Genomic DNA, 52088 nt, shown 5'->3' on the forward strand with positions numbered 1-52088 from the left:
GTCGTCTCCGGCGGCGCCGCTGTTGCGCTTCAGCTCCCGAGACACGCTCGATGGCGCGCGATCCAGAGCTGCAGCGATTTGCCGGAGCGAGGCTCCGGCGGCGTAAAGGCGGGCAAGCTCACACCGGTCCTCGAGGCTGAACTGTCGGTAGCTTCGTCCCATCGCAACACCCCCTTCAAAGGGTGTTGCACTTCGTTTGTGAAGTCAGGGGATCTCTTCACGTCGATCGCGGCGAGAGAGTCCCGCTTTCGCGGGAATGAAGACGAAGCATTTCCAGACCCCAGACGAAGAAAGGGGCGCCCCGAAGGACGCCCCGATCTCCCGATGGGATCTTTGGTAGCCGTAGATTACTGCAGGACGATCTCGACGCGCCGGTTCTGCGGCTCGCGGACACCATCCGCCGTCGGGACCAGCGGATCGGCTTCGCCGACGCCGCGGGTGACGATCAGGCTGTCGGCGACGCCGTCCGAGACCAGCTCGCGGCGGACCGACTCGGCGCGACGCACCGACAGGGCCTGGTTGTAGCGGTCCGAACCGGACCGGTCGGTGTGGCCGGTGACGCCGATCTGCGTCGTCTTGCCCTGGAGCGCGTCAGCCGCGGCCGAGGCCACGATCTGCTTGGCTTCCGGGGTCAGACGCGAGCTGTCGAAGTCGAAGAACACCAGGTAGCTGCGAGCCTGGGTGGTCACGACCTCCTCGACGACCGGAGCCGGCGCGAAGGTGTAGCGCAGGCCGACCAGCACCGTGTGGTTGTTGCTGCTGTCGTACTTCAGGCTGTCGCCGGCGTCCTTGAACTTCGGCGAGGTGTTGCCGAGGTAGCGGTATTCAAGGTTGGCGGCCAGGTTCGGCGAGAAGTTGTACGACACACCGGCGATGCCCTGATAGGCAAACTGGGTGTTGAAGTCGTTGAAGTGGGTGCCGCCGTTGCCGCGCTTCAGCTCGGCATTGATCAGGGCGACACCGACGCCACCACCGATGTACGGCACGAACGGCGAGCCGAAATCGAAGTCGTAGTAGGCGTTCGCCATGATGCCGATGGTGCGAACGTTGCCGTTCTTGAAGGTGACGCCGTTGTTGAACGTCCCCTTGTCGATGTCGTTGTTGCGCAGGCTGACTTCAGCGTCCGCGCGGATCGAACCCCAGTCGTAACCGAGGTAGATGTCGCCGGCCGGGCCGACATTGTACTTGGACTTGCCTTCGGTCGCGCCGGTAAAGCCGCTGCTGGAACCGTTGCGGACGTCGACACTGTCTTCCTGGCGGAAATTCACACCAGCGCCGGCACCGACATACAGACCGGTCGCCTGGTACTGCTGCGCCATCGCAGGGGCTGCAACGAGCAGGGCGGCCGCGCCGACTGCGGCGTACATCAAGTTCTTCTTCATATCCAATACCTCGCTGATCACGGTTCAACCGAGGTCTCGTCCCCCGCTTCCTTCAAGGGCTGCGACCAGACCGCTCCCTTTGGATGTACGATGGTCGGGCGTAGACCGCAATTGAAATGGACCATGCTGTTGCGAATTTCGCGCAGTGTTGCAGCGATGCACCACCACCCCGGCACGGCCATTCGCGATCGGGTTAACCGATTGTTTGGATTTTGGAAACGGAAAAGCGCCGAAAGCAAATGGCTTGGTAAATGCGACGTTGTTGTGACACCGGATCGGATTTGGCCGAAAATCAAAGAATCGTGGGATTCATCAATGAAAACAGCGTAGTGGATTGACAATCTGTAACTATACCTTCGCTCGAGGCCACCCCGGTCCGGAGACGGTCCGCCACACCACTTCAGCGGCCTCTGAGGCCGACGGAGATTCGGATGTGGCCGAGTCTCAGCGCAGGCGATCGCGGACCAGCCGGGCGATGCCGCCCGCGCGCTGCTCCGCCGTCGCCAGCAACCGGTCGCGGCTGCCGGCGTAGTCGGCACGATTGCGTGCATCGTCGAGGCCGCGCAGATTGACGTCGACGGCATAGAGCACGGCCTCGATCGCGCCGCGCAGCGTCGCGGTGCCCGCGCCGACGTCGCTGACGATCTGGGTCGTCGCCAGGGTGGCGGCCTGGCCGGCGAGGTCGATCGCCTCCAGCACGGTTTGCGCCGCGTTCAGCGGGATCTCGGTGGCGGCGACAGTCGCCTCCTGCAGCACCGCCCGTCGCGCCACCTTCTCATCTTCGGTCGCCTTGGGCAGCTTCAGCGCCGCCATATAGGCGTCGAACACCGCGATGTCGGCCTCGGCATGGGCCGACAGCTCGGCCATCAGCCGTTCGCCCGAGAGGATCAGGGTATCCAGGAACACGCGGTCCGCGGCCTTGTTGGCGGTGATGCGCAGCGCCATCACCACGAGGCCGAGGCCGAGCGTCGCCGTCACCATCGCCGCCGAGCCGCCACCCGGGGTCGGCGAATCGCTGGCCAGGGCGTCACGGAAGGTGCCGAGCGGCCAGCGCCACAGGCTGTCTTCGGTGTCGTCGGTCATCACAGTCTCCCGGCCCGGCGCTGCAGCCGCATGGCCCGCCATCACAGGTCCTGTCCAGGCGTCAGGGTCCGGGATACACCATCACGACGCTCCCCGGCTCGACTTTTCCCGGTCACGAGGCCATAACCCGCCGGCGCCCTGCCGGTGAGCCCGCGACACCCATCGGCCGATTCGCGGCGACAGGCAGGATTCGATCGATCATGGCCCTGGAACATGCGCCGGTTCCCGTCCTGTTCTCACTCGGCACCAATCTCGGCGACCGCGAGGCCAATCTGCGCCGGGCGATCGGCCGGCTGCGCGACATCGCCACCATCGATGCCGTCTCGGCGGTGTACGAGACGGCGCCGATGTACGTCACCGACCAGGCGCCCTTCCTCAACATGTGCGTCGTGGCCCGCACTCTCCTGGCTCCCGAGGACCTGCTGCCGCTGTTGAAGCAGGCGGAGGCGGAGATCGGCCGCATCCCCGGCCGCCGCAACGGGCCACGGCTGATCGACATCGACCTGCTGCTCTACGGCGACGGCACCGTCGACCGGCCGGAGCTGGTGGTGCCGCACCCCCGGATGGCGGAGCGTGCCTTCGTGCTGGCGCCGGCCGCCGACATCGCGGCGGACTGGCGCCATCCGGTCGATGGCCGCAGCATCGCGGCACTGCTGCAGGCGCTCGGGCCGCTGTCCGGCATCACCCGGCGCGGCGACCTGGGCTAGCCTGGCTCGGCCGGCGCCGGCCCTGCCGAGCCACGCTCGACCATTTCCGGCACCCCCAGCTGCGACGCCGGTGTCTCGCCACGCAGGAGCGCCAACACCTGCTGGGCCAGGGTTTCGCCGAACGGGCGCAGCGAGGTGCGGAAGGTGGTCAGGGGCGGGTTGGCCAGCGCCGCGATCGGGATGTCGTCGCAGCCGATGATCGAGATGTCGCTGCCGACCGACAGCCCGGCGGTGCGCACCGCCCCGACGGCGCCGAATGCCATCTCGTCATTGCCGCACAGGATCGCCGTCGGCCGCGGCGACAGCGCCAGCAGGGCCCTGGTTTCCCGGCAGCCGCTCTCAGCGGTGTAATCGCCGCAGCGGTGCCAGGCTGGGTCGGTGGCCAGGCCGGACTCGGCCAGCATCTCCTGCCAGCCGAGCAGGCGCTGGCGGCTGCCGTTGACCTGCGCCGGGGTGTTGATTACGGCGATGCGGCGATGGCCCCGGCTGATCAGCCAGGCCGTGGCGATCCGGCCGCTGGTGCGGTGATCGGCGTCGATGAAGGGCGTCCCCGGCCGGTCGCCGTCACGGCCGAGCATGGTGAAGGGGAAACCCTGCCGGCGCAGATAGGCGGCGCGCGGATCGTCGACGCGGACCCGGGTGAGGATCACGGCGTCGACCCGACGACCCTCGACCAGTCGGTGCAGCGTCTCGATCTCCTGCTCGTCGGGCGCGGCTCCGGCGACCAGCAGGGCGTAGCCCGCCGGCGACAGCACGGCGTCGAGGCCTGTCAGCAACGGCAGGAAATAGCTGTCGACCAAGCCGGCCGGCGACGGCGTCAGCAGGAAGCCGACGGCGTCGGTGCGGCCGCGGCGCAGGGTCCGGCCGAGCGCGTTCGGCGTGTAGCCGATCGTCCGCGCCGCCGCCACCACCCGTTCGCGGGTCGCCGCGGCGACGTCGCCATGGCCGTTGAGGGCGCGGGAGACGGTGTAGGTCGATAGTCCAAGCGACCGGGCGAGGTCGACGATGCCCACCCGCTTGCGTTCCGCCATGCGCCCGTCCCGTCGTGGTGGTCAGTCCTTGAGGCCGGCCAGCAGCAGCACCATCGCCGCGGTCCAGGAGAAGTCGGTGCCACCCAGCCCTTCGCCGGTCGTCGGGTCGAAATACTCGCGGAAGCCGCTTCTGGCCACAACCGCCAGGCTGTCGCGGCGGATGCGGCGCGCCAGGTCCGGGCGGCCGTTGCGCTTCAGCCCGTCGATCAGCATCCAATTGACCACCAGCCAGATCGGCCCGCGCCAGTAGCGCCGGGGTTCGAACTCCGGCCGCCCGGGCTCGAAGCTCGGCACGGCGATCTCGACCTGGTCCAGCCAGCGCTCCAGCCGCGTGATCAGCGCCGGGTGGCGCGACGCCGTCATCGGGTCGGCGTACAGCGGCAGCAGCCCGCCGATCCCGGGCTGGCGGATGGCCTGGCCAGTGCGGGTATCGACCGAGAGGTAGAAGCCCTCGGCCTGGTCCCAGCGCGCCTCCAGCGCCGCGCGGGTGTTCGAGATCATCCGGTCGACCTCGGCCACGCCGGCAGTGTCGTCGATCATGTCGAGCAGGAAGCGCAGGTCGCGGTTGGCGCGCTGCAGCATGGCGTTGAAGCCGACATCGGCGACCCGGAACGGTGCCATGCCGTACAGCCGGTCGGCGCGATAGCCTTCGGCCCGGAAGGCCAGCACGAGGTTGATGTAGCGGTCGTATTCGGCGGCGGTCGGCCGCACCGCGGCGTCGGCGAAGGCGGTGTCCCGGCGCAGATGGGCGACCGACGGGCCGGGCTCGACCGCCGCCAGCGCCGCGTCCCAGACCGGGCTGTTGTCCATCCCGCTCTCCCAGGGGTGCAGGATCGCCACCAGGCCGGTGCCGTCCGGGTCCCGCGCCGTGTAGAACCAGCGATGCCAGGCCAGCAGCTTCGGCGCCAGCAGCCGGATATGCGGGCGCGACCGCTGCACTCCGAAGCGCTCGAACAGATGGCGGATGATGGTCGCGGCGACCGGCGGCTGGGTGATGCCCGAGGACCGCTGTCCCGGCCCCGCCTGCCAGATCGCGGCGTTCGGGAAGTAGCTGGAATCGTCACCGTGGAACAGGATGTGCGGGACCATGCCGTCGGGCCATTGCCCGTCGAACAGGGTCTCGATCTCGGTCCAGGCCCGGTCCGGGTCGAATTCGGCGAAGCCCAGCGCGACCAGGCAGGAATCCCAGTTCCACTGCGCCGGATACAGGCCGGAGGAGGTCGGGACGGTGTGGTCGCCCCGGTCGTTGGCCCGCAGGATGGCGATCGCGGCTTCGGTCAGGTCGGTCGTCATGGAGGCCGGGTCCGATGGTCGGGCAGGACGGCCTGCGCCAGAATCCGCGCCGCCTCTGTTTCATTCAATATGCCTAAACGTTTATAGAAACCCAAGCGGCGCATAATTGCGACGGGCAGTCACCCGTCGATCCCGGCTTTACCGCGACGCAGGCGCACGCCACACTGACCTCCATGAGGCGCTTGGCGTCATGCGCCCCCGTCATCGTCCTGCTGGCATGGGGGGTGGCCGCCCACGGGGCAGAGGTGACGGTTGCTGGGATCACCTTCAGCGACGCCGAAGGTGGCTTCGTGCTCGAATCCGCGACCGGGACCGGCCAGCTTGACGACCCGTTCGTGGTGGTCGAGCGGATCACCGGCAAGGGCGAGGCGGCGCTCAGCGTCAGCGGCCTCACGCCGGCCTTCGGCAACCGCGTCGGCACCGCGCATCTCGCCGGCTTCGCCCTGGTCAAGGTGGTGCGCAACGCCACCACCGAGGCTTGGCGCGATTTCCCGGTGGAGCTGCAGGAGCGCCGCGGCGACCAGAGCCCCTATGGCGACGGCCTGTCCTTCGCCCAGGCGCCGGCGGCGATCCGCAGCATCCGGTCCGACCGTTTCGCCGCCGCCCAGATGTTCGACGAGCCGCGCGACGTCGTGCTGTTCCATGACGGCATGGTGGCGCCGGGCGAGACGGTGACCTTGCGCATCATCGTCACCGACAACACGCCGGCGGCGCGCTTCTACGTCGTGCAGCGCCGGATCCAGCCGACCGCGTCACTGTCGCCGCCGCGCCGTGTCGCCCGCACCCGGCGCGCGGACGGATGAGTCAGGCCTTTCCCAGGTTCCGGAGATGTGCCGGGTTGGCTTTCGGCGCCGTCCTATGCCTCTGGCTCCCGGCCACGACCGCCCGGGCGGGCGAGGTCTCGGCCGCGGGGTTGGTGTTCAGCGACGCCGAGGGCGGCTTCGTGCTCGAATCCGCGACCGGCACCGGGCGGCTCGACGATCCGTTCGTGGTGGTCGAGCGGATCACCGGCAACGGTGAAGCGGCGCTGACCATCGAAGGGCTGACGGCGGCGTTCGGCAACCGCATCGACACGGCGCATCTGACCGGCTTCGCCTTGACCAAGATCGTGCGCAACGGCACCAACCAGACCTGGCGCGACTTTCCGGTCGAGCTGGAGCGGCACCGCGGCGAGGGCAGCACCTATGATGACGGCCTGTCCTTCGCCCAGGGGCCCCAGGTGACGCGGTCGATCTGGGCCGAAGGCTTCGCCTCGGGCCGGGTCGTCGACGAACCGCATGACGGCATCGTGTTCCAGGATGGCACCATCCCACCCGGCGGGTCGGTGACGCTGCATCTGGTGGTCACCGACAACATGCCGGCCGGGCCGATCTACCTGGTGCAGCGCCGGCTGGCGCCGACGGCGTCGCTGGCGCCGCCCGGCCGTCACCCGAGGGCACGATCCTAGGGTGCGAAGCGGCGGTCCGGCCATGTTGCATTGCAGAAGTGCTGCGCCCGCCGGTTGCGAAAACCGGCGGCATCCCCAGATTGTTGCGGTGCGAGAACGACCGCGCGCGGCGCGATTCCGCGGCTGACGAGGCCGGAGGCCGGTCATGGACAACGTGAAGACCTATCGCGACGACACCCAGGGCTACTGCATCGAGGACCTCGCCGTCGGCATGTCGGCAAGCTTCGCCAAGACCGTGACTGAGGCCGACATCCTGCTGTTCTCCGGCGTGTCGGGCGACACCAACCCGGTGCATCTCAACCAGGTCTATGCCGAGACCACCCGCTTCAAGGGTCGGATCTCGCATGGTCTGCTCAGCGCCGGCTTCATCTCCGCGGTGATCGGCACCCGGCTGCCCGGGCCCGGCTCGATCTACATCTCGCAGAACCTCCAGTTCAAGGCGCCGGTGCGGCCGGGCGACACGGTCACCGCCCGGGTCACCGTGACCGAGCTGGTGCCGGAGCGGAACCGCGCCGTGCTGCAGACCCGCTGCACCGTCGGCGACACGCTGGTGATCGACGGCGAGGCGGTGATCCTGGTGCCTTCGCGCACCGAGGCTTGATCCCTGGGCCTGCCCCCTGGTTCGGCGCGCCCGTCCCCGCTATATCCTGCGATGCCCGGCACGACCGGCCGGGCCGGGACGAGGCCCATGCAGATCTTCCGTCACTACGAGAACCTGCCGGCTGCGGCGCGCGGCGCCGTGGTCGCCATCGGCAATTTCGACGGCGTGCATCGCGGGCACCAGACCGTGGTCGAGGCGGCGCAGGCCGAGGCCCGCCGGCTGGGCGTGCCGGTCTGCGTGCTCAGCTTCGAACCGCATCCGCGCAGCCTGTTCCGGCCGGACGATCCGCCCTTCCGCCTGACCCCGTTCCGGATCAAGGCGCGGCTCTTGGAGGCGCTGGGCGTCGACCTGCATGTCGTGCTGCATTTCGACCAGGCCTTCGCCGCGCGCTCGGCCGAGGACTTCATCGAGACCGTGCTGGTCGGGGCGCTCGGCGCCCGCCATGTCGTGGTCGGCTATGATTTCTGCTTCGGCCACCGCCGCGCCGGCACGCCGGAGACGCTGACCGCCTTCGGCCGCCGCCGTGGCTTCGGCGTCACCATCGTCACCCAGGCCTCGGACGAGACCGGCGGGCTGCTCTCCGCCAGCCGGGCGCGCGAGATGCTGGCCGCCGGCGACACCCGCGGCGCCGCCGAGATCCTGGGCCGGCCCTGGGAGATCGAAGGCCGGGTCGAGCATGGCGACAAGCGCGGCCGCGAGCTCGGCTATCCCACCGCCAATGTCGAGCTCGGCGAATTCCTGCGCCCGTCCTACGGCATCTATGCGGTGCGCTGCGCGGTGGACGGGGAGGGGCCGCCGGTCTGGCACGACGGCGTCGCCAGCCTGGGCATTCGGCCGATGTGGCGGACGCAGGCGCCGCTGCTGGAAGCCTATCTGTTCGATTTCAGCGGCGACCTCTACCACCGCCATCTCAGGGTGCAGCTGGTGGAATGGCTGCGTGGCGAGGAGAAGTTCGATTCGCTCGAGACGCTGATCGCCCAGATCGACCGCGACTGCGCCGCCGCCCGGCGAGTGCTGGCGCTGTAAGGGCTCGCGAGCGCCGGCTGGCCGGTTCGTGACGGCGCGAGACAGGTGACGGGCGGCGGGCATTGCGGATAGCCTTGGTGTCCTCCAGCAGCGGGCGTTCGCGGGGAACGCCGCGCCCGATCGAAAGACGAGCCGATGAGCAGCGCATTTCCCGAAATTACCCTCATCCGGCATGGCGAGACCGAATGGAGCGCGACTGGGAGGCACACGGGCCGGACCGACATCGCGCTGACCGCCGCCGGCGAGGAGGCCGCGCGCCGGGTCGCCGACCGCCTGCAGGGCCTGTCTTTCGCCGCGGTCTGGACCAGCCCTTCGCAGCGGGCGAAGAGCACCTGCGCACTGGCCGGCTACGGCGCGGCCGGCGTGGTCAAGCCCGAGCTGGCGGAATGGGACTACGGCGCCTATGAGGGCCTGACCACCAAGCAGATCCTCGCCCAGCGCCCGGGATGGCAGATGTTCCGCGACGGCTACCCCCAGGGCGAGACCTCCGCCGCTGCCGGCGCCAGGGCCGATCTCATCGTCGCAGCCGCCCGCCAGGTCGCCGGCAATGTGCTGATCTTCTCGAGCGCCCATTTCCTGCGGGTCCTGGCCGCGCGCTGGCTCGGCCTGCCGCCCGAGGACGGCGCGCGCTTCGTGCTGGACACCGCCAGCCTGAGCGTCCTCGGCTATGAGCACGACCTCACCGAGCCCGTCATCCGGAAGTGGAATCAGAGATAGGTCACCCGGAAGACCGTTTGGAAACGTGTCGGCGCGTCTAAGGGCGGTCCTACACCGCTTGGCCGGCGCACCAGCCCGATGACCAGGCCCATTGGAAGTTGTAGCCGCCGAGCCAGCCGGTGACGTCGACCACCTCGCCGATGAAATAGAGGCCGGGCACCGCCTTCGCCTCCATGGTCCGCGAATCGAGGCCGGCGGTGTCGACGCCGCCCAGGGTCACCTCGGCGGTGCGGTAGCCTTCGGAGCCGGCGGGCAGCACCCGCCAGCCATTCACCGCGGCATCGACCCGGCGCAGTGCCTTGTCGGACAGGTCGGCCAGGTTGCCCTCGGCGCCCTCGGCCGCGGCGATCGCCTGGGCCAGCCGCTTCGGCAGCACCGTGCCGAGCACGGTGTGCAGCGCCCGGCGTCCATTCTCGGCCTTGGCCGTGCGCAGCAGGGCGAAGACGTCGGTGCCGGGCAGCATCGCCACCTCGATCTCCCGCCCCTCGCGCCAATAGGAGGAGATCTGCAGGATCGACGGGCCGCTGAGGCCGCGATGGGTGAACAGCATCGCCTCGGCGAATCGTGTCTTGCCGCAGCCGACCACGGCGTCGACGGCGATGCCGGCCAGGGGCTTCAGCCGCTCCAGCGTCGCCGGGTCGAAGGTCAGCGGCACCAGGGCCGGCCGAGTCTCGGTCACCGCGAGGCCGAAGCGGGCAGCGAGGTCGTAGCCGAAGCCGGTGGCGCCCATCTTCGGGATCGACCGGCCGCCGGTGGCGACCACCAGGGACCGGCACTGCACCGGGCCGGAATCCGGTGCCGCGCCCGCCAATCTCAGGGCGAAGCCGTCGGCGTTGCGTTCGACCGCCTCGACCTTGGTGGACAGGCACAGTTCGACTCCCACCTGGGCCATTTCGGCCAGCAGCAGGTCGATGATCTGCCGCGACGGGCCGTCGCAGAACAGCTGGCCCAGCGTCTTCTCGTGGAAGGCGATACCGTGGCGCTCGACCAGGGCGATGAAGTCGCGCTGGGTGTAACGGCGCAGCGCCGAGATGCAGAAATGCGGGTTGGCCGAGACGAAGTTCGCCGGCGCCGCGTGCAGGTTGGTGAAGTTGCAGCGGCCACCGCCGGAGATGCGGATCTTCTCGCCCGGCGCCGCGGCATGATCGAGGATCAGCACCCGGCGGCCGCGCTTGCCGGCCTCGGCCGCGCACATCATCCCGGCCGCCCCGGCCCCGATCACCACCACGTCGAAAGACTGCACCCTGTTCCCCTGCGCGGCCTGTCGAGCCGATCAAACCACCCCGCGTGGCCGGGACGCTTCACAATTCCCATGTCGTCATCCCCGCGAAAGCGGGGATCTCGTCGCGCCCGACCGGAGGGAGATTCCCGCTTTCGCGGGAATGACATTCAGGGAAAAGGGAGAGTTCTCGATCCCACAGTCACGCGATCAGCGCCGCGACCCTGGCCTTGAGCGCCGATTGCAGGTCCTGCGGGCTGAGGCGGATCTGCAGCCCGCGCTGGCCGCCATTGACGAAGATCTCGGCCTCGGCCATCGCCGATTCCTCGATCGCGGTCGGCACCGCCCGCTTCTGGCCCAGCGGGCTGATGCCGCCGACATGGTAGCCGGTCAAGCGCTCGGCGTCGGCCGGCCGCATCATCTGCGCCGATTTGGCGCCGAAGGCGGCGGCCAGCTTCTTCATGCCGACCTCATGGTCCGACGGCACCACGACGCAGACCGGCTTGCCGTCGGCCTCGGCCATCAGCGTCTTCAGCACGATCCTGGGCGGCACGCCCATCGCCTCGGCCGCCTGCAGCCCGATGCGGTCGGCGCCCGGATCGTAGTCATAAGTCGCGACAGCAAAACGGATGCCCGCCTGCTGCAGCGCCTGGGTGGCGCGGGTGGTCTTCGACATCCGCCGGCTCCCGCAATCATCGGGGTGGTGGATCGAAATGACCAGGCGCCCGAGACCCAGGCGCCTGGTTCGATCCACCGCGCCCCAGAATCAGCGCTTGCGGGCCTTGCGGGCGGCGTAGCGGGCGTCGCGGGCGGCCTTCTGCTCGGCCTCCAGCGCCACCAGCCGGTCCGCCTCTTCGCGCTCGGCCAGGGCCTTCAGCTCGGCGGCTTCGGCGGCCATCCGGGCCTCCTCGGCGGCGCGGAGTTCGGCCTCGGCCTTCAGGCGGGCGGCCTCGGCCTCCTTCGCTGCCTTGCGCTCGGCCTCGCGGGCCTCGCGGGCGGCGACGAGGGCCGCACGTTCCGCCCGCTGCCGGGCCAACTCCGGATTGTCCGGCGCGACCTTGGCGCGGAACTGTTCCAGCGCGGCCTTCTTCGCATTCTGAGCGCTGCTCAGCCGGTCACCGAATCCCTTTTCCCTGTAACCGCTCATCGTTCCGTCGTCTCGTTGCATATATCCCCGATTCACCGGCGGGAAGGCGAACGCCGCCCGCGCGGATGCACTAGATATGCTCAACCATCGATAGTTCCAACTGCCGATCGAACATGCCGGGTGCGCAGCCGCATGGGATGGGGTGGTTCAAGCCGGATGGATGGTCTCCCCCCGCGCCAGCATGGCGACGAAATCGGCGATCCGCCGGGCCCGGGTTTCGGCCTTCTTCGCGGTCTGCACGCGATACAGCACAGCGTAGCGGTTGCGCGAATCGAGCGCGGCGAAAAAGGCGGCCGCCGCGGGTTCGCCGTCCAGCGCCGCCTGCAGGTCCTTCGGCACGCCGCGGTGACGACCCAGCCCATAGGCGCGCCCCCACCGTCCGTCCCGTTTCGCCGCCTCGACCGCATCCAGCCCGGCAGGCACCATCCGCCCGGCGGCGACCAGCGTCTCCGCCTTCTCCCGGTTGCGCAGCGACCACACGCTGCGGGGGCCGCGCGGGCTGAATTTCTGCAGCCAGACCCCGTCGCCACGCCCCTGTTTCTGCCCGTCGATCCAGCCATGGCACAAGGCAAGGTCGAGCGCATCGTCGTAAGACACAGAGGATTCGCCGGTTGCCACTTTGGCGATGGCGAGCCAGGCACCACGGCCGGTGCTGTGATTTGCCGCGAGCCAGACGCCCCAGGCAGCGGCATCGGCGAAGTACAGGACCGGCAGGCCCTGATGCTCGCCGAGGGATTCGGGATCGGCCATGCCGCCAGGATAGGGCGAAGGATCACCAGGGCCAACCGGCGCAGTCACATTCCGACCGGGTCGCGAAAAAATCGCCCGGACTGTCGGATCCCACATGACGCGTTCGTCCTTGGGATATCTTCAGCGGCCCAGCGCCGCCATCGACAGGAGAGCCAGATGAGAAATGTCGTTGCCGCCACCTTCGTGTCCCTGGACGGCGTGATGCAGGCCCCGGGCGGGCCGGAGGAGGACCCGACCGGCGGCTTCCGCTTCGGCGGCTGGACGTTCCACTACTGGGACGACGTGATGGGCCAGGCGATGGCCAAGACCTTCGGCGCACCCTTCGACCTGCTGCTCGGCCGCAAGACCTACGAGATCTTCGCCGCCCATTGGCCCCAGCTGGTCGACGACCCGATCGGCAAGGTCTTCAACGCGGCGACCAAATACGTCGCCACCTCGTCGACCGCGCCGCTGGCCTGGCAGAACTCCATCGCCGTGCACGACGCGGCGGCGGATGTCGCCCGGCTGAAGCAGCAGGACGGGCCGACCCTGCTGATCCAGGGCAGCAGCGGGCTGATCCAGACCCTGCTGACGCACGACCTGATCGACGAGTTCAATCTGCTGGTCTTCCCGGTGGTGCTGGGCTCCGGCAAGCGCCTGTTCGGCCAAGGCGCCATTCCGGCCGGGCTGAAGCTGGTCGAGAGCAAGGTATCGACCACCGGCGTGGTCATGAGCACCTACCGGCGCGGCGGACCGGTCACCACCGGATCCTTCGCCCTGGCCGAGCCGACCGCGGCCGAACTGGCCCGGCGTGAACGGATGATGCGGGAAGGCTGAGGCGAAACCGGGCCGGGGCGACAGCGCCCCGGCCCGGCTAGCGCCGCTGGAACAGCTTCTCGATATCGGCCAGCTTCAGCTCGACATAGGTCGGGCGGCCATGGTTGCACTGGCCGGCATTGGGCGTGACCTCCATGCTGCGCAGCAGCGCGTCCATCTCCGCCGCGTTCAGCCGGCGGCCGGCGCGGACGCTGCCATGGCAGGCCAAGGTGGCGCAGACATGGGCCAGGCGCTCGGTCAGCGGCCGGGCGTCGTCCCATTCCGCCAGGGCGTCGGCCAGGTCCTGCACCAGCCCTGGCACGTCGGACTGGCCGAGCAGCGCCGGCACGCCGCGCACCACCACGGCGCCGGGGCCGAAGGGTTCGAGTTCGAGCCCCAGCTCCGCCAGCTCGGCCTGCCGCGCGGCCAGCCGCTCGACCGAGGCCTCGTTCAGCTCGACCACCACCGGCAGCAGCAGGCCCTGGCTCTTGACCGTGCCGGACAGCAGCTCGGCCTTCATCCGCTCATAGACGATGCGCTCATGCGCGGCGTGCTGGTCGACGATCACCAGCCCGTCGCCGGTCTGGGCGACGATGTAGGTGGCGTGGACCTGAGCCCGCGCCGCGCCGAGCGGATGCTCGGCCGTGGGCTCGGCCACCTCGTCCTCGGCCCGCGCCGAGGGCCGGGTAAGGTCGGACGCGATCGGCGCCTGCCAGCCGGCCGCGGCCTCGGCCAGGCCGGTGGAGGGCCGCACCACGCCGCGCTGCTGGCCCCAGGGGGACGGGGTCAGGAACCCGCCGGTTGGCCGGGAGAGCGGCGGTAGCTCGCCCGGGGAGACGCCTCCCTGGCTCACGCCTCCCTGGCTGACGAACGCCGCCAGGGTGTCGGCGCCGACGCTGGTGGAAGCGCGGAAGCCGGCTCCGGCGATGGCGTGGCGCAGGGCGCTGACGATCAGCCCGCGCACCAGCGCCGGGTCGCGGAACCGGACCTCGGCCTTGGTCGGGTGGACGTTGACGTCGACCTCCTCCGGCGGCAGCTCGAAATACAGCGCCAGCATCGGGTGGCGGTCGCGCGGCAACACGTCGGCATAGGCGCCGCGGATGGCGCCGAGCAACAGCCGGTCGCGCACCGGCCGGCCGTTGACGAACAGGTACTGTGCCTGGGCGGTGCCGCGGTTAAGCGTCGGCAGGGCGGCGTGGCCGGTGAGGTGGATGCCCTCGCGCAGCGCGTCGATCGGCAGCGCGTTGTCGGCGAAGTCGCCACCCATGATGGCGCCCACCCGCGCCAGCCGGGCGTCGAACAGCTCGCCCTGCGCCGCCTCCAGCCGCAGCAGGGTACGGCTGGCGTCGGAGACGGTGAAGCTGAGGGTCGGATGGGCCATGGCCAGGCGTTCGACCATGTCGACTGCGGCCTGGGTCTCGGCCCGCTCGCCCTTCAGGAACTTCAGCCGCGCCGGGGTGGCGTAGAACAGGTCGCGGACCTCGACCCGGGTGCCCTGGTTCAGCGCCGCCGGCACCGGCGCGCCGACCGCCCCGCCCTCGACCGTCAGGCTCCAGGCCTCCGCCGCGCTGCGGGGCCGGCTGGCGATGGTCAGGCGCGAGACGGCGCCGATCGACGGCAGCGCCTCGCCGCGGAAGCCCAGGGTCGAGATCCGCACCAGGTCGTCGTCCGGCAGCTTGGAGGTGGCGTGGCGCTCGATCGCCAGCTGCAGCGCGTCCGGGTCCATGCCGGCGCCGTCATCGGCCACCGCGATCAGGCTGCGGCCGCCGTCGCGTAGGGAGACATCGATGCGGCGGGCGCCCGCGTCGATGGCATTCTCCACCAGCTCCTTCACCGCCGCGGCCGGGCGTTCGATCACCTCGCCGGCCGCGATCTGGTTGACCAGATTGGGCGGCAGGCGGCGGATGGAGTGGAGGGCGCGGATGGTCATGGCGCCATCCTAGGATGGGTCGGCGATCCGTTCCACTGCCAGGCCCTGTGCCCTACCACGCGAACTCGCCGGCTTCGGGCTCGCCATAGAACACCAGCCGGTCCGGCCGGGTGCGGTCGATCCAGCCGGCCAGCCGCGCCGCCGCCTCCGGCGCCTCGAGATCGGCGTCGGCGCTGGCCATCCTGGTGCGGATGCGGCCGGGATGGATGGCGTAGACCGCCAGGCCGCGCGGGCCGAATTCGCGGTGCAGGCAGGCGGTCAGCATGTTCTGCGCCGCCTTCGAGATCCGGGTGGCGTAGGCGATGCCGAGATGGTCGAAATCCCCCGAGGCGACCCGGCTGACCGACCCCAGCCGGCTGCTGACATTGACGATGGTCGGCCGCTCCGCCGCCAGCAGCGCGCCGATCGCAGCCTGGGCGATGCGCAGCGCAGCGAGGCAGTGGACGTCGAGCGACTGCTGCACATCGGCCAAGTTGATCTCGGCCAGCTGGGCGCCGCGGCCGGACATGCCGGCGTTGTTGATCAGGATGTCGACTGCCGGCGCCCGTTCCGCCAGCACCGCGCGCAGCCGTTCGGCGCAGGCCGGATCGGTGACGTCGCCGCGGACCAGGATGCCGTCCGGCCCGGCCGCGTTCGTGAACTCCGCCGCCGCCTCGTCGCTGCGGACCACGCCGATCACGGTGTCGCCCTGCGCCGCGTACCAGCGCGTCAGTTCCAGCCCCAGCCCCGCCCCGGCGCCGGTGATCACGATCCTGCGGGTCATGCCTGCCCTCTCGAGTGCGAAATGATTGTCGTCGGCCGATGGGCCGGCACCTCAGCCCTCGATTGCGCGGATGTAGCGCTCGGCCGAGCGCAGCACCGCGCCGCGCGCGTCGCGGGGTACCCAGCGGCCGGCGAAGGCGCCGTGCAGCCGGTCGAACTCGAACGGCGCCACCGCGTCGGCGATGGCCCGGACGGCCTGGGCCGGCAGCGGGATCAGGTTGGGATAGCTGTACATGAAGGACACCCAGCGCCGGTCCGGCACACCCTGGATGGTGTCGCCGCTGAGCAGGACCCCACGGCCTTCCGCCCCCGCTGCCCAATGCAGCACCGATGCGCCGGCGAAATGGCCGCCACAGCGGATCATGGTGATGCCGTCGGCCAGCGCAAGGGTCTCGCCCGACCAGAAGGACAGGGCCGAATCGGGCCGCTGCACCCAGCCGCAGTCGCCTTCGTGCAGATGGACGGGACAGCCGAAGGCCTGCGCCCACTCCACCATCGTCGTGTAGTAGTGGGGATGCGAGATGGCGATGGCGCGCAGCCCGCCCAGCGCCCGGATCGTCGCCACCACGGCATCGTCGATCAGCGCCACGCAATCCCACATCAGCACGCCACCGCCGGGCAGCCGGATCAGGAAGGCGCGCTCGCCGATCGCGAAATGCGGTTCGACCTCGATCTGATCGAGGCCCGGCTCGACCGGTGTGATCACGGCGCGGTGGCCGCGCCGCAACTCGTCCAGTGTCAGCCAGCTCTGGCCGGATTCGGGCACGTATTGCCGCTCATCCTCGCAGATCGGGCAGGCGGCCGGCGGGGCGGGACTGTCGGGATACTGGGTGCCGCAGGTGCGGCAGAGGTGAAGAGCCATGCCGCGATCCTTCCACAGGATCGCGGCGATGGCGAGATGGGTTCAGGCCGCGCGCTTGGCAACGAAGAACAGGCGGGGGAAGGCCAGCAGACGCTTGCCGTCGGCATGAGGCGGGTAGGCCTGGCCGATGCGGCCGACATAATCCGCCAGGAAGGCGGCGCGCTGGTTGTCCGACAGCGGGTCGATGAAGGGGCGCAGCCCGGTAGCACGCACCCAGTCGACGATCGCCTGCGGCGTGTCCATCGGGTGCTGGTAGGCGGTGCGCCAGACATCGGTCACATCAGCCCGCGGCGCCAGCAGGTCGTAATAGGCACCGAGCGGCAGGATCTTGGTGCGCACCAGCGCGGCCTCGCCGATGGTCGCCGCCCAGGGGCCTTCGGTCGCCACCGCGCGCATCAGCCGGTGCGTCGGCTCCTCGCGGTTGTCGGGGATCTGTACGGCCAGGACGCCGCCCGGGGCCAGCAGCTCGAACAGCCGCGGCACCAGCACCGGGTGGTCCGGCACCCATTGCAGCGTGGCGTTGGCATAGATCAGGTCGGGCGCTTGCTCCGGCTGCCATTCGGCGATGTCGTGCCGTTCGAACCGGCACTGCGGCAGCCGGGCCCGGGCGTCGGCCAGCATGGTGTCGGAGCTGTCAATGCCGGTGATGTCGGCGCCGGGGAAGCGGTCGACCAGCAGTTCGGTCGAATTCCCGGGGCCGCAGCCGAGGTCGAAGATCCGGAAGGGCCGGGCGGCCGGGGCGAGGTCGACCCGGGCCAGCAGTTCCCGGGCCGGGCGGGTGCGCTGATCCTCGAAGCGGCGGTAGAGGGCGGGATTCCAGTCCGTCATGGCGTTTCCATCGGCTTGCGGGACGAACGACGTCCCCGGCGCCCTAGAAATGGGCCGTGATGGATATCATGTCCAATATATTGATCCGGACGATATCATACGTTTTCGATATGATATCGTCCGGATCGGACCGGGTCAGCTCCAGTCGCGGATCGCGGCGAGCAGGCCGAGGGTCGAGCTGTCATGCGCGCCCGGCGCCTTTTCGCCCAGCAGCGCGGGCTGGATCGCCTTGGCCAACTGCTTGCCCAGCTCCACCCCCCATTGGTCGAAGGAGTAGACGTTCCAGATGGTGCCCTGGACGAAGATCTTGTGCTCGTACAGCGCGACCAGCAGGCCCAGCGTGTAGGGGTCGATTTCCCGCACCAGGATGGTGTTGGACGGGCGGTTGCCCTCGAACACCTTGAACGGCAGCAACGCCTCCAGCGCCGCGCCTGACAGCCCCGACTTGGTCAGCTCCGCCCGCACCTGGTCCGGTGTCTTGCCGACCATCAGCGCCTCGGTCTGGGCCAGGACGTTGGACAGCAGGATCGGGTGGTGGTCGTCGACCGGGTTGTGGCTTTCCACCGGGGCGATGAAGTCGCAGGGGATCACCTTCGTCCCCTGGTGGATCAGCTGGTAGAAGGAATGCTGGCCGTTGGTGCCGGGCTCGCCGAAGATCACCGGCCCGGTCTGGTAGTCGACCCGGTGGCCCTGGCGGTCGACCGACTTGCCGTTCGATTCCATGTCGGCCTGCTGCAGATAGGCCGGCAGCCGGTGCAGGTACTGGTCGTAGGGCAGCACGGCGTGGGTCTGCGCGTCCCAGAAGTTGCCGTACCAGACGCCGAGCACGCCCAGCACCGCCGGCAGGTTCTGCTCCAGCGGCGCCGAGCGGAAATGCGCGTCCATGGCGCGGCCGCCGGCCAGGAAGCGTTCGAAGGCGTCGGCGCCGATCGCGATCATCACCGGCAGGCCGATCGCCGACCACACGGAATAGCGGCCGCCGACCCAGTCCCAGAAGCCGAACATGTTGGCGGTGTCGATGCCGAACTTGGACACCTCCGTCGCATTGGTAGACAGCGCGGCGAAATGCTTGGCGATCGCCGCCTCCGGCGCGCCGGAATGCAGGAACCAGCGCCGCGCGGTGTTGGCGTTGGTCAGGGTCTCCTGCGTGGTGAAGGTCTTCGACGCGATCAGGAACAGGCTGGTCTCGGGGTCGATCCGCTTCAGCGTCTCGGCGATGTGGGTGCCGTCGACATTGGAAACGAAATGCATCCGGATGCGCGGGTGGTGGTAGGGGACCAGCGCCTCGGACACCATCACCGGGCCGAGGTCGGAGCCGCCGATGCCGATGTTGATGATGTCGGTGATCGGCTTGCCGGTGTGCCCGGTCCAACTGCCGTCGCGCACGGCGTCGGAGAATTCGCGCATGTGCTTCAGGCTGGCCGCCACCTCCGGCAGCACATTCTGGCCGTCGACCTCGATCGAGCCGGCCAGGTCGGCGCGCAGGGCGGTGTGCAGCACGGCCCGGTGCTCGGTGGCGTTGATCGGCTCTCCGGCGAACATGCGGTCGCGCCAGGTCTCGACGCCCTGCTGCCGGGCGAGGTCGAACAGCAGGCCCAGCGTCTCCGCCGTCACCCGGTTCTTGGAATAGTCGAGCAGCAGGTCGCCGAGGCGCAGCGAGAAGCTGTCGAAGCGCTTGGGGTCGGCGGCGAAGAGGTCGCGCATGTGCACGCCGTCCATCGCCTTGCGATGGGCGTCGAGCGCGGTCCAGGCGGGCGAACGGGTCAGATCGGACATGAGGGGTCGCCTCCGTTGCGGGAACGGTGTCGGATCACAGGACACAAACGAAAAGGCCGGGGCACGCGCCCGGCCTTGGATGTCAATTGACGAGGTCGGTGACGCCCTCGAAGATCCCCTTGCGGCGCCGGATGATGATCGGCGTGTCGCCGCTGGTCAGCGGCTTGCCCGTGTCGGCGGCGGCATTGAGGCGCGCCGCCTCCTTGTAGGGGTCGACCACCGTGCCGGGCAGCGGCTTGGACTGCCAGAACAGGATGTTGTCGATGAAGCGGTCGTCGTCCTGGGCGATCTGCGTCGTCTCCTGGTCGACGGTCGAGCGGATCCCCGGTTCCGCCGGCCCGGCCTTGGCCAGGATCGCCGCGCCGCTGGCGCTGGCCGCAGCGCCGGCACCGGCAGTGTCGCCGCGCGGAATCTTGCGCCCCTGGCCGAACAGGATCGCCTCGGCCTGCTCACGCGGCTGGGTCTCCTGCGGCCGTGGGATGCCCGGCGTCGGCGGCGGCAGATCGGTCAGCGAACTCGGCATCGCCAAAGGCGCGCGCGGCATCACCGCGAATTCGTCCGGCGTCGATTTGTCGTAGCCGATGAACTCCTGCACCGTCTTGCTGCCGGCGTCGCAGCCGGCGACCGCCAGGGTGGCGATGACCAGGCCGGTCAGCGTGACCAGTCTGCCCCCCCACACCCGGCCGGGCTGGAAGAAACAGGTCGACTGGAAGAAACGAGACTGCCCGCTCACGATCGATCCCTCTGCGCTGCCACCGGGTGGGCGCGGCGGCCGAACAGACTGTCGGCGATCAGCAGCATCACACCGATGCTGATCGCGCTGTCGGCCACGTTGAACACCCAGAAGGAATACTGCCCCGCGTAAAAATGCAAGAAATCGGCGACGGCGCCGAACCGCAGCCGGTCGATCACGTTGCCGATCGCCCCGCCGATGATCAACCCGACGCCGCCGGCGATCAGACCGCGATCGTTGCGCCGCAGCCAGATCAGGAGGCCTACGACGACTGCGAGCGCAACCACCGACAGGCCCCAACGCGCCAGCGGCGAGTCGCCGGCGAGGAGACCGAAGCTGATTCCATAGTTCCAGACCATGGCGAAATCGAGGAAGCCGGTGATCCGGATCGACGGCGCCCAGCTGGCGGTGGTGATCGGGTCGGGCAGGCCGAACAGAACCTTCAGCACCCAGTATTTCGAGAGCTGGTCGGCGATCAGGATCAGCGCCGCGACGATCAACCCGCGCCGGAACAGCCGCGCATCGGTCATGCCGTCACTCCGGCCACCGCAGCATCGACCGCGTCCGAACAGCGATGGCACAGGTCCGGATGCGCCGCCACCGTGCCGACCTCGGGCAGGACCCGCCAGCAGCGGTCGCAGCGGTCGCCCGAGGCGGAGCCGACGATGACGCCGACGCCCGGCACGTCCGCCAGGGCGAAGGCGCCGTCCGGCACGGCACCGGTCTCGACCGCCAGGGTCGAGGTGATGCAGATCTCGGCGAAGTCGAGGCTGGCCAGCAGTTCGGCCTCGGCCGCGCCGGCATGGACCACCGGGTGCGCCTGCAGCGACGAGCCGATGCGCTTGGCCGCCCGCTCCAGCTCGATCGCGCCGGTGACCACGCGGCGCAGGTCGCGCAGCCGGGCCCAGCGCGCCGCCAGGGCATCGTCCTGCCAGGTATCAGGGACGTCGGGGAAGGTGCGGAGATGGACGCTGATGTCCGGCCCATCACCGTGCCGGGCCAGCCAGGCCTCCTCCGCCGTGAAGCACAGGATCGGCGCCAGCCAGATGGCGAGATGGTCAAACAGCGTGTCGAGCACGGTGCGGACCGCCCGCCGGCGCAGGTCGTCCGGCCGGTCGCAGTAGAGCGAGTCCTTGCGGATGTCGAAGTAGAAGGCCGACAGGTCGACCGCGCAGAAATTGTGCAGCGCCGTCGACATGGCGTGGAAGTCGTAGTCCTCGATCCCCTTGCGGATGGTGCGGTCGAGCTCCCACAGCCGGTGCAGCACCCAGCGCTCCAGCTCCGGCAGTTCTGCCGCCGGCAGCCGCTCGGCCTCCTGGAAGCCGTCGAGGGCACCCAGCAGGTAGCGCAGCGTGTTGCGCAGCCGGCGATAGGCGTCGGCCTGGTACTTCAGGATCTCCTTGCCGATGCGCAGATCCTCGGAATAGTCGGTCGAGACGATCCACAGGCGCAGGATGTCGGCACCGGATTGGTTCGCCACCTCCTGCGGTTCGACGCCGTTGCCGAGCGACTTCGACATCTTGCGGCCCTGCTCGTCCAGCGCGAAGCCATGGGTCAGCACCGCGTCGTAGGGCGCGCGGCCGCGGGTGCCGCAGCTTTCGAGCAGCGAGGAGTGGAACCAGCCGCGATGCTGGTCCGAGCCTTCGAGATAGAGGTCGGCCGGCCATTTCAGGTCCGGCCGCTGCTCCAGCACGAAGGCATGGGTCGAGCCGGATTCGAACCAGACGTCGACGATGTCGAAGATCTGCTCGTAGTCGTCGGCCTTGAAGGTGTTGCCGAGGAAGAACTGGGCGTCGTGCTTGTACCAGGCGTCCGAACCCTCGAGCTCGAAAGCCGCGGCGATGCGCTGCGTAACCGCGACGTCGCGCAGCGGCTCGCCGGTCTTCTTGTCGACGAAGATCGCGATCGGCACGCCCCAGGCGCGCTGGCGGCTGATCACCCAGTCCGGCCGGCTCTCGATCATCGAGGACAGGCGGTTGTAGCCCTGGGGCGGGTAGAACTTCGTGGTCTTCAGCGCGGCCAGCGCGGTCTGCCGCAGCCCGTTCGTCTCCATCGAGATGAACCATTGCGGCGTGGCGCGGAAGATCAGCGGCGCCTTGGACCGCCAGCTGTGCGGGTAGGAATGGCGGATCTGGCCGCGGGCCAGCAGGCCGCCGGCCGCCTCCACCGCCAGCGTCACCACCTTGTTGGCGTCGCCCTTCTTGCCGTCGGGGCGGTAGATCACCCGGCCGGCGAACAGCGGCACGCTGTCGTGGTAGCGGCCATCCTCGGTCACCGTCTCGGTCGCGGCGATGCCGTGGGCGCGGCCGAGGTCGAAGTCGTCGGCGCCATGGCTGGGCGCGGTGTGGACCAGCCCGGTGCCGGCATCGACCGTGACATGGCCGCCGGGCAGGAATGGCACGGCGAAGTCGTAGCCTTGTCCCGCCAGCGGATGGCGGGACACGGTGCCGGCCAGGGCCGAACCCGGGAACTTGTCGACGCAGGTCCAGGCGGTGACGGCGAGGTCCTTGGCCACCGTGTCGGCCAGGGCCGTCGCCAGCACCAGCGTCTCGCCGACCTTGGCGAGGCTTCCCTCGGCCACGGCATCGACGGTGTAGACGCCGTATTCGAAGTCGGGGCCGTAGGCGATGGCGCGGTTGGCCGGCAGCGTCCAGGGCGTGGTGGTCCAGGCCACCGCAGACGCGCCCCCGAGCGACGGCCGCGACGCCGCGGTCACCGGGAAGCGCACCCAGACCATGTCCGAGGTGATGTCCTGGTACTCGACCTCGGCCTCGGCCAGGGCGGTCTTCTCGACCACCGACCACAGCACCGGCTTCAGCCCGCGATACAGCCCGCCATTGAGCAGGAACTTGTGGATCTCGCGGACGATCTGCGCCTCGGCGGCGTCGGTCATGGTGGTGTAGGGGTGCGCCCAGTCGCCCATCACGCCGATGCGCTGGAACTGCGCCGACTGCACCTCGACCCAATGCCGGGCGAAGGCGCGGCACTCCTCGCGGAACTGCAGCACCGGCACCGCGTCCTTGTCCTGGCCGGCCTTGCGGTACTTCTCCTCGATCTTCCACTCGATCGGCAGGCCGTGGCAGTCCCAGCCCGGGACGTAGACCGCATCGCGGCCCAGCATCTGGCGGGTGCGGACGACGATGTCCTTCAGGATCTTGTTGACCGCGTGGCCGATGTGGATGTCGCCATTGGCGTAGGGCGGGCCGTCATGCAGGACGAACTTCTCGCGCCCCTTGGACAGCGCCCGCAGCTTGCCGTGCAGGTCGATTGCCTCCCACCGGGCCAGCAGCTCCGGCTCCTTCTGCGGCAGGCCGCCACGCATGGGGAAGTCCGTCTTCGGCAGGAAGACAGTGGATTTGTAGTCGGGAGCGGCCGGGGCGGCGGCACCCGGGGTCTCGGCAGGCTGGACGGTCATGACTTGGGGGCTCGTGGATCCACGCGGGCTCAATTACCCGCTTTGGCGCTCGGATACCAGCCGGTCGACCCCGGATGGGTCCATTCGGCGGCGTGAGGAGACATGGCGCAACGGCGCAGCGACCCGACCCCCGTCAGAGGGCCGGGCGGATAATTCGAAACAGGGCGTCCGTCTTGCGCATCCGACCATGGTACCGGATGAGCGCTCGGGGTCAAGCCGCACGGCGACCTCAATGATCCGGTCGAGCAGCAGCGGCCCGAGGCAGTGGAAGGCCGTCACGAAACCACGATCCCTTCTCCGCCGCGAGGGGGCAAGGGCGGCTGTGTCCGCGACGGCCTGGCCGGCAGCGGCTGACAGCTCACAAGTTATAACAGGCGCTTCCCCGCGGCCTCTGCTTCGATGGTCGAGGCCCCGCCGCCGGGTCCATGGAGCAGAAGGAGCCTTCCGATGAGATCGATCCGTGTCGCCCTGTTTGCCGCGACCCTGGCGTCATCCGCTCTGGCTGCGGTGTCCTTGGCTGCCGAGGGCACGGATGCCGAGAACGCGTCGCCGATCTACGGCGTCACCATTCCCGAGGGATACCGGCAGTGGGAGCTGATCGGGCCGGCCCAGGAGGCGGAGCCGCTGAACGAGCTCCGCGCCGTCCTCGGCAATCCCACCGCGATCAAGGCCTACCAGAGCGGGACCCTGCCGTTTCCGGACGGCACCATCCTGGTCAAGCTGGCCTGGAAGCATGTCCAGTCCACCGAGTTCGAGCCCGCCTCCGTCCCCGGCGCGGCGACGACGGTCCAGGTAATGGTCAAGGATTCGAAGCGGTACCCCGACAGCGGTGGCTGGGGCTTCGGCCGTTTCATCAACGGCAAGCCGGTCGACGAGGCGCAGCACCAGACCTGCTTCGCCTGCCACGAGGCGCGGGTGAAGGGGCACGACTTCGTCTTCACCCGATGGGCGCCATAAGCCGCTTCAGCCGCCGCTCCGGTCGATCGCGAAGTCGCCGCGCATCGGCTGCCACAGGGTGACGCCGCGCTCCTGGCGCAACAGGTCGGGCAGCGCCGCGATATAAGCCTGGCGGTAGGCGCGCGGGATCTGCACCCGCACCAGCTCGTCGAGGTCGGCCCAGGTCTCGTACAGCATGAACAGGGTGGGGTCGTCGGGCGACCGGTGCAGCACCGCGTTGATGAAGCCCGGCTCGTGCCGCATCGCGTCCAGCACCGGCGTCAGCAGGTCCAGGAACTCGGCCTCGCGGCCCGGCTTCGCATGCAGGGTGACGGTGAAGGCGACCGTCCCGTCGTCCGGGCGGGTGACGGTTGATGTGGGCATCGGCGGCCTCGGGCGTGCGGTGGCGAGGCGCCGAGGATGGCTGGTGACCTGCCCGAAACCAATGACCTCGAAGGTAATGGAATAGGTGGGCTAAAGCCCGAACACCCGGTCGCCCTGCTCGTCGATGATCTGTTGCGCCTTGGACAGCGAGAAGGCGGTGGCGTCGTCCTTGCTGGCGTGCTTGTCGGCGCGGACGAAGCGGTGGGTCTTGGTGCCCTCCGGGAAGTCCTTCTCGATCAGCCCGGCGGTCTGGTACTGGCCGCCCGCGGCATAGGGCGCCGGGCGGATGCGGAAGCCCTTGTATTCGACCGCCTCGCCGGCCGGGGCTTCGGCCCCGCCCTCAGCGCCCTCGCGCTTGCCGCCACCGAACAGGGATTTGAGGAAGGAGACCATCGCGCCGACCGCCGCACAGGGAAGGGGAGGCGCAGCCTATCGCGGATCGCGCCGCGGATCACGCTTTCCTGCGGCGGGGACCCGCCGCAGGGCGAGAGGCTACGCCGAACCTTGAGACCTCAGGCCGCCACGCGCTCGGCGGGACCGATCGGCTTGTCGCCCTTCACCGTGGTCCGGTACAGGGTGCGCGCCAGGTGCGGCGGGCAGCCGGTGGCCAGGTGGATGGTGGCCCGGTTGTCCCAGAACACCATGTCATGCGCCTGCCAGCGGTGGCGGTACTGGAACTGCGGCTGGGTCATGTGCGCGAACAGCCGGCGCAGCAGCGTGTCGCTCTGCGGCCGCTCCAGCTCGACGATGTGGGTGGTGAAGCCCTCGTTGACGAACAGCGCCTTGCGGCCCGTCGCCGGGTGCACCCGCACCACCGGATGCACCACCGGCGGCACCGTCTTCGCCTGGTCCGCGGTCAGGCCGGGCCGCAGCGCGCTCTTGGCCTGTTGCGCCACGTTGCGGGCGGTGTAGTCGTGCACCGCGGTCAGCCCCTCGATCTGCGCCTTGGTCTCGTCGTCCAGCGCGTCATAGGCGGCGGCCATGCTGACGAATAACGTGTCGCCCTCGACCGCCGGCAGGGTCTGGGCGTGCAGCAGCGACCCCAGGCTCGGCTCCGCCTTGTAGGACAGGTCGGAATGCCAGTAGCGGCCGGCATCGGCCAGGCCCAGCGGCTTGCCGTCCTCCCGCGTCTCGTTCGAGACGATCAGGATCTCCGGATGTCCGGCCAGGTGGAAATGGTGCTGGACGTGGATCTCCAGCTCGCCGAAGCGGCGGCTGAAGGCGATGTGCTGCTCCGGCGTGATCCGCTGGTCGCGGAACACCACGACCGAATTCGTCTCGAACAGCGACTTGACCGTGGCGAAGGTGGCGTCGTCGAGCGGGCCGGTGAGGTCGAGCCCGCTGATCTCGAGGCCGATCAGGTCGGACAGGGGATTGGTGGTGAAGGACATGGCGGCGTTTCCGTGGATTCGGTGATTCCGTTTGGGGGCGGCTCAAGCCTGCTGGGTGCCCCAGCGCTCGACCGTGAGCCGGGACAGGGTCCGGAACAAGAGGCTTTCGACCAGCAGGCCGATCAGGATGATGGTCAGGAGGCCGGCGAAGACGTTGGCCGTCTCCAGCTGGTTGCGGTTGACATAGATGAACCAGCCGAGCCCGCCGGAGCGTGAGGACACGCCGAACACCAGCTCGGCCGCGATCAGGGTGCGCCAGGCGAAGGCCCAGCCGATCTTCAGCCCGGCCAGGATCGCCGGGAAGGCGGCCGGCACCAGGATGCGGGCGACGTAGCGGAAGCCGGTCAGCCCCAGATTCTGCCCGACCATGGCGAGAGGCCGCGGCACGGCGCGGAAGCCCGAATGGGCGGCCAGGGCTAGCGGCCACAGCACCGAATGCACGATGACGAACAGCAGGCTGGGGGTGCCGAGGCCGAACCACAGCAGCGCGATCGGCAGCAGCGCGATCGCCGGCAGCGGGTTGAACATCGCGGTCAGCGTCGACAGCAGCTCGGCGCCCAGGCGGCTGGCCGTGGCCAGCCCGGCCAGGATCGCCGCCGCGATGATGCCGATGCCGTAGCCCACCACCAGCACCTGCAGCGACGCCAGGGTGCGCAGCGGCAGCTCGCCATTGGCGATGCCCTGGCCGAAGGCGGCCACGGTGGTCAGGAAGCTGGGCAGCAGCAGCGGGCTGCCGACGATGCGGGCGGTGATCTCCCAGATCGCGGCCAGCGCGACCAGGATCAGCAGCCGGCGCCAGGCCCCGGACCCGATCAGGCGGGAGGAATGGTTCTCGCCCCCGGCCGGGCGCACCGGCGACCCGGCCTGCAGCAGGCCCTGATAGTCAACCATCGGTCGCCTCCGCCGCGGGGCGACCATCGGTCGCCTCCGCCTCGGGGCGACCATGGGTCGCCTCCGTCCCCGGGTCGCCGATCTGGTCCGCGATCAGCCCCCCGATCCGGGCCTCCAGCGCGGCAAAGGCCGGGTCGCCCCGGTCCGGGCCGCGGCCACACGGCAGGTCGATCACGGCGCGGACCCGGCCGGGATGGGCGGTCATCACCACGATCCGGCTGCCGATCACGATGGCTTCGTCGATGGCATGGGTGACGAAGACGGTGGTGACCCCGGTCTCCTCGCACAGCGCCAGCAGCTCCTCCTGCATGCGCCGCCGGGTCATGGCGTCCAGCGCGGCGAAGGGTTCGTCCATCAGCAGCACCGCGGGCCGCAGCACCAAAGCCCGGGCGATGGCGGCGCGCTGCTTCATGCCGCCGGACAGGGTGTGGGGATACTGGTCGGCGACGCGGGCCAGCCCGACCCGGCGCAGCATGTCGTCGGCCACCGCCTCGGCCTCGGCCCGCCGGGTGCCGCGCGCCCAGGCCAGGGCGGAGATCAGGTTCCGCCGCACCGTCTGCCACGGCAGCAGCTGGTCGAAATCCTGCAGCACCATCATCCGATCCGGCCCTGGCCGAGACACCGGCCGACCGTCCAGCAGCACCCGGCCGGCGCTGGGCGGCAGGAAGCCGCCGATGCTGCGCAGCAGGCTCGACTTGCCGCAGCCGGACGGGCCCAGCAGCACCAGCCGCTCGCCGCGGCGGATGTCCAGGGTCACCCCCTCGACCGCCGTCACCCGGCGGCCGTCAGCGACATAGGCCAGGGAGACGCCGTCGAGCGTCAGGGCCGGCGTGTCGGCTGTCGTGGCGTCGGAGACCGGGGCGAGGGCCGGGGATGCCATCTCAGCTCCCCGGACGGTCGTAGAGCGGCGGGAAGAACAGGTCGCGCCAATCCGTCGTGGTGGTCGCGATCTGGCCGATGCGGTGCTGGAACTCGACGAACTTCAGCACGTTCTCCGGCGCCACCGTGTAGCGGGTGTCGGGGGCGGTGATCAGGCCTTCGACGAAGGATTCCGGCAGCTTCGACGATTCGGCGGCGATGTACAGCTTCGCCGCCTCGGCCGGATGGGCGGCAATGAACTGGTCGGCGCGGTCCAGCGCGGTGACGATCGCCGCCACCGTCTTCGGGTTGTCGGCGTAGAAGGCGCCGGTCGCGTAGATCACGTTGAAGGTGTGCGGGCCGCCCAGCACGTCGTAGCTGCTCAGCACCCGGTGCACCTTCGGATCCTGCAACTGCTGGTTCTGGAACGGCGGGGCGCCGAAATTGGCGGTGACCTCGGACCCGCCGGACAGCAGCGCCGCGGTCGCGTCCGGATGCGCCATGCTGACGGTCAGGTCGTCCAGCTTGGTCGCCTGGTCCTGGCCGAAGGCCTGGGCCGCCGCCATCTGCAGCACCACCGCCTGGAACCCGACCTTCACCGCCGGCAGCGCGATGCGGTCCTTGTCGGTGAAGTCCGCCAGCGTCTTCACGTCGGGGTTGGTGGTGGTCAGGTAGATCGGCATCGACCCCAGCGCCGCGATGCCCCTGACGTCGATCGAGCCGCGGGTCTTGGCCCACAGCGTGATCGCCGGCGGCGCCCCGGCCGCGGCGACGTCCAGGCTGCCCGACAGCAGCGCCTCGTTCATCGCGGCGCCGCCGCTGACCTGGATCCAGTCGATGTCCGGCGCCGGCAGCCCGGCCTCGGTGGCCGCCGCCTCGATCAGCTTCTGCTCCTTGGCCACGATCATCGGCAGGTAGGAGATGCCGAATTGCTGCGCGATCCGCAGCGTCGCGGTCTCGGCCTGGGCCGGTGTGGCCAGGGCGAGCATCGCCGCCGCTGCGAGGAAGGATCCGAGGATGGGGGCGCGCATACGGGCGGTCTCTGGCTGGCTTCGATAAGGACAAACATTTGGAGAAGACGGGGAAATATCAATCCAATTAATTTGTGTTATATATTGTATAACAGAATACGAGTGTTATTTTTGACGTTTCGTCAGCGACTGGGCTGGCCGGCGAGGATCTCATTGCGATCGACCTTGCCGCCGGCAGTGTCGTCTGGGGTGGTGTCGTGATCGGACTCGGCGGCTTCGGCCGGCCGACCTGATCCGGCAATCCCGGACTCCGAATAGCGGCGGTAAATCCGACAATAGAATCGTAAAACCAGCTTGCCGACGACACCGGGCTTCTTCGCCGGCAGGACTGGACCTCCAGTCCATGCCCAAATATCTCTTGAGACCAAGCGGGGCGAGGCGCATCTTTATTTATGCGGGGCCGAGAAATCGGCGATTCGGCTTCATGCGCCGCCCCGCCCGACGGCGCTCCATGGATCGGAAGGAGATCCGATGGACATCGTTTCCCTGATTATCCAGCTCGTGGCAGGAGCGGTCGGCGGCAATGTTGCCGGCGCCGCGGTCAAGCAGTACAGCCTCGGCACGATCGGCAACTCGATCGCCGGCATCGTCGGCGGCGGCATCGGCGGTCAGATCCTGGCGGCGCTCGTCCCCAGCCTCGCTGGCGCGGCTGCCGGCGGCGGCCTCGACATCGGCGCCATCATCGGTCAGATCGTCGGTGGTGGCGTCGGCGGCGGCGTCCTCATGGTCATCGTCGGCATCATCAAGCAGATGCTCGCCGGCGGCCAGAAGGCCCAGTAACCGGATCGCGACGCCCGGCCGGCCCACGGCCGGGCGCCGCACCCGGAGAAGCAACGCCTTCCCCGCACCGGCGCCGCTTGCTAGAAGGGCGCCGGACGGGCCTGTAGTTCAGCGGTTAGAACCCGCCGCTCATAACGGTGTTGTCGCAGGTTCGAATCCTGCCGGGCCCACCACGCTTCGCCCTTACGGGCTACGCGTGGCGCAGCCACGTGGAGACTGCTCAGTGCGAAGCAGTGTCCGGCGTCGCTGTAACGAAGCGACAACGCGTCAGCGTCCCCGCGCCGTCTCATACAGCGCGATGGCGGCGGCGTTGGAGACGTTCAGGCTGCCGACCGCGCCTTGCGTCGGCAGCCTGGCCAGCACGTCGCAGGTCTCGCGCGTCAGGTGGCGCAGCCCGTCGCCCTCCGCGCCCAGCACCAGCGCCACCCGGTCGCCCTGCATCGCCGCGGCCAGGGTGGTTTCGCCCTCCTCGGCCAGGCCGATTCGGTGGAAGCCCAGTTCGCCGAGCGATTCGAGGGCGCGAGCCAGGTTCTTCACCCGGGTCAGCGGGACATGCTCGACCGCGCCCGACGCCGCCTTGGCCAGCACCCCAGTGACCTCGGGCGTGTTGCGGTCGGTGACGATCACCGCCAGCGCGCCGAAGGCAGCGGCGGAGCGCAGGATCGCGCCGATGTTGTGCGGGTCGGTCACCTGGTCCAGCACCACCACCACGCTGTGCTCACGCAGGTCCGCCTCGCGGCCGAGGTCGTCGATGTCGGGCGCGTCCAGCGGCTTGATCTCGAGCGCGATGCCCTGGTGCACCGCGCCCTTGAGGAAGCGGTCCATCAGCTCGCGGGTCACCATCTCCGGCGCCGGGCGGGCGATGCCGGCCTCGGCGGCCCGGGCCAGCACCGGCTCCAGAATCGCCAGCCCGGCCTCGGTGCATTGCACCCGGGTGATCTCGCGGTCCGGGTTCAGCACCGCGGCGGTGGCGGCATGGACGCCGTAGAGGTAGCGGTCGGGCTCGCGCGCCGGCGGGCGACCGTCGGGTGCGCGGCCGCCGGGGCCGCGCTGGTCCGGGCGCTGGCCCTGATGCGGGCTGGCCTGGGGCGGGGCGGCCTGGGACGGGTTGGCCTGAGGGTTGGACCGAGGGGCGTAGGGCGGGCGGTTTTGCGGCGTGCGGGTCATCGTCGTCCTGTGCGCCGTCGCCGGTCCCGGGTCAAGATTCCGATTTCCGCAACACGCATGCTTGACATCCTCGCCGGGATGTCGATATTCCGCCCCGCCATTCGCCGAGCCGTGCGGCGAAGCCCTGTGGAGGGGTGGCCGAGTGGTTAATGGCAGCAGACTGTAAATCTGCCCTCGTAAGAGTACGCTGGTTCAAATCCAGCCCCCTCCACCAAAGCCCTTTGGCTTCGAGTCACGGTCGAGGACATGGCGCGTCCCGGACACCCGGGCGGGTGTAGCTCAATGGTAGAGCAGCAGCCTTCCAAGCTGAATACGAGGGTTCGATTCCCTTCACCCGCTCCATCCGTGGATCCACAGGTCCCACCGCGAACATTAAGGTTTCCAGAGAATGGCGAAGGCGAAGTTTCAGCGGACGAAGCCGCACTGCAACATCGGCACGATTGGTCACGTTGACCACGGCAAGACGTCGCTGACGGCGGCGATCACGAAGGTGCTTGCGGAGAGCGGCGGGGCGACGTTCACGGCGTACGACCAGATCGACAAGGCGCCGGAAGAGAAGGCGCGCGGGATCACGATCTCGACGGCGCATGTGGAGTACGAGACGGCGAACCGTCACTACGCCCACGTCGATTGCCCGGGCCATGCCGACTACGTGAAGAACATGATCACCGGTGCAGCGCAGATGGACGGCGCGATCCTGGTGGTGTCGGCGGCCGACGGCCCGATGCCGCAGACCCGCGAGCACATCCTGCTGGCGCGGCAGGTGGGCGTTCCGGCGCTGGTGGTGTTCCTGAACAAGGTCGACATGGTCGACGATCCGGAGCTCCTGGAGCTGGTGGAGCTCGAGGTCCGTGAGCTGCTGAGCTCGTACGACTTCCCTGGCGACGACATTCCGATCGTCCCGGGCTCGGCGCTGGTGGCGCTGGAAGACGGCGACAAGAAGCTGGGCCACGACGCGATCCTGGAGCTGATGGCGAAGGTGGATGCGTACATCCCGCAGCCGGAGCGTCCGAAGGACCGTCCGTTCCTGATGCCGATCGAGGACGTGTTCTCGATCTCGGGTCGCGGCACGGTGGTGACGGGCCGTATCGAGCGCGGCATCGTGAAGGTCGGCGAGGAAGTGGAGATCGTCGGCCTGAAGGACACGCAGAAGACGATCTGCACGGGCGTCGAGATGTTCCGCAAGCTCTTGGACCAGGGYGAGGCCGGCGACAACGTGGGCGCGCTGCTGCGCGGCACGAAGCGCGAGGAGGTCGAGCGCGGCCAGGTTCTGGCGAAGCCGGGTTCGATCACGCCGCACACCGAGTTCAAGGCCGAGGCGTACATCCTGACGAAGGAAGAGGGCGGCCGTCACACGCCGTTCTTCACCAACTACCGKCCGCAGTTCTACTTCCGGACGACGGACGTGACCGGTGTGGTGGCGCTGCCGGAAGGCACCGAGATGGTGATGCCGGGCGACAACATCTCGATGACGGTGACGCTGATTGCGCCGATCGCCATGGATGAGGGCCTGCGCTTCGCCATCCGCGAAGGCGGCCGCACCGTCGGCGCCGGCGTCGTCGCCGGCATCATCAAGTAACGATGGTTTGAGAAACACGGCTCCGGGGGCTTCGGTCCCCGGGGTGGTGAGAGACTAGGACCGTACCTCCGTCCCCCGCCGCAAGGCGGCGCGGAAAGGGCGGCCCGGGATGAGAGGGGCTCAAGGCGAGAGCATTGAGCCCCGCGCATGGCGGGCCCGATCACGAAATCGTCACAACCGGCAATCCGGACGTGACATTCGCGGCGGGCTCGGCTATGTAACGCGCCTCACCCGAGCCCTCCAGCGGCCTGGGTGAGTTTTTTTTTGGACTGTTCGCGACGTGGGGGCCGGAATGACCCGGTCAGCCACCTCTCGGCAAGAACACTCGGATACAGAACGATGGACAGTCAGAACATCCGTATCCGCCTCAAGGCGTTCGATCATCGCGTGCTCGACCAGTCGACCAGCGAGATCGTCAACACCGCGAAGCGGACCGGGGCTCGGGTACGCGGGCCGATCCCGCTGCCGACGAACATCGAGCGCTACACCGTCAACCGCTCGCCGCATGTCGACAAGAAGTCGCGCGAGCAGTTCGAGATCCGCACCCACAAGCGTCTGCTCGACATCGTCGACCCGACGCCGCAGACGGTCGATGCTTTGATGAAGCTCGACCTTGCGGCCGGTGTCGATGTCGAGATCAAGCTCTGAGGCGGTGACGATGCGCTCTGGATTGATCGCCCAGAAACTGGGCATGACACGAATTTTCGATGCCGAGGGGCAGCACGTCCCGGTCACGGTCCTCAAGCTCGACGGCGTTCAGGTCGTCGCGGTGAAGACCGAGGAGACCGACGGCTACACCGCGGTGCAGCTCGGTGCCGGCAAGGCCAAGGTCAAGAACGTCTCCAAGGGCGTTCGCGGCCACTATGCCAAGGCCGAGGTCGAGCCGAAGAAGAAGCTGGTCGAGTTCCGCGTCAGCACCGATGCGCTGCTGACCGTCGGTGACGAGTTGACCGCCGAGCATTTCGTTGCCGGCCAGGTCGTCGACGTCACCGGCACTTCGATCGGCAAGGGCTTCGCCGGCGTCATGAAGCGTTGGAACTTCGGCGGCCTGCGTGCCACGCACGGCGTGTCGGTGTCCCACCGGTCGCATGGTTCGACCGGTCAGCGCCAGGACCCGGGCAAGGTCTTCAAGAACAAGAAGATGGCCGGCCATCTCGGTGCGGAGCGGGTGACGGTGCAGAACCTCACCGTCGTGACCACCGATGTCGAGCGCGGCCTGATCATGGTCAAGGGTGCGGTCCCGGGCGCCGAAGGCGGCTGGGTGCTGATCCGCGACGCAGTCAAGCGGCCGGCGCCGAAGAACGTCCCGTTCCCGGGTGCGGTTCGCAAGGGTGCCGCCGCGGCGGTCGAGACGCCTGTCGTCGAGGCTCCGGCTGCTGAAGCCCCGGGCGCCGACGCTGCCGGGCAGGAGGGCTAAGCGATGAAGATCGCCGTCAAGACGTTCGACAATGCGGCCGCCGGTGAGATCGAGCTCGATGACTCGGTCTTCGGTCTCGAGGTCCGCACCGATCTGCTCGCCCGCATGGTGAACTGGCAGCTGGCCAAGCGCCGCTCCGGCAACCACAAGACCAAGGGCATCAGCGAGATCAGCGGCACGACCAAGAAGCCCTACAAGCAGAAGGGCACGGGTCACGCCCGCCAGGGTTCGACGCGGTCGCCGCAGTTCCGCGGCGGCGCCCGGATTTTCGGGCCGGTCGTCCGCAGCCATGCGCATGACCTGCCGAAGAAGGTCCGCAAGCTGGCCCTGCGCCACGCGCTGTCCTCCAAGGTCGCCGATGGCAAGCTGGTGGTGGTCGACGCGGTCGTGGCCGACAGCCACAAGACCAAGGGCCTCGCCGTCAAGCTCGCCGCGCTGGGTCTCGACTCCGCGCTGATCCTGGCCGGTGAGCAGGTCGACACCAACTTCGCACTCGCCGTGCGGAACCTGCCGCTCATCGACGTGCTGCCCAGCCAGGGCGCCAACGTCTACGACATCCTGCGCCGCGACACGCTCGTGTTGTCGCGCCAGGCGGTCGAGCAGCTCGAGGCTCGCCTGAAATGATCCGCTCTCGCAAGAAGAAGGCCGAGGCCGCCGTCACCCCGCGGATGTACGACATCATCCGCGCGCCGGTGATCACCGAGAAGGCGACGCTCGCCGCCGGCCACAACCAGGTCGTGTTCAAGGTGCCGCTCGACGCCACCAAGCCTGAGATCCGCACTGCGGTCGAAGGCGTGTTCGGGGTCAAGGTCACCGCCGTGAACACCCTGATCGTCAAGGGCAAGACCAAGCGCTTCCGGGGCATCCCGGGCAAGCGTTCGGATGTGAAGAAGGCCGTCGTGACGCTCGCCGAAGGGCAGCAGATCGACGTGACCACGGGGGTTTGATCCGATGGCTTTGAAGACTTTCAATCCCATCACCCCAGGCCTCCGCCAGCTGGTCCAGGTGGACCGCTCGGGCCTGTGGAAGGGCAAGCCGGTCAAGGTTCTGACCGAAGGCCTGACCAAGAAGGGTGGCCGCAACAACACCGGCCGGATCACCGCCTTCCATCAGGGCGGCGGTCACAAGCGCACCTATCGCATCATCGACTTCAAGCGCCGCAAGCTTGGCGTCGTCGGCACGATCGAGCGCCTGGAATACGATCCGAACCGGACCGCGTTCATCGCCCTCGTCACCTATGAGGACGGCGAGCAGGCCTACATCCTGGCGCCGCAGCGCGTGGCCGCCGGCGACAAGGTCGTGTCGGGCGAAAAGGTCGACATCAAGCCGGGCAACGCGATGCCGCTGCGCAGCATGCCGGTCGGCACCATCGTCCACAATGTCGAGCTGAAGGCCGGCAAGGGCGGGCAGCTGGCGCGCTCCGCCGGCACCTACGCCCAGCTGGTCGGCCGCGACATGGGCTATGCCCAGCTGAAGCTGGCCTCGGGCGAGCTGCGTGTCGTGCGCGGCGAGTGCTTCGCCACGGTCGGCGCGGTCTCGAACCCGGACCAGTCGAACGTTTCGATCGGCAAGGCCGGCCGGAACCGCTGGCTCGGCAAGAAGCCGGTCACCCGCGGCGTCGCCATGAACCCGGTCGACCATCCGCACGGCGGCGGCGAAGGCCGCACTTCCGGTGGCCGCCACCCGGTCACCCCGTGGGGCAAGCCGACCAAGGGTCGCAAGACCCGCAGCAACAAGGCTACGGATAAGCTCATTATCCGTCGCCGCAAGAAGTAAGGGAGAGCGACGGTGGCACGCTCCGTTTGGAAGGGTCCGTTCATCGACGGCTATCTGCTCAAGAAGGCAGACAAGTCGCGCGGTTCGGGCCGGAACGAGATCATCAAGATTTGGTCGCGTCGCTCGACCATCCTGCCGCAGTTCGTCGGCCTGACGTTCGGTGTCTACAACGGCCAGAAGTTCCTGCCGGTGTTGGTCAACGAGAACATGGTCGGCCACAAGTTCGGCGAATTCTCGCCCACGCGGACCTACTACGGTCACGCGTCGGACAAGAAGTCGAAGAGGAAGTAAGCGATGGGCCAGGAGAAGAATCCCCCTCGCCTCGGTGAAAACGAGGCGCGCGCCTTCGCGAAGACGCTGCGCACCAGCCCGCGCAAGCTCAACCTCGTCGCCGAGACCATCCGCGGCAAGGACGCGGCGAAGGCTCTGGCCGAACTCACCTTCTCCCGCCGGCGCATCGCCGTCGACGTGAAGAAGGTGCTGCAGTCGGCCATCGCCAATGCCGAAAACAACCATCAGCTGGACGTCGACAAGCTCTACGTGGCCGAGGCCTATGTGGGGCGGCAGATCGTCATGAAGCGGTTCCATGCCCGTGCTCGCGGCCGTGCGTCCCGCATCGAAAAGCTCTGGTCGAACCTCACGGTCATCGTCCGCGAGCGGCGGGAGACGGCGTAATGGGTCAGAAAGTCAATCCGATCGGCCTCCGGGTCGGCATCAACCGGACCTGGGATTCGCGCTGGTTCGCGACCAAGGACTACGCCGGTCTTCTGCATGCCGATCTGAAGATCCGTGAGTTCCTCGAGAAGCGTCTGGCCCAGGCGGGCATCAGCCGCATCGTCATCGAGCGGCCGGCGAAGAAGGCGCGCGTCACGGTCTACACTGCCCGTCCGGGCGTTGTGATCGGGAAGAAGGGCGCCGACATCGAGAAGCTCCGTCAGGAGCTGGCGAAGATGGCGGGCAGCGAGGTCAGCCTGAACATCGTCGAAATCCGCAAGCCGGAGATCGACGCCAAGCTGGTCGCCGAGAACATCGCCAACCAGCTCGAGCGCCGCGTGGCGTTCCGCCGGGCGATGAAGCGCGCGGTCCAGAACGCGATGCGCCTGGGGGCCCAGGGCATCCGGATCAATTGCGGTGGCCGTCTCGGCGGCGCGGAAATCGCGCGCACCGAGTGGTACCGCGAGGGCCGCGTTCCCCTGCACACGCTGCGCGCCGATGTCGACTACGGCACGGCGACGGCCAAGACCACCTACGGCACCTGCGGCGTGAAGGTCTGGGTCTTCAAGGGCGAGATCCTCGCCCATGACCCGATGGCCCAGGACAAGCGGGCGGCCGAAGCGGCCACCGGCCCGTCCTCGGCTCGGCCTGAGCGTGGTGACCGCCGCGACGATCGTCGCGGCCGCCGGGAGGGCTGAGGATCATGCTGAGTCCCAAGCGCACCAAGTATCGCAAGCAGCACAAGGGCCGGATCCACGGCGTTGCGAAGGGCGGCACCACGCTGAACTTCGGCGCCTACGGCCTGAAGGCTCAGGAGCCGGCGCGTCTGACGGCGCGGCAGATCGAGGCGGCCCGCCGCGCGATCACCCGCCACATCAAGCGCCAGGGCCGCGTCTGGATCCGGATTTTCCCGGATGTGCCGGTGTCGTCGAAGCCGGCCGAAGTCCGCATGGGCTCCGGCAAGGGTTCGCCGGAGTTCTGGGCGGCCAAGGTCAAGCCCGGCCGCGTCATGTTCGAGCTCGACGGCGTTCCCGGCGACCTGGCGAAGGAAGCCTTCGCCCTGGCTGCCGCCAAGCTGCCGATCGCCTGCAAGTTCATCGCCCGTCTCGGTGAGGAGGTCTGACCATGGATATCGAAGACGTCCGCGCCAAGACGCCGGACCAGCTGAAGGACGATCTGCTCGCGCTGAAGAAGGAGCAGTTCAACCTGCGCTTCCAGGCCGCGTCGGGCCAGCTCGAGAACACGGCGCGGGTCCGCGTCGTCCGTCGCGACATCGCGCGCATCAAGACCGTCATGGGCCAACGCGGCAAGGATGCCGCGTTGGCCAAGTAAGAGGATTGTGAGCCATGCCGCGGCGCGTGCTCAACGGGACGGTTGTGTCCGACAAGACTGACAAGACCGTCACGGTCCTAGTCGAACGCAACCTGATGCACCCGGTCTACAAGAAGTTCATCAAGCGGACCAAGCGCTACCTCGCCCATGACGAGGCCAACGCTTGCAAGGTCGGCGACCGTGTCTCGATCATCGAGACCCGGCCGATCAGCAAGCGGAAGACCTGGCTCGTCCTGTCCGAGGCCGAGGCCAGTGCCATCGGCACTTCGCCCGCGCCCGCTGTTTCGGGAGCGTAAATATGATTCAGATGCAGACGAACCTTGACGTCGCCGACAATTCAGGCGCCCGTCGGGTGATGTGCATCAAGGTGCTGGGCGGTTCCCACCGCCGGACCGCCACTGTCGGCGACGTCATCGTCGTGTCGATCAAGGAGGCGATTCCGCGGGGCCGCGTGAAGAAGGGTGACGTGCATCGCGCCGTCATCGTTCGGACCGCCAAGGAACTGCGCCGCCCGGATGGCTCGACGATCAAGTTCGACCGCAACGCGGCCGTGCTGATCAACAAGCAGGGCGAGCCGGTCGGCACCCGTATCTTCGGGCCCGTGACGCGCGAGCTGCGGGCCAAGAAGTTCATGAAGATCATCTCGCTCGCCCCCGAGGTGCTGTGATGGCTGCGAAGATCAAGAAAGGCGACCAGGTCGTCGTCCTCGCCGGCCGTGACAAGGGCAAGAAGGGCGAGGTCATCGAAGTCCGTCCGGCCGACGATCGTGTCGTCGTCCGCGGCGTGAACATCGTGAAGCGCCACACCCGCCAGACTGCGAAGACGCAGGGCGGGATCGTGGAGCAGGAAGCGGCGCTGCACGTCTCGAACGTGGCGCATGTCGACCCCACGAGCGGCAAGCCGACCCGTGTCGGCTTCAAGACGCTCGACGACGGCCGCAAGGTCCGGGTCGCCAAGGCTTCCGGCGAAGTGATTGATCGGTGAGGATGGCCATGGCTCGTCTCAAATCCCATTACGACAAGGTCATCCGGCCGAAGCTGAAGCAGGACTTCGCCTATGCGAACGACCTGCAGGTGCCGCGGCTCGAGAAGATCATCATCAACATGGGCGTCGGTGACGCCGTCGCTGACAGCAAGAAGATCCAGGCGGCCGTCGCCGAGCTGACGCTGATCGCCGGACAGAAGCCGGTGGTCACCAAGGCCCGGAAGTCGATCGCGGTCTACAAGCTGCGCGAAGGTATGTCGATCGGCACCAAGGTGACGCTGCGCAGCGATCGGATGTACGAATTCCTCGATCGTCTGGTGAACATCGCCCTGCCGCGGGTCCGCGATTTCCGCGGCCTGTCGGTGAAGTCCTTCGACGGCCGGGGCAACTACGCCCTGGGCATCAAAGAGCAGATCGTGTTCCCCGAAGTCGACTACGACCAGGTCGAAACGGTGCGGGGAATGGACATCGTTATCGTGACGAGCGCGAAGACCGACGATGAGGCGCGTGCGCTTCTCAAGGCCTTCGATTTCCCGTTCGTCAGCTGAACGAGCAAGGATAGATCATGGCCAAGAAGAGCTCGGTCGAGAAGAACAAGCGTCGCGAGAAGCTGGCGAAGGCTTTCGCGGGGCGTCGTGAGCGCCTGAAGGCGATCGCGAACAACGACACCCTGACGATGGAAGACCGTTTCAACGCCCGCCTCAAGCTGGCGGAGCTGCCGCGGAACTCATCGCCTGTCCGCATCCACAACCGGTGCGAACTGACTGGTCGCCCCAAGGCATTCTATCGGCGCTTCAAGTTGAGCCGGATCGCACTGCGTGAGCTGGCCTCGCGCGGGTTGATCCCCGGCATGACGAAGTCGAGCTGGTAAGGAGGACGGATTATGTCGCTTAGTGATCCGTTGGGCGATCTGCTCACCCGTATCCGCAATGGCCAGCGCTCGGGCAAGGCCGTGATCGAAACGCCGGCCTCGAAGCTGCGCGAGAGCGTGCTCGACGTGCTGAAGCGCGAGGGCTACATCCGCGGCTACGAGACCCATGTGGTCAGCCCCGGCATCTCGGCCACCAAGGTCGAGCTGAAATACGCCGAAGGCCAGCCGGTGATCCGCGTCATCGACCGCGTGTCGAAGCCGGGCCGCCGTGTCTATTCGGGCATCAAGGACCTGCCGAAGGTGTACAACGGGCTGGGCATCTCCATCCTGTCGACCCCGCGCGGCGTGATGTCGGATGTCGAGGCCCGCGCCGCCAATGTCGGCGGCGAGATCCTCGCCCGCGTGTTCTGAGGAGACCGGCGATGTCACGTATCGGCAAACACGCGGTCAAGGTCCCGGCCGGGGTCGACGCCTCGGTCTCGGGCCAGGACGTTTCGGTCAAGGGCAAGCTCGGTCAGCTCAAGCTTGCGGTCAACGGCGAGATCAAGGTCTCGCTCGAGGACGGCACCATCAAGGTTGAGCCGAAGAGCCAGTCGCGCCTCGCCCAGACCATGTGGGCGACCAGCCGCACCCTGATCAACAACATGGTGGTCGGGGTCAGCACTGGCTTCACCACCAACCTCGAGATCAACGGCGTCGGTTACCGCGCCGCGGTCCAGGGCAAGGAGCTGGTGCTGACGCTCGGCTTCAGCCACGAGGTGCGTTATCCGATCCCCGAGGGGATCACGATCAAGTGCGAGAAGCCGACCTCGATCGCGATCTCCGGCTTCGACAAGCAGCGTGTCGGTCAGGTTGCCGCGGAAATCCGCGGGTACAAGAAGCCCGAGCCCTTCAAGGGCAAGGGCATCAAGTACGACACCGAGACCGTTCTGCGCAAAGAAGGCAAGAAGAAGTAAGGACGGCCGGGATGACCACCAAGACCAACGAGCTGCGCGAGCGCCGCAAAGGGCGTCTCCGCCACAAGCTGAGCACGGCCCGGTACGGCCGCCTGCGCCTGTCCGTGTTCCGCTCGTCCAAGCAGATCTACGCCCAGGTGATCGACGACCAGGCCGGCAAGACCCTTGCCGCCGCCTCGTCGATCGAGAAGGACCTGCGCGGGTCGCTGAAGACCGGCGCCACCATCGAGGCCGCAGCCGCGGTCGGCAAGCTCCTCGCGGAGCGGGCCAAGGCGGCCGGGGTCGACAAGGTCGTGTTCGATCGTGGGCACTACCTGTATCACGGCCGGGTCAAGGCCCTAGCCGATGCCGCCCGTGAGGGCGGCCTGGACTTCTAAGGAGGACGCGCATGGCACGCGAAAGCAGAGACTCGCGCGGTCCTAGGGATCGCGGCGACAAGCGCCCGAGCGATCGGGAAGCCGGTGATGAGCTGATCGAGAAGCTGGTCTCGATCAACCGCGTCGCGAAGGTGGTCAAGGGTGGCCGGCGCTTCGGCTTCGCCGCCCTGGTGGTGACCGGCGACGGCCGCGGCCGGGTCGGCTACGGCTCGGGCAAGGCCCGCGAGGTTCCGGAAGCCATCCGCAAGGCGACCGAGCAGGCGAAGCGCAGCATGATCCGCGTTCCGTTGCGCGAAGGCCGGACGCTGCATCACGACATCATGGGTCACTTCGGCGCCGGCAAGGTCCAGCTCCGCAGCGCCGCCCAGGGCACCGGCATCATCGCCGGCGGTCCGATGCGCGCCATCTTCGAGGCGCTCGGCGTCCAGGACGTCGTCGCCAAGTCGATCGGCACGTCGAACCCGCACAACATGATCAAGGCGACCTTCGAGGCGCTGCGGATCATCGAGGGCCCGCGGGCCGTCGCTGCCCGCCGCGGCAAGCGCGTCGCCGACATCATCGGCGCCACCACCAACAAGCGTGATGGCGGCGTCGAAGTGGTGGAGGCTGCAAATGGCTGAGGCCAAGGCAACCGTGATCGTCACCCAGATCGGCAGCCCGATCGGTCGTCGCAACGACCAGCGCCAGACGCTGGTCGGCCTCGGCCTGAACAAGCTGCATCGCACCCGTGAGCTGGAGGACACGCCTTCGGTCCGCGGGATGATCGCGAAGGTGAAGCATCTTGTGCGGGTCGAGCAGGCGGGCTGAACCCCGCCGCTCACGAGGAGCGAACATGACGAATCTCAACGATCTTCGCGACAATGCCGGCGCTCGCAAGAAGCGCATGCGCATCGGTCGCGGCATCGGCTCCGGCAAGGGCAAGACCGGCGGCCGTGGTGTGAAGGGGCAGAAGAGCCGGACCGGCGTGGCCATCAAGGGCTTCGAAGGCGGCCAGATGCCGATCTACATGCGTCTGCCGAAGCGGGGCTTCAACAACAAGAAGTTCACCGCGAACTATGCCATCGTCAATCTCGGCCGCCTGCAGAAGGCGATCGAGGCGGGGCGGATCGACGCAGCCAAGCCGCTCGACGCCGAGGCGCTGATCGCCGGCGGGCTGATCGCCAAGGTCCTGGACGGGGTCCGTCTGCTGGCCAAGGGCGAGCTGTCTGCCAAGGTTACGCTGCACATCCACAGCGCCTCCCCGGCTGCCGTGGCGGCGGTGGAGAAGGCTGGCGGGTCGGTCGTGCAGACCAACCCTGCTCCGGTCGAGGCCACCCCCGTTGAAGCCGGGGCGTCGTCCTAGGCTTAACACCGGCGTTCGTCGCGGGTAAAACAGGGGCGGGGACCGCGCACGATCGCAGTCCCCGCCTTTTCTCTTTCGAGGCCGTGCATGGCATCTGCTGCAGAACAGCTCGCTGCGAACCTGAATTTCGGCGCCTTCGCCAAGGCGACGGAACTTCGCAAGCGCATCTGGTTCACGCTTGGCGCGCTGATCATCTACCGGATCGGCACCTATGTTCCGATTCCGGGGATCGACCCCCGCGTGCTGGGGGAAATCTTCGCCCAGCAGGGCGGCGGCCTCCTCGGCATCCTGAATATGTTTGCCGGCGGCGCGCTCGGTCGTATGACGATCTTTGCGCTGAACATCATGCCGTACATCTCGGCCTCCATCATCATCCAGCTGCTCACGGCGGTGTCGCCGTCGCTCGAGACGCTGAAGAAGGAAGGCGAGGCCGGGCGCAAGAAGATCAATCAGTACACCCGCTACTTCACGGTGGTGCTGGCCACGGCGCAGGCCTATGCGCTGGCGGTCGGGCTGGAGAGCGTGCATGGCACGATCGGTCCGGCGGTGGTCGATCCCGGCTGGTACTTCCGCTTCTCGACGGTGGTGACCATCGTCGGCGGCACCATGTTCCTGATGTGGCTGGGTGAGCAGATCACCTCGCGCGGCGTCGGCAACGGCATCTCGCTGATCATCTTCACCGGCATCGTCGCCTCGCTGCCGCACGCCCTGATCCAGATGCTGGAACTCGGCCGCACCGGCGCGATCTCGCCCTTCGTCATCCTGATGCTGCTGGTGCTGTGCGTCGCGGTGATCTTCTTCATCGTCTACATGGAGCGGGCGCAGCGAAGGCTTCTGGTGCAATACCCCAAGCGCCAGGTCGGCAACCGGATGTTCGGCGGCGAAAGTTCGCACCTGCCGCTCAAGCTCAACACCTCGGGCGTCATTCCGCCGATCTTCGCGTCCTCGCTGCTGCTGCTGCCGGCGACGCTGATCGGCTTCGCCGGGGCCGGCAGCGCCGAAGGCGCCGGCGGCTGGATCGCCTGGATCGCCGGCCAGCTGGCGCATGGCCAGCCGCTGTTCATGGGCCTCTACGCCGCCCTGATCATCTTCTTCTGCTTCTTCTACACCGCGATCGTCTTCAATCCGGAGGAGACGGCCGACAACCTGAAGAAGTATGGCGGCTTCATCCCCGGCATCCGCCCGGGCAAGTCGACCGCCGACTACATCGACTACGTCCTGACCCGGATCTCGGTGATCGGTGCCGGCTATCTGACGATCGTCTGCCTGCTGCCCGAGTTCCTGACGTCGAGCTACTCGATCCCGTTCTACTTCGGCGGGACCAGCCTGCTGATCGTCGTCACCGTGACCATGGACACGGTGGCCCAGGTGCATTCGCATCTCCTGGCCCATCAGTATGAAGGGCTGATCAAGAAGTCGAAGTTGCGGGGGAGTCGCCGATGAACCTGATCCTGTTGGGCCCGCCCGGTGCGGGCAAGGGAACTCAGGCGAAACGGCTGGAGGAGCGCTACGGGCTGAAGCAGCTCTCGACCGGCGACATGCTGCGGGCGGCGATCGCCGCCCGCACGCCGCTCGGCCAGCAGGTGCAGGAGATTCTGGACCGGGGCGACCTGGTCACCGACGCGGTCATGCTCGACATGATCGCCGAGCGGATCGCCCAGCCGGATTGCGACCGTGGCTTCATCCTCGACGGCTTCCCGCGCACCGTGCCGCAGGCCGAGGGGCTGGACGAGATGCTGGCCCGCCACGGCAAGTCGCTGGCCGTGGTGATCGAGATGCGGGTCGACGAGGCGGCGCTGTTCACCCGCATCGCCAACCGCGCAGCGCTGTCGACCGAGAAGCGCGCCGACGACACCGAGGAGACGCTGCGCAAGCGCCTCGGCATCTATCGCGAGCAGACCGCGCCGATCATCCCGTACTATCGGGACAAGGGGCTGCTGAAGGTGGTGGACGGCATGGCCGAGATGGATGCGGTGACGCACCAGATCGAAACCATCCTCGGCTTCCAGCCGGCATCGGCGACCTGACCGGCTCAGCCGGACGGGGTTGGGGGCGGCCCTCGGGCCGCCTTTTTTTATGGCCGGGCCGCGGCCAGGATCCAGTCGCGGAAGGCCCGGATCTTGGGCCGGTGGCGCTGGTCCGCGGCATGGACCAGCCAATAGCCCTTGCCGCGGTCGACCACGACCGGGAAGGGCGCGACCAGCCGGCCGGCGGCGAGGTCCTCGGTGAAGAAGTCCGGCGTCACCAGGGCCGCCCCCATCCCGGTCGCCGCCGCCTGTGCGGACGCCACTTGGCTGTCGAAGCGCGGCGCCGGTTTCCGCATCGATTCGGGCGCCCGCACCCCGACGGCATCGAACCAGGCATCCCAGCTCATGGTCATGCCGATCAGCGGTAGCGACAGCACATCCGCCGGCCTGCGCAGCCCGGCCGCCAGCCGGGGGGCCACGACGCAGGCCAGCCGGACCTCCAGCAGCCTGTGCGCGGCCAGGGCCGGGGGAAAGCCGCCCGGGCCGCTGCGGATCTCGACATCGGCGGTCAGCCGGTCGTCGGTCCGGTCGCCGAGTTCGGTGCTGGTGGCCAGCTTGATCGCGATGTCCGGATGGGCCGCCTGGAAGGCACCGAGCCGCGGCGCCAGCCAATGGGTGGCGAAGGTCGGCACCGAGGCCACGGCGAGGGCATGGGCGGCAGCGCCGGTCTCGCCCCCGACCGCGGCGCGCAGCCGGCCGAAGGCGTCGACCACCTCCACCGCCAGCCGCTCTCCGGCCTCGGTGAGGGCCAGGCTGCGACCGCGCCGGATGAACAGCGGCGTGCCCAGCCGCTGCTCCAGCCGATTGATGTGATAGCTGACGGCGGCCTGGGTCAGCCCCAGCTCGGCCGCGGCACGGGTGAAGCTGCCATGCCGGGCCGCGGCTTCGAAGGCGTTCAGGGCGGGCAGCGGCAGCGCGTCGTTCGGCATGCCCCAGTATAAGCGTCGCTTATCGATGGTGGCGAGGTCCTGCGTGGTTCGGCGGGGACGCCCGGCGCATCGTCCGGCCGATCCCACCGCCGTGAAAGGCCCGCCGATGCCCGCCGAATCCTTGAGCTTCCTCAACCCCGGCACCATGCCGCCGCCGAACGGCTATTCCCAGCTGGTCGTGGTGCCGCCGGGCGCCCGGCTGGCCTATGTCTCGGGCCAGGTCGGCCTGCGTCCGGACGGCACCCTGGCCGGTCCGGATTTCGCCAGTCAGGCGACCCAGGCCTTCGAGAACGTCCGGGCCGCACTGGCCGCGGCCGGCAGCGGCTTCGAGCATGTCATCCGGCTGGGCATGTTCGTCACCGACTTCGCCGCGCAGGGGCCGACGCTGCGGCAGGTGCGCGACCGCTACGTCAATCGTGCGGCGCCGCCGGCCAGCACGACGCTGCAGATCGACCGCTTCTTCCGCGACGGGCTGCTGTTCGAGCTCGACATCGTCGCCATCGTGCCGGCGTGAGGGCGGGCCCGATGTCGATCGCCCTGCCTGCCCGGATGCTGCAACTCCTGCGCCGCCTGGCCGGGGACGTCCCGCGCCCGACCCGGCGGCCGCCGCACGACCGGCTGCGGCCGGACGACCTCTCGGCCCACCTGCGCATCGATATCGGCGTCGAACCGAAGCGCCGCGTCGACAGAGAGATTTGACGCCCGTTTTGGTCGGCCGTATCGTGCCGCCGTCGAAAAAGGCAGGACCGGTTGTTGGTAGGCCCGGTCCCTTCCGTCCCGCGGTGTGAGCAGGGGGGCGGAAGTCTGTTCCGTGCCCCGCCTGACCGGTGGGGCGCGAGGACCCGCGACGAGGATCCCGGCAGCGCTGCCGGGGGCTCGGGCGGGTGTGTCGGAACGCCGTGGTTGGCGATCGCGATCTTCCCGGGCCGCAACCCCGAAGGAGATCGCCATGCGCCTCAACCATCTCGACCTCGCCGTGCCGGACGTCGCTCTGGCCCGGGACTTCTTCACCAGCCATTTCGGCCTGCACCATCGCGAGACCCTGGGCCGTGACGGGCTGGCGATCCTGGCCGACGACGGCGGCCTCGTCCTGGTGCTCAGCCGCTGGCGCAAGCAGGGCGCGGCAGCCTATCCCGACGGCTTCCACATCGGCTTCCTGGTCGAGACCAGGGAGGAGGTCGATGCCCAGTATGAGCATCTGGCCGCGGCCGGGGTCGAGGTCCAGCCGCCCTCGGCGATGCGTGGCGGCTGGATGTTCTACCTCACCGGCCCGGGCGGGGTGCTGATCGAGGTCAGCTGGCGGCCGGCCCCGGCCCGGGACTGAAGGCCCCTCAGCGTCAGCCGATGGCGATCACGATCTTGCCGACATGGCCGGCGGCCTCCAGGTGGCGATAGGCGTCCTTCGCCTGCTCGAACGGAAACACCCGGTCGATCACCGGCCGGATGCCGGCTAGCGCGATGTGCCGGTTCATCGCCTCGAACATCTGGCGGGAGCCGACATAGAGGCCGCGCAGCGTGACCGAGCGGCCGATCAGCGGCGTCGGCTCGAACGGGGTGCCGGCGGTCAGCACCCCGATCAGGGACACGCTGCCGCCGATCCTGGTGGCGGCGATCGACCGCGGCACCGTGCCGGCGCCGCCGACCTCGACCACATGGTCGACGCCGCGGCCGCCGGTCAGGCGCAGCACCTCCCGCTCCCAGTCGGGATGGCTGCGGTAGTTGATCAGTTCGGCGGCACCCAGCGCCTTCGCCTGTTCCAGCTTGGCGTCGCTGGAGGAGGTGGCGATCACCCGGGCGCCGGCGGCGCGGGCGAATTGCAGCGCCAGGATCGAGACCCCGCCGGTGCCCAGCACCAGCACCGTCTCGCCCGGCTGCAGCGGCTGCGCGCCATGGTACAGCGCGTTCCAGGCGGTGACCCCGGCGCAGGGCAGGGCGGCCCCCTCCTCGAATGACAGCCCCTCGGGCAGGTGCACCAGCCCGTCCTGGTCGAAGACGCGGTGTTCGGCCAGGACGCCATGCGCCGCGCCGCCCAGGGCGCTGGCGGGGTCGGCCGGGTCGATGCCGCCGCCGATCCAGCTCTGCATGAAGATGCCGGCGACACGGTCGCCGACCTTGACTCGGGTGACCTCGGGGCCGACCGCCACCACCTCGCCGGCGCCGTCCGACAGCGGCACCAGGTCCGGCAGCGCGTCGCCGCGGCCGTAGCGGCCGGTCGCCACCATCAGGTCGCGGTAGTTCAGCGACGCCGCGCGCAGCCGGACCAGGGCCTGGCCGCGGCCGGGCACAGGAGTCTCGGCCTCGGCGAGGGTCAGGTTGTCGATGCTGCCGATGCGGGGAAAGCGATAGAGGCGCATGGCTCCAGGTCTCCGAATATCGTGGCTTGCCGCCGGGCTGACGGCCTGGGCGTCATGTTGCGGCTTGCAGGCCTTCACGCAAGAAGGCAACATTTCTTGCCATAGGATACTCTTTTGCACCCATGGGAGAGAGCGATGTCGCCACGAGATCAGGCCCGGCGATCCTATGGCTGCGCGGTCGAAGTCACGCTCGCCGTCATGGGCGGCAAGTGGAAACCGGTGATCCTCTACCAGCTGCTGAACGGGCCGCGGCGCTTCGGTGAGCTGCGGAAGCACTTCGTTGGTGTGTCGCAGCGGTCGCTGACGCTGCAGCTACGCGAACTTGAGGCCGACGGCATCGTGCACCGTCAGGTCTTCGCCGAGGTGCCGCCGCGGGTGGAGTACTCCCTGACCGAGTACGGCCGCACCCTGGCCCCGGTGCTCGACGCCATGAGGGCCTGGGGCCAGAGCTTCCGGGAGCGGGTGGAGGGAATCGCGCGGGCAGCCTAGGGGCCGGCCGGAGGCTGCCGGCCCCGCCGGCTCAGTACATGTGCTGGCCGCCGTTGATCGACAGGGTCGACCCGGTGATGAAGCCGCCCTCGTCATCGACCAGGAACAGCACGCCGCGGGCGATCTCCGACGCCTTGCCCAGCCGGCCGACCGGCACCCGGGCGACGATCTTCTCCAGCACATTCGGCGGCACGGCGCGGACCATGTCGGTGTCGATGTAGCCCGGCGCGATGGCATTGACGGTGATGCCCTTGCCGGCGCCTTCCTGGGCCAGGGCCTTGGTGAAGCCGTGGATGCCCGACTTGGCGGCGGCGTAGTTCACCTGGCCGTACTGCCCGGCCTGGCCGTTGATCGAGCCGATGTTGACGATCCGGCCGAAGCTGCGCGCCCGCATGCCGTCGATGACGCAGCGGCACATGTTGAAGCAGGAGCCGAGATTGGTGTCGATCACCGCATCCCAGGCGTTGCGGTCCATCTTGTGGATGGTGCCGTCGCGGGTGATGCCGGCGTTGTTGACCAGGATTTCGACCGGGCCGAGCTCGGCCTCGATCTTGGCGATCGCCGTCTCGCACTGGCCGAAATCGGCGACGTCGAACTTGTAGACGGCGATGCCGTGCCGCTCCGAGAAGCTGCGGGCCGCCTCGTCGTTGCCGGCATAGGTCGCGGCGACCTTATAGCCCTTTTCCTTCAGGGCGAGCGAGATCGCCTCGCCGATACCTCTCGTCCCGCCGGTCACAACCGCTACACGTGCCATGTGACGTCCTCCCAGGGTTGGATTGATGGGCCGCCGGCCGCGACGAGGATTCGGCGGGCGGCCCGGGAAATCGGCGGAATGCCGCTTCGGCCGGTCTGCGCCGGCCTCAGCGTTCCACGCAAAGCCCTCAGCGTTCGACGCAGAGTGCGATGCCCATGCCGCCGCCGATGCACAGGGTGGCGAGGCCCTTCTTGGCGTCCCGCCGGCCCATCTCGTAGAGCAGGGTGGTCAGGATCCGGGCGCCGGACGCGCCGATCGGGTGGCCGATGGCGATGGCGCCGCCATTGACGTTCACCTTGGCCGGGTCCCAGCCCATGTCCTTGTTCACGGCGCAGGCCTGGGCGGCGAAGGCCTCGTTGGCCTCGATCAGGTCCAGCTGCCCGGCCGACCAGCCGGCCTTCTTCAGCGCGGCGCGGCTGGCCGGGATCGGGCCCGAGCCCATCACCGCGGGGTCGACGCCGGCCGTGGCCCAGGAGGCGATGCGGGCCAGCGGGGTGATGCCGCGGCGCTGCGCCTCCTCCTCGGTCATCAGGATCAGCGCGGCGGCGCCGTCATTGAGGCCGGAGGCGTTGCCGGCGGTGACCGTGCCTTCCTTGTCGAAGGCCGGGCGCAGCTTGGCCAGCACCTCGATGGTGGTGTCGGGCTTCAGGTACTCGTCGGCATCGATCACCACATCGCCCTTGCGGCCCTTGACCGTGAACGGCGTGATCTCGTCCTTGAAGCGGCCCTCGCGCTGCGCCGCACCGGCCTTCTGCTGCGACGCCAGGGCGAAGCGGTCCTGGTCCTCACGGCTGATCTGCCACTGCCGGGCCACGTTCTCCGCGGTGTTGCCCATGTGGTAGCCGTTGAAGGCGTCCCACAGCCCGTCGCGGATCATGGTGTCGACCATCTTGGCGTCGCCCATCTTGGTGCCGGCGCGCAGATGCAGCGCATGCGGCGCCAGCGACATGCTCTCCTGTCCGCCGGCGACCACGATGCTGGCATCGCCCAGGGCGATCGCCTGGCTGCCCAGCGCCACGGTGCGCAGGCCGGAGCCGCAGACCTGGTTGATGCCGTAGGCGGTGGCTTCCTTGCGGATGCCGGCGCCGATCGCCGCCTGGCGCGCCGCGTTCTGGCCGACCGCGGCGGTCAGCACCTGGCCCAGCACCACCTCGTCGACCTCGGCGGCGTCGACCTTGGCCCGGCCCAGCGCCGCGGTGATCGCGGCGATGCCCAGCTCATGCGCCGGGATGGCGGCGAAAGCGCCGGCGAAGGCCCCGACCGGCGTGCGCGCGGCTGCGGCGATGACGACGTTGGCCATGAAGGCGTTTCCTCTGCTGTTCGGCGCGGTCGGCCGCACCGGTGGAAATTGCGTTAGGATGACGATAGCCACGGCGCTTCCGCCAGCGCAACCGCCACGGAAGCGCCCAACCGAAAGGGAGCGGGATCGATGCGCAAGGCGATGCAGTGGGCGTTGGCGCTGGCCGCGCTGATGGGAACGATGCCAGCGGTGGCGGCCGAGGATTGCGCCGCGACCGCGGCGCGGCTGGCCGATGCCTGGCGGGCCAAGGCGCCGGTGACCGGCCTGTCCGGCATCGACGCCGCCACCGCCGCCTGCGTCCAGAAGACGCTGGTGCAGGACCTGGCCGCCGATGCCGGACAACCGGTCGGCTACAAGGTCGGCCTGACCAGCCAGGCGATGCAGGAGCGGCTGGGCGTCGGCCATCCCGTCTCCGGCGTGCTGCTGGGCGGCATGCTGCGCGAGCCGATCACGCCGATCCCGGCCGATTTCGCCGCCCGCCCGATGGTCGAGGCCGACCTGGTCGCGGTGATCGGCGACGACGGGGTGAACCAGGCGAAGACGCCGGAAGAGGTGCTGGCCCATCTCGCGGCGCTGCAGCCCTTCATCGAGCTGTCCGACCTGGTGCTGGCGCCAACCGAGAAGCCGACGGCCGAGGCGATCACCGCGATCAATGTCGGCGCCCGGCTCGGCGTGCTCGGTCCGGCGATCCCAATCGAGCCAAGTCTGGCCGATCGGCTGGCGACGATGAAGGTCTCGTTGACCGACGAGACCGGCAAGGTGCTGACCGAGGCGCCGGGCTCCGCCGTCCTCGGCAATCCGCTGAACGCGGTGATCTGGCTGGCGCAGGATCTGGCGGCCCGGGGCGAAGCGCTGCAGCCGGGCCAGCGGGTCAGCCTGGGGTCTTTCGGCGCGCCGACGGGGCCGACGCGCGGCGGGGTGGTGACTCTGCGCTACGACGGGCTGCTGCTCGCGCCCGTGACGCTGGTCGTGAGGTTCGAATAGCGGCGGCCAGCCAGCCCGCCAGCGGTCGCCAGACCTGGGTCTCGGCGGTGCCGCCCACCACCATGCCGATATGGCCCAGCGGCGGCTCGATCCGCTCGGCGCCGGGCATCGTCTCGGCCAGGGCCCTGGCGCTGGCCGGCGGCACGATGCGGTCGCGGGCCGGGATCAGGTGCAGGCTGGGCATGCGGATCGCCTCCGGCCGCACCGGGTCGCCGTCGACCCGCCACAGGCCGCGGCCCGGCATGTTCTCGCCGTACCAGCCGGCCAGGCATTCCAGCGCCACCGGGCCCGGCAGCGGGATGCCGTCGTTCAGCCAATCCTCCAGCGCGACGAAGCGCGCCGCCTCCGGCGAGGCCGGGTCCAGCCGGCCGAAGGCGCTGAACTTGCGCAGCGCGGTCAGCGGGTCGAGGGTGGCGAACAGCGCCTGGATGCCGTCGACCGGCAGCACGCCGAGCGAGGCGACGATCGGCAGACTGGCCGCTGCCGCCATCCGGCCGATTTCGGCTTGGTGCGGCGCGCCGGCATGGAAGTCCCACGGGGCAGCGAGGAAGGCGGTCCCGGCGATGTCGGCACCCCGCCGCGCCGCCAGCGCCGCCGCCAGCGTGCCGCCCATGCAGTAGCCGAGCAACCCGACCGGCCCTGGGGCCACGGCCCGCACCGCGTCCAGCGCCGGCTCCAGCCGCCGGGTGACGATATCGCTCAGGGTGAAGTCGCGCTCCTCGCCCTGCGGCACATCCCATTCCAGCAGCAGCGGCCTCAGGCCCTGCGCCGCCAGGAAGCGCAGCAGGCTGCGCTCCGCGGTGAGGTCCAGCACATAGGCGCGGTTGACCAGGGACGGCACCACCAGCAGCGGCAGGCCGCCGGCTGGGCCGTAATCGCGCAGCCGGGCCGACCCGGCCTGCCACAGCACGGGCGGATCCGGCAGGTCGCGGCTGTAGGCGTGGTGGGTGTAGCGCTCCAG

General features: G+C 68.9%; 67 protein-coding genes and 3 tRNA genes (1 of these 70 running past the window's edge). 41 read left to right on the top strand and 29 right to left on the bottom strand.

Annotated features, from left to right (window positions below):
• The 3 genes from AB4112_RS07690 to AB4112_RS07700 form a co-directional block, all read right to left on the bottom strand.
• Positions 1–162, bottom strand: a 162-nt coding sequence (locus tag AB4112_RS07690) for a helix-turn-helix domain-containing protein (protein WP_441718809.1), incomplete at its 3' end; no start/stop codon positions are given.
• A 185-nt stretch (positions 163–347) separates the two neighbouring features.
• Positions 348–1382 (bottom strand): OmpA family protein, encoded by a 1035-nt coding sequence (locus tag AB4112_RS07695; RefSeq protein WP_309791303.1) that lies wholly within the window; start codon positions 1380–1382, stop codon positions 348–350.
• A 444-nt stretch (positions 1383–1826) separates the two neighbouring features.
• Positions 1827–2465 carry a cyclodeaminase/cyclohydrolase family protein gene (locus AB4112_RS07700; protein ID WP_309791304.1) on the bottom strand — a complete coding sequence of 213 codons (639 nt, stop codon included), beginning with the start codon at positions 2463–2465 and terminating at the stop codon, positions 1827–1829.
• Between the two features lie 200 nt (positions 2466–2665).
• Between AB4112_RS07700 and folK the strand changes: the two genes are divergently transcribed.
• Entirely contained in the window at positions 2666–3172 is a 507-nt protein-coding gene (folK, locus tag AB4112_RS07705; protein WP_441718335.1) for a 2-amino-4-hydroxy-6-hydroxymethyldihydropteridine diphosphokinase, read from the top strand.
• Here the strand turns inward: folK and AB4112_RS07710 are convergent.
• Both AB4112_RS07710 and AB4112_RS07715 read right to left on the bottom strand, forming a co-directional pair.
• Complete coding sequence (locus AB4112_RS07710) at positions 3169–4203, bottom strand: LacI family DNA-binding transcriptional regulator (RefSeq protein ID WP_441718337.1); 1035 nt, start codon at positions 4201–4203, stop codon at positions 3169–3171. The two genes, folK and AB4112_RS07710, sit on opposite strands and share 4 nt — an antisense overlap.
• 21 nt (positions 4204–4224) lie before the next feature.
• A complete protein-coding gene (locus tag AB4112_RS07715; protein WP_309791308.1) occupies positions 4225–5496 on the bottom strand; it encodes an amylo-alpha-1,6-glucosidase in 1272 nt (423 codons plus the stop codon).
• Between the two features lie 245 nt (positions 5497–5741).
• Here AB4112_RS07715 and AB4112_RS07720 point away from each other — a divergent pair, with 245 nt between their 5' ends.
• The 5 genes from AB4112_RS07720 (at position 5742) to AB4112_RS07740 (ending at position 9287) form a co-directional block, all read left to right on the top strand.
• Positions 5742–6299, top strand: coding sequence for a hypothetical protein (locus tag AB4112_RS07720; protein WP_309791309.1), 558 nt, complete (start codon positions 5742–5744; stop codon positions 6297–6299).
• Positions 6300–6334: 35 nt separating this feature from the next.
• Entirely contained in the window at positions 6335–6943 is a 609-nt protein-coding gene (locus AB4112_RS07725) for a hypothetical protein (RefSeq protein ID WP_441718341.1), read from the top strand.
• Positions 6944–7088: 145 nt separating this feature from the next.
• Positions 7089–7544: a MaoC family dehydratase gene (locus AB4112_RS07730; RefSeq protein WP_441718344.1), complete on the top strand. Its 456-nt coding sequence runs from the start codon at positions 7089–7091 to the stop codon at positions 7542–7544.
• An 87-nt stretch (positions 7545–7631) separates the two neighbouring features.
• On the top strand, positions 7632–8570 hold the full coding sequence (locus tag AB4112_RS07735) for a bifunctional riboflavin kinase/FAD synthetase (RefSeq protein WP_309791312.1): 939 nt from the start codon (positions 7632–7634) through the stop codon (positions 8568–8570).
• Between the two features lie 135 nt (positions 8571–8705).
• A complete protein-coding gene (locus AB4112_RS07740) occupies positions 8706–9287 on the top strand; it encodes a histidine phosphatase family protein (protein WP_441718347.1) in 582 nt (193 codons plus the stop codon).
• Positions 9288–9336: 49 nt separating this feature from the next.
• Here the strand turns inward: AB4112_RS07740 and AB4112_RS07745 are convergent, their stop codons facing one another.
• From AB4112_RS07745 to AB4112_RS07760, 4 genes are all read right to left on the bottom strand, one after another.
• Positions 9337–10530, bottom strand: a complete 1194-nt coding sequence (locus tag AB4112_RS07745) for an NAD(P)/FAD-dependent oxidoreductase (RefSeq protein ID WP_441718350.1) — start codon at positions 10528–10530, stop codon at positions 9337–9339.
• Positions 10531–10708: 178 nt separating this feature from the next.
• Entirely contained in the window at positions 10709–11182 is a 474-nt protein-coding gene (gene ybaK / locus AB4112_RS07750; RefSeq protein ID WP_441718353.1) for a Cys-tRNA(Pro) deacylase, read from the bottom strand.
• 90 nt (positions 11183–11272) lie between these two features.
• Positions 11273–11653 carry a DUF6481 family protein gene (locus AB4112_RS07755; protein ID WP_441718356.1) on the bottom strand — a complete coding sequence of 127 codons (381 nt, stop codon included), beginning with the start codon at positions 11651–11653 and terminating at the stop codon, positions 11273–11275.
• A 147-nt stretch (positions 11654–11800) separates the two neighbouring features.
• Entirely contained in the window at positions 11801–12403 is a 603-nt protein-coding gene (locus AB4112_RS07760; protein WP_309791318.1) for a YdeI/OmpD-associated family protein, read from the bottom strand.
• Between the two features lie 156 nt (positions 12404–12559).
• On the opposite strand from AB4112_RS07760, the gene AB4112_RS07765 reads away from it, so the two are divergent.
• The gene (locus AB4112_RS07765) at positions 12560–13219 is read left to right on the top strand and encodes a dihydrofolate reductase family protein (protein ID WP_441718359.1); all 660 of its coding nucleotides are present in this window, start codon (positions 12560–12562) and stop codon (positions 13217–13219) included.
• A gap of 37 nt (positions 13220–13256) precedes the next feature.
• Here AB4112_RS07765 and mutL read toward each other — a convergent pair whose 3' ends face one another.
• The 8 genes from mutL to ileS form a co-directional block, all read right to left on the bottom strand.
• Positions 13257–15128, bottom strand: coding sequence for a DNA mismatch repair endonuclease MutL (gene mutL / locus AB4112_RS07770; RefSeq protein ID WP_441718362.1), 1872 nt, complete (start codon positions 15126–15128; stop codon positions 13257–13259).
• Positions 15129–15180: 52 nt separating this feature from the next.
• Positions 15181–15891 carry an SDR family NAD(P)-dependent oxidoreductase gene (locus tag AB4112_RS07775; protein ID WP_441718365.1) on the bottom strand — a complete coding sequence of 237 codons (711 nt, stop codon included), beginning with the start codon at positions 15889–15891 and terminating at the stop codon, positions 15181–15183.
• A gap of 51 nt (positions 15892–15942) precedes the next feature.
• Complete coding sequence (locus tag AB4112_RS07780; RefSeq protein ID WP_441718368.1) at positions 15943–16752, bottom strand: MBL fold metallo-hydrolase; 810 nt, start codon at positions 16750–16752, stop codon at positions 15943–15945.
• Between the two features lie 42 nt (positions 16753–16794).
• Complete coding sequence (gene tam, locus AB4112_RS07785) at positions 16795–17580, bottom strand: trans-aconitate 2-methyltransferase (RefSeq protein WP_309791324.1); 786 nt, start codon at positions 17578–17580, stop codon at positions 16795–16797.
• A gap of 135 nt (positions 17581–17715) precedes the next feature.
• Positions 17716–19356 carry a glucose-6-phosphate isomerase gene (gene pgi, locus AB4112_RS07790; RefSeq protein ID WP_441718371.1) on the bottom strand — a complete coding sequence of 547 codons (1641 nt, stop codon included), beginning with the start codon at positions 19354–19356 and terminating at the stop codon, positions 17716–17718.
• 82 nt (positions 19357–19438) lie between these two features.
• Complete coding sequence (locus AB4112_RS07795; protein WP_309791326.1) at positions 19439–20089, bottom strand: DUF3035 domain-containing protein; 651 nt, start codon at positions 20087–20089, stop codon at positions 19439–19441.
• Positions 20086–20589 (bottom strand): signal peptidase II, encoded by a 504-nt coding sequence (lspA, locus tag AB4112_RS07800; protein ID WP_309791328.1) that lies wholly within the window; start codon positions 20587–20589, stop codon positions 20086–20088. The genes AB4112_RS07795 and lspA overlap by 4 nt, the downstream gene beginning before the upstream one ends.
• Positions 20590–20615: 26 nt before the next feature.
• A complete protein-coding gene (gene ileS / locus AB4112_RS07805; protein WP_441718375.1) occupies positions 20616–23504 on the bottom strand; it encodes an isoleucine--tRNA ligase in 2889 nt (962 codons plus the stop codon).
• 447 nt (positions 23505–23951) lie between these two features.
• On the opposite strand from ileS, the gene AB4112_RS07810 reads away from it, so the two are divergent.
• Positions 23952–24461 (top strand): cytochrome P460 family protein, encoded by a 510-nt coding sequence (locus AB4112_RS07810; RefSeq protein ID WP_309791331.1) that lies wholly within the window; start codon positions 23952–23954, stop codon positions 24459–24461.
• Between the two features lie 6 nt (positions 24462–24467).
• Here AB4112_RS07810 and AB4112_RS07815 read toward each other — a convergent pair whose 3' ends face one another.
• The 6 genes from AB4112_RS07815 to AB4112_RS07840 all read right to left on the bottom strand — a co-directional run bounded on the left by AB4112_RS07815 (position 24468) and on the right by AB4112_RS07840 (position 28995).
• The gene (locus AB4112_RS07815) at positions 24468–24824 is read right to left on the bottom strand and encodes a putative quinol monooxygenase (RefSeq protein ID WP_309791332.1); all 357 of its coding nucleotides are present in this window, start codon (positions 24822–24824) and stop codon (positions 24468–24470) included.
• Positions 24825–24914: 90 nt separating this feature from the next.
• Positions 24915–25217, bottom strand: coding sequence for an HlyU family transcriptional regulator (locus AB4112_RS07820; protein WP_309791333.1), 303 nt, complete (start codon positions 25215–25217; stop codon positions 24915–24917).
• Between the two features lie 119 nt (positions 25218–25336).
• Positions 25337–26215: a TauD/TfdA dioxygenase family protein gene (locus AB4112_RS07825; protein WP_309791334.1), complete on the bottom strand. Its 879-nt coding sequence runs from the start codon at positions 26213–26215 to the stop codon at positions 25337–25339.
• A 42-nt stretch (positions 26216–26257) separates the two neighbouring features.
• Complete coding sequence (locus AB4112_RS07830) at positions 26258–27106, bottom strand: ABC transporter permease (RefSeq protein ID WP_441718380.1); 849 nt, start codon at positions 27104–27106, stop codon at positions 26258–26260.
• Positions 27099–27986, bottom strand: coding sequence for an ABC transporter ATP-binding protein (locus AB4112_RS07835; RefSeq protein ID WP_309791336.1), 888 nt, complete (start codon positions 27984–27986; stop codon positions 27099–27101). Before AB4112_RS07835 ends, AB4112_RS07830 begins: the two co-directional genes overlap by 8 nt.
• A gap of 1 nt (position 27987) precedes the next feature.
• Positions 27988–28995: an ABC transporter substrate-binding protein gene (locus AB4112_RS07840; RefSeq protein ID WP_309791338.1), complete on the bottom strand. Its 1008-nt coding sequence runs from the start codon at positions 28993–28995 to the stop codon at positions 27988–27990.
• 471 nt (positions 28996–29466) lie between these two features.
• On the opposite strand from AB4112_RS07840, the gene AB4112_RS07845 reads away from it, so the two are divergent.
• Both AB4112_RS07845 and AB4112_RS07850 read left to right on the top strand, forming a co-directional pair.
• Positions 29467–29775, top strand: a complete 309-nt coding sequence (locus AB4112_RS07845; protein ID WP_309791340.1) for a hypothetical protein — start codon at positions 29467–29469, stop codon at positions 29773–29775.
• Between the two features lie 97 nt (positions 29776–29872).
• Positions 29873–29948, top strand: a tRNA-Ile gene (locus tag AB4112_RS07850).
• 94 nt (positions 29949–30042) lie between these two features.
• Here AB4112_RS07850 and rlmB read toward each other — a convergent pair.
• A complete protein-coding gene (gene rlmB, locus AB4112_RS07855) occupies positions 30043–30942 on the bottom strand; it encodes a 23S rRNA (guanosine(2251)-2'-O)-methyltransferase RlmB (RefSeq protein ID WP_441718385.1) in 900 nt (299 codons plus the stop codon).
• A gap of 128 nt (positions 30943–31070) precedes the next feature.
• Between rlmB and AB4112_RS07860 the strand changes: the two genes are divergently transcribed.
• From AB4112_RS07860 to AB4112_RS07985, 26 genes are all read left to right on the top strand, one after another.
• A tRNA-Tyr gene (locus tag AB4112_RS07860) sits at positions 31071–31156 on the top strand.
• Between the two features lie 54 nt (positions 31157–31210).
• Positions 31211–31284: transfer RNA gene (locus AB4112_RS07865), tRNA-Gly, on the top strand.
• A gap of 46 nt (positions 31285–31330) precedes the next feature.
• Positions 31331–32521: an elongation factor Tu gene (gene tuf, locus AB4112_RS07870; RefSeq protein ID WP_441718388.1), complete on the top strand. Its 1191-nt coding sequence runs from the start codon at positions 31331–31333 to the stop codon at positions 32519–32521.
• 339 nt (positions 32522–32860) lie between these two features.
• The gene (gene rpsJ, locus AB4112_RS07875) at positions 32861–33169 is read left to right on the top strand and encodes a 30S ribosomal protein S10 (RefSeq protein WP_026873858.1); all 309 of its coding nucleotides are present in this window, start codon (positions 32861–32863) and stop codon (positions 33167–33169) included.
• A gap of 10 nt (positions 33170–33179) precedes the next feature.
• Positions 33180–33938: a 50S ribosomal protein L3 gene (gene rplC, locus AB4112_RS07880; protein ID WP_309792230.1), complete on the top strand. Its 759-nt coding sequence runs from the start codon at positions 33180–33182 to the stop codon at positions 33936–33938.
• 3 nt (positions 33939–33941) lie between these two features.
• On the top strand, positions 33942–34562 hold the full coding sequence (rplD, locus tag AB4112_RS07885) for a 50S ribosomal protein L4 (protein ID WP_309791379.1): 621 nt from the start codon (positions 33942–33944) through the stop codon (positions 34560–34562).
• Complete coding sequence (locus AB4112_RS07890; RefSeq protein ID WP_309791380.1) at positions 34559–34885, top strand: 50S ribosomal protein L23; 327 nt, start codon at positions 34559–34561, stop codon at positions 34883–34885. The genes rplD and AB4112_RS07890 overlap by 4 nt, the downstream gene beginning before the upstream one ends.
• Before the next feature lie 4 nt (positions 34886–34889).
• Entirely contained in the window at positions 34890–35714 is an 825-nt protein-coding gene (rplB, locus tag AB4112_RS07895) for a 50S ribosomal protein L2 (protein ID WP_309791381.1), read from the top strand.
• A gap of 12 nt (positions 35715–35726) precedes the next feature.
• The gene (gene rpsS, locus AB4112_RS07900) at positions 35727–36005 is read left to right on the top strand and encodes a 30S ribosomal protein S19 (RefSeq protein ID WP_309791383.1); all 279 of its coding nucleotides are present in this window, start codon (positions 35727–35729) and stop codon (positions 36003–36005) included.
• A gap of 3 nt (positions 36006–36008) precedes the next feature.
• Positions 36009–36389 (top strand): 50S ribosomal protein L22, encoded by a 381-nt coding sequence (gene rplV, locus AB4112_RS07905; protein ID WP_309791384.1) that lies wholly within the window; start codon positions 36009–36011, stop codon positions 36387–36389.
• On the top strand, positions 36389–37126 hold the full coding sequence (rpsC, locus tag AB4112_RS07910; protein WP_309791385.1) for a 30S ribosomal protein S3: 738 nt from the start codon (positions 36389–36391) through the stop codon (positions 37124–37126). Before rplV ends, rpsC begins: the two co-directional genes overlap by 1 nt.
• Before the next feature lie 5 nt (positions 37127–37131).
• A complete protein-coding gene (rplP, locus tag AB4112_RS07915) occupies positions 37132–37551 on the top strand; it encodes a 50S ribosomal protein L16 (RefSeq protein WP_034837008.1) in 420 nt (139 codons plus the stop codon).
• 2 nt (positions 37552–37553) lie between these two features.
• The gene (gene rpmC, locus AB4112_RS07920) at positions 37554–37760 is read left to right on the top strand and encodes a 50S ribosomal protein L29 (RefSeq protein ID WP_309791387.1); all 207 of its coding nucleotides are present in this window, start codon (positions 37554–37556) and stop codon (positions 37758–37760) included.
• Positions 37761–37774: 14 nt separating this feature from the next.
• Positions 37775–38056, top strand: a complete 282-nt coding sequence (gene rpsQ, locus AB4112_RS07925) for a 30S ribosomal protein S17 (RefSeq protein ID WP_309791389.1) — start codon at positions 37775–37777, stop codon at positions 38054–38056.
• A 2-nt stretch (positions 38057–38058) separates the two neighbouring features.
• A complete protein-coding gene (gene rplN, locus AB4112_RS07930) occupies positions 38059–38427 on the top strand; it encodes a 50S ribosomal protein L14 (protein WP_026873847.1) in 369 nt (122 codons plus the stop codon).
• Positions 38424–38744 carry a 50S ribosomal protein L24 gene (rplX, locus tag AB4112_RS07935; protein WP_309791390.1) on the top strand — a complete coding sequence of 107 codons (321 nt, stop codon included), beginning with the start codon at positions 38424–38426 and terminating at the stop codon, positions 38742–38744. The genes rplN and rplX overlap by 4 nt, the downstream gene beginning before the upstream one ends.
• Positions 38745–38752: 8 nt before the next feature.
• A complete protein-coding gene (gene rplE, locus AB4112_RS07940) occupies positions 38753–39292 on the top strand; it encodes a 50S ribosomal protein L5 (protein ID WP_309791392.1) in 540 nt (179 codons plus the stop codon).
• 17 nt (positions 39293–39309) lie between these two features.
• Positions 39310–39615 (top strand): 30S ribosomal protein S14, encoded by a 306-nt coding sequence (rpsN, locus tag AB4112_RS07945; protein ID WP_309791394.1) that lies wholly within the window; start codon positions 39310–39312, stop codon positions 39613–39615.
• A gap of 12 nt (positions 39616–39627) precedes the next feature.
• A complete protein-coding gene (gene rpsH / locus AB4112_RS07950) occupies positions 39628–40026 on the top strand; it encodes a 30S ribosomal protein S8 (protein WP_309791396.1) in 399 nt (132 codons plus the stop codon).
• 11 nt (positions 40027–40037) lie between these two features.
• The gene (gene rplF, locus AB4112_RS07955; RefSeq protein ID WP_309791398.1) at positions 40038–40571 is read left to right on the top strand and encodes a 50S ribosomal protein L6; all 534 of its coding nucleotides are present in this window, start codon (positions 40038–40040) and stop codon (positions 40569–40571) included.
• An 11-nt stretch (positions 40572–40582) separates the two neighbouring features.
• A complete protein-coding gene (gene rplR, locus AB4112_RS07960; protein WP_309791400.1) occupies positions 40583–40948 on the top strand; it encodes a 50S ribosomal protein L18 in 366 nt (121 codons plus the stop codon).
• An 11-nt stretch (positions 40949–40959) separates the two neighbouring features.
• Positions 40960–41568: a 30S ribosomal protein S5 gene (gene rpsE, locus AB4112_RS07965; protein ID WP_309791402.1), complete on the top strand. Its 609-nt coding sequence runs from the start codon at positions 40960–40962 to the stop codon at positions 41566–41568.
• Positions 41561–41755 carry a 50S ribosomal protein L30 gene (gene rpmD / locus AB4112_RS07970; protein WP_309791404.1) on the top strand — a complete coding sequence of 65 codons (195 nt, stop codon included), beginning with the start codon at positions 41561–41563 and terminating at the stop codon, positions 41753–41755. Before rpsE ends, rpmD begins: the two co-directional genes overlap by 8 nt.
• Positions 41756–41780: 25 nt before the next feature.
• Positions 41781–42290 (top strand): 50S ribosomal protein L15, encoded by a 510-nt coding sequence (gene rplO, locus AB4112_RS07975; protein WP_441718399.1) that lies wholly within the window; start codon positions 41781–41783, stop codon positions 42288–42290.
• Between the two features lie 87 nt (positions 42291–42377).
• Entirely contained in the window at positions 42378–43733 is a 1356-nt protein-coding gene (secY, locus tag AB4112_RS07980) for a preprotein translocase subunit SecY (protein WP_309791407.1), read from the top strand.
• Positions 43730–44317: an adenylate kinase gene (locus AB4112_RS07985; protein ID WP_309791408.1), complete on the top strand. Its 588-nt coding sequence runs from the start codon at positions 43730–43732 to the stop codon at positions 44315–44317. The genes secY and AB4112_RS07985 overlap by 4 nt, the downstream gene beginning before the upstream one ends.
• A gap of 47 nt (positions 44318–44364) precedes the next feature.
• On the opposite strand, the gene AB4112_RS07990 is transcribed toward AB4112_RS07985, so the two are convergent.
• Entirely contained in the window at positions 44365–45246 is an 882-nt protein-coding gene (locus tag AB4112_RS07990) for a LysR substrate-binding domain-containing protein (protein ID WP_309791410.1), read from the bottom strand.
• Positions 45247–45352: 106 nt separating this feature from the next.
• On the opposite strand from AB4112_RS07990, the gene AB4112_RS07995 reads away from it, so the two are divergent.
• The 3 genes from AB4112_RS07995 to AB4112_RS08005 all read left to right on the top strand — a co-directional run bounded on the left by AB4112_RS07995 (position 45353) and on the right by AB4112_RS08005 (position 46570).
• Positions 45353–45760, top strand: a complete 408-nt coding sequence (locus AB4112_RS07995; protein WP_309791412.1) for a RidA family protein — start codon at positions 45353–45355, stop codon at positions 45758–45760.
• A gap of 11 nt (positions 45761–45771) precedes the next feature.
• Complete coding sequence (locus AB4112_RS08000; RefSeq protein WP_309791414.1) at positions 45772–45945, top strand: hypothetical protein; 174 nt, start codon at positions 45772–45774, stop codon at positions 45943–45945.
• A 250-nt stretch (positions 45946–46195) separates the two neighbouring features.
• Positions 46196–46570 (top strand): VOC family protein, encoded by a 375-nt coding sequence (locus AB4112_RS08005; protein WP_441718405.1) that lies wholly within the window; start codon positions 46196–46198, stop codon positions 46568–46570.
• A gap of 13 nt (positions 46571–46583) precedes the next feature.
• Here the strand turns inward: AB4112_RS08005 and AB4112_RS08010 are convergent, their stop codons facing one another.
• Positions 46584–47600 (bottom strand): zinc-dependent alcohol dehydrogenase family protein, encoded by a 1017-nt coding sequence (locus tag AB4112_RS08010; protein ID WP_441718408.1) that lies wholly within the window; start codon positions 47598–47600, stop codon positions 46584–46586.
• Positions 47601–47735: 135 nt separating this feature from the next.
• On the opposite strand from AB4112_RS08010, the gene AB4112_RS08015 reads away from it, so the two are divergent.
• Complete coding sequence (locus tag AB4112_RS08015) at positions 47736–48089, top strand: winged helix-turn-helix transcriptional regulator (protein WP_441718411.1); 354 nt, start codon at positions 47736–47738, stop codon at positions 48087–48089.
• Positions 48090–48120: 31 nt separating this feature from the next.
• Here AB4112_RS08015 and phbB read toward each other — a convergent pair whose 3' ends face one another.
• On the bottom strand, positions 48121–48843 hold the full coding sequence (gene phbB / locus AB4112_RS08020) for an acetoacetyl-CoA reductase (protein ID WP_309791419.1): 723 nt from the start codon (positions 48841–48843) through the stop codon (positions 48121–48123).
• A 127-nt stretch (positions 48844–48970) separates the two neighbouring features.
• Positions 48971–50143 (bottom strand): acetyl-CoA C-acetyltransferase, encoded by a 1173-nt coding sequence (locus AB4112_RS08025; RefSeq protein ID WP_309791420.1) that lies wholly within the window; start codon positions 50141–50143, stop codon positions 48971–48973.
• A 129-nt stretch (positions 50144–50272) separates the two neighbouring features.
• Here AB4112_RS08025 and AB4112_RS08030 point away from each other — a divergent pair, with 129 nt between their 5' ends.
• On the top strand, positions 50273–51127 hold the full coding sequence (locus AB4112_RS08030) for a 2-keto-4-pentenoate hydratase (RefSeq protein WP_441718415.1): 855 nt from the start codon (positions 50273–50275) through the stop codon (positions 51125–51127).
• On the opposite strand, the gene AB4112_RS08035 is transcribed toward AB4112_RS08030, so the two are convergent.
• A protein-coding gene (locus tag AB4112_RS08035) for a dienelactone hydrolase family protein (RefSeq protein ID WP_441718418.1) crosses the window boundary here: on the bottom strand, positions 51015–52088 show its 3' portion. It continues 285 nt past the right edge of the window; 1074 of the gene's 1359 nt are visible here — the last part of the coding sequence; the start codon falls outside the window, past its right edge — the gene reads right to left on this strand; it ends in the stop codon at positions 51015–51017. The genes AB4112_RS08030 and AB4112_RS08035 overlap by 113 nt on opposite strands.

Source organism: Inquilinus sp. 2KB_23 (assembly GCF_052115705.1).
GTDB classification, from domain to species: Bacteria; Pseudomonadota; Alphaproteobacteria; order DSM-16000; family Inquilinaceae; genus Inquilinus; species Inquilinus ginsengisoli_A.

Excerpts from the sequence above, each read along its gene's own strand:
- AB4112_RS07760 (WP_309791318.1), bottom strand. The coding sequence starts at position 12,403 with ATGGCCGATCCCGAATCCCTCGGCGAGCATCAGGGCCTGCCGGTCCTG.
- AB4112_RS07995 (WP_309791412.1), top strand. The coding sequence starts at position 45,353 with ATGCCCGCCGAATCCTTGAGCTTCCTCAACCCCGGCACCATGCCGCCG.
- rplC (WP_309792230.1), top strand. The coding sequence starts at position 33,180 with ATGCGCTCTGGATTGATCGCCCAGAAACTGGGCATGACACGAATTTTC.
- rpsE (WP_309791402.1), top strand. The coding sequence starts at position 40,960 with ATGGCACGCGAAAGCAGAGACTCGCGCGGTCCTAGGGATCGCGGCGAC.
- rplE (WP_309791392.1), top strand. The coding sequence starts at position 38,753 with ATGGCTCGTCTCAAATCCCATTACGACAAGGTCATCCGGCCGAAGCTG.
- secY (WP_309791407.1), top strand. The coding sequence starts at position 42,378 with ATGGCATCTGCTGCAGAACAGCTCGCTGCGAACCTGAATTTCGGCGCC.
- AB4112_RS07835 (WP_309791336.1), bottom strand. The coding sequence starts at position 27,986 with ATGGCATCCCCGGCCCTCGCCCCGGTCTCCGACGCCACGACAGCCGAC.
- AB4112_RS07780 (WP_441718368.1), bottom strand. The coding sequence starts at position 16,752 with ATGGCTCTTCACCTCTGCCGCACCTGCGGCACCCAGTATCCCGACAGT.
- AB4112_RS07985 (WP_309791408.1), top strand. The coding sequence starts at position 43,730 with ATGAACCTGATCCTGTTGGGCCCGCCCGGTGCGGGCAAGGGAACTCAG.
- rplF (WP_309791398.1), top strand. The coding sequence starts at position 40,038 with ATGTCACGTATCGGCAAACACGCGGTCAAGGTCCCGGCCGGGGTCGAC.
- AB4112_RS08010 (WP_441718408.1), bottom strand. The coding sequence starts at position 47,600 with ATGCGCCTCTATCGCTTTCCCCGCATCGGCAGCATCGACAACCTGACC.
- AB4112_RS07840 (WP_309791338.1), bottom strand. The coding sequence starts at position 28,995 with ATGCGCGCCCCCATCCTCGGATCCTTCCTCGCAGCGGCGGCGATGCTC.
- AB4112_RS07825 (WP_309791334.1), bottom strand. The coding sequence starts at position 26,215 with ATGTCCTTCACCACCAATCCCCTGTCCGACCTGATCGGCCTCGAGATC.
- mutL (WP_441718362.1), bottom strand. The coding sequence starts at position 15,128 with ATGACCATCCGCGCCCTCCACTCCATCCGCCGCCTGCCGCCCAATCTG.
- AB4112_RS07695 (WP_309791303.1), bottom strand. The coding sequence starts at position 1,382 with ATGAAGAAGAACTTGATGTACGCCGCAGTCGGCGCGGCCGCCCTGCTC.
- AB4112_RS07890 (WP_309791380.1), top strand. The coding sequence starts at position 34,559 with ATGATCCGCTCTCGCAAGAAGAAGGCCGAGGCCGCCGTCACCCCGCGG.
- ybaK (WP_441718353.1), bottom strand. The coding sequence starts at position 11,182 with ATGTCGAAGACCACCCGCGCCACCCAGGCGCTGCAGCAGGCGGGCATC.
- AB4112_RS08030 (WP_441718415.1), top strand. The coding sequence starts at position 50,273 with ATGCGCAAGGCGATGCAGTGGGCGTTGGCGCTGGCCGCGCTGATGGGA.
- rpmD (WP_309791404.1), top strand. The coding sequence starts at position 41,561 with ATGGCTGAGGCCAAGGCAACCGTGATCGTCACCCAGATCGGCAGCCCG.
- AB4112_RS07715 (WP_309791308.1), bottom strand. The coding sequence starts at position 5,496 with ATGACGACCGACCTGACCGAAGCCGCGATCGCCATCCTGCGGGCCAAC.
- AB4112_RS07830 (WP_441718380.1), bottom strand. The coding sequence starts at position 27,106 with ATGGTTGACTATCAGGGCCTGCTGCAGGCCGGGTCGCCGGTGCGCCCG.
- rplB (WP_309791381.1), top strand. The coding sequence starts at position 34,890 with ATGGCTTTGAAGACTTTCAATCCCATCACCCCAGGCCTCCGCCAGCTG.
- rplN (WP_026873847.1), top strand. The coding sequence starts at position 38,059 with ATGATTCAGATGCAGACGAACCTTGACGTCGCCGACAATTCAGGCGCC.
- rplD (WP_309791379.1), top strand. The coding sequence starts at position 33,942 with ATGAAGATCGCCGTCAAGACGTTCGACAATGCGGCCGCCGGTGAGATC.
- rpsJ (WP_026873858.1), top strand. The coding sequence starts at position 32,861 with ATGGACAGTCAGAACATCCGTATCCGCCTCAAGGCGTTCGATCATCGC.
- AB4112_RS07810 (WP_309791331.1), top strand. The coding sequence starts at position 23,952 with ATGAGATCGATCCGTGTCGCCCTGTTTGCCGCGACCCTGGCGTCATCC.
- AB4112_RS08000 (WP_309791414.1), top strand. The coding sequence starts at position 45,772 with ATGTCGATCGCCCTGCCTGCCCGGATGCTGCAACTCCTGCGCCGCCTG.
- rpsC (WP_309791385.1), top strand. The coding sequence starts at position 36,389 with ATGGGTCAGAAAGTCAATCCGATCGGCCTCCGGGTCGGCATCAACCGG.
- AB4112_RS07710 (WP_441718337.1), bottom strand. The coding sequence starts at position 4,203 with ATGGCGGAACGCAAGCGGGTGGGCATCGTCGACCTCGCCCGGTCGCTT.
- AB4112_RS08005 (WP_441718405.1), top strand. The coding sequence starts at position 46,196 with ATGCGCCTCAACCATCTCGACCTCGCCGTGCCGGACGTCGCTCTGGCC.
- AB4112_RS07845 (WP_309791340.1), top strand. The coding sequence starts at position 29,467 with ATGGACATCGTTTCCCTGATTATCCAGCTCGTGGCAGGAGCGGTCGGC.
- tam (WP_309791324.1), bottom strand. The coding sequence starts at position 17,580 with ATGACGGACTGGAATCCCGCCCTCTACCGCCGCTTCGAGGATCAGCGC.
- rpsN (WP_309791394.1), top strand. The coding sequence starts at position 39,310 with ATGGCCAAGAAGAGCTCGGTCGAGAAGAACAAGCGTCGCGAGAAGCTG.
- phbB (WP_309791419.1), bottom strand. The coding sequence starts at position 48,843 with ATGGCACGTGTAGCGGTTGTGACCGGCGGGACGAGAGGTATCGGCGAG.
- AB4112_RS07820 (WP_309791333.1), bottom strand. The coding sequence starts at position 25,217 with ATGGTCTCCTTCCTCAAATCCCTGTTCGGTGGCGGCAAGCGCGAGGGC.
- rlmB (WP_441718385.1), bottom strand. The coding sequence starts at position 30,942 with ATGACCCGCACGCCGCAAAACCGCCCGCCCTACGCCCCTCGGTCCAAC.
- rpsQ (WP_309791389.1), top strand. The coding sequence starts at position 37,775 with ATGCCGCGGCGCGTGCTCAACGGGACGGTTGTGTCCGACAAGACTGAC.
- rplP (WP_034837008.1), top strand. The coding sequence starts at position 37,132 with ATGCTGAGTCCCAAGCGCACCAAGTATCGCAAGCAGCACAAGGGCCGG.
- AB4112_RS07765 (WP_441718359.1), top strand. The coding sequence starts at position 12,560 with ATGAGAAATGTCGTTGCCGCCACCTTCGTGTCCCTGGACGGCGTGATG.
- AB4112_RS08015 (WP_441718411.1), top strand. The coding sequence starts at position 47,736 with ATGTCGCCACGAGATCAGGCCCGGCGATCCTATGGCTGCGCGGTCGAA.
- AB4112_RS07990 (WP_309791410.1), bottom strand. The coding sequence starts at position 45,246 with ATGCCGAACGACGCGCTGCCGCTGCCCGCCCTGAACGCCTTCGAAGCC.
- rplV (WP_309791384.1), top strand. The coding sequence starts at position 36,009 with ATGGGCCAGGAGAAGAATCCCCCTCGCCTCGGTGAAAACGAGGCGCGC.
- AB4112_RS07740 (WP_441718347.1), top strand. The coding sequence starts at position 8,706 with ATGAGCAGCGCATTTCCCGAAATTACCCTCATCCGGCATGGCGAGACC.
- rplR (WP_309791400.1), top strand. The coding sequence starts at position 40,583 with ATGACCACCAAGACCAACGAGCTGCGCGAGCGCCGCAAAGGGCGTCTC.
- rpmC (WP_309791387.1), top strand. The coding sequence starts at position 37,554 with ATGGATATCGAAGACGTCCGCGCCAAGACGCCGGACCAGCTGAAGGAC.
- AB4112_RS07755 (WP_441718356.1), bottom strand. The coding sequence starts at position 11,653 with ATGAGCGGTTACAGGGAAAAGGGATTCGGTGACCGGCTGAGCAGCGCT.
- AB4112_RS07815 (WP_309791332.1), bottom strand. The coding sequence starts at position 24,824 with ATGCCCACATCAACCGTCACCCGCCCGGACGACGGGACGGTCGCCTTC.
- AB4112_RS07735 (WP_309791312.1), top strand. The coding sequence starts at position 7,632 with ATGCAGATCTTCCGTCACTACGAGAACCTGCCGGCTGCGGCGCGCGGC.
- ileS (WP_441718375.1), bottom strand. The coding sequence starts at position 23,504 with ATGACCGTCCAGCCTGCCGAGACCCCGGGTGCCGCCGCCCCGGCCGCT.
- rplO (WP_441718399.1), top strand. The coding sequence starts at position 41,781 with ATGACGAATCTCAACGATCTTCGCGACAATGCCGGCGCTCGCAAGAAG.
- pgi (WP_441718371.1), bottom strand. The coding sequence starts at position 19,356 with ATGTCCGATCTGACCCGTTCGCCCGCCTGGACCGCGCTCGACGCCCAT.
- folK (WP_441718335.1), top strand. The coding sequence starts at position 2,666 with ATGGCCCTGGAACATGCGCCGGTTCCCGTCCTGTTCTCACTCGGCACC.
- AB4112_RS07775 (WP_441718365.1), bottom strand. The coding sequence starts at position 15,891 with ATGACCCGCAGGATCGTGATCACCGGCGCCGGGGCGGGGCTGGGGCTG.
- rpsH (WP_309791396.1), top strand. The coding sequence starts at position 39,628 with ATGTCGCTTAGTGATCCGTTGGGCGATCTGCTCACCCGTATCCGCAAT.
- AB4112_RS07730 (WP_441718344.1), top strand. The coding sequence starts at position 7,089 with ATGGACAACGTGAAGACCTATCGCGACGACACCCAGGGCTACTGCATC.
- AB4112_RS07700 (WP_309791304.1), bottom strand. The coding sequence starts at position 2,465 with ATGACCGACGACACCGAAGACAGCCTGTGGCGCTGGCCGCTCGGCACC.
- AB4112_RS08025 (WP_309791420.1), bottom strand. The coding sequence starts at position 50,143 with ATGGCCAACGTCGTCATCGCCGCAGCCGCGCGCACGCCGGTCGGGGCC.